We start from the raw sequence: 45,353 nt of genomic DNA, 5'->3' as shown, positions 1-45,353 counted from the left end.
TTGAAAATATAGACTGTAATATATATGCTATATAGATTGTAATTTATAAAGGTGAGCCTGTGTGGATTATTGAAACCACGGATTTGTTCGCTGAATGGCTGAAAGAGCAGGACAAAGCAATGCAGCTGGATGTGATTGCCGCACTGAATCTTCTGAAGCAGGAAGGCCCTCATCTCGGACGGCCGCATGTCGATACGCTGTACGGCTCAAAGACCCCAAACATGAAAGAACTCAGAGTTCAAAGCAATGGCCGACCTGTAAGAGGATTCTTTGTTTTCGACCCGCTGCGCAAAGCCATCATCCTATGCGCGGGTAACAAAGAAGGCGCTGACGAAAAGCGTTTCTACAAAACTATGATTAAAACGGCTGAAAGCGAGTATCACCGACACCTGGACCAACTCAAACGGAGTGGAAAATGAAAACGCTGGATGATCTGATGGCTGATTTGACGCCCGAAGAACTGACTCAGGTAAATGATAAAGTCGCAGAAATGCGGCTTGATTCTCAGCTGTATAAACTTCGCGAGGCGCTGGCTAAAACGCAGAAGCAGCAGGCAGAAGCTATGGGGATAGCACAACCTTCCGTTGCGGCTATTGAGGGACGCGGCGAGGATCTGAAAATCGCGACGCTCAAACGATACGTTGAAGCGCTCGGCGGCCAGCTAACTATCGGTGTCAATATGCCCGGTGGCGAGCACGTCGATTTCACACTCTAACTGCACCGGTAAGTAGGGTCGCCCGGCGATACGGCTTTTCCCCGGAAAAGCAGGGGCTGACGTACCGGTTATTTCGCCAGCGCTTCCTCTCTCCAAAGCGCTGTCTCACGGTCTGCTTTCTTCACTTACTACTGCTGTGCGGCAGCTGCTCCTCCGGTTTCCTTCCTGTGGTGGTCAAAAGCATCAACATCCGAATGGCTCCCTCTGACTCCCCGATAGGGTCGGGTCATTAACCTTACTGCACTAACTGCCAGAGTCATTAAGCTCCGTCAAACGTCAGAAGCGGCGCCAGGGGATTCCGGCTGGGTCTGATGGCAAAAGCGGCCAAGTTAAACTCTGCAGCTTGCTTACAGTCCGCTATGAGCGAACATCGGAAGTTCGCAGTTTTTATCTCCGCACAGTTATCCTGCCTCAAAATCCCTCTCAATTTCAGAAACAGAATTCCGGCATGATATTGACTCACCCATGCGGATGTTACGCCCAGCTTAGCTACAGTAAGCCCAACTGGCTTCGCTTATATTTGTTGATGGTTATTTATATATATCAATAAGTTAACTTATTTAAGAAATTAGTGTTAACCCTGTAGATATAGAAGTATTATTTTAAGATTAATCTACTTGCGTCTTCATTTCTAACTCGAATATTGCAAAGGTCATTGCTCGTGGAATTATGGATATTCATAGCGGCAATTTATCTGATTTATTTATTGTTTTTCAAAAAGAAAAAAAACAAATCAGGTAATTCATATTCTTACAAAGCGGAAAAAACGCCCTCAAGAGTGTGGAAAAATGATAACAAGAACAACGGGAATAATGTGGTAAACGATGACAGTGAAGATGATGCACTTGCGACTTTTACGCTGAATACTGGACGGTCTGTCGAGTACCGGATATCAGCCACCCCACGACAGGCTGCATCAAAAAACACCGGTGCTCTGGCTCAGTGGATACAACCGGGTAATGAGATCTCTGCAGGAGGGGTCGTCATAGCTGGCGGTTTCCTGTATTTCGGACAGCGTATGAAGCCGCCGGGGCAAAGCCTCAGCGGAAATTATAACGATGGCAGTGAGGCCTCACTGATAGACGCCACTCTTAAGACTCAGCGAGTTTCCTATCATTACGAAGACAGTTCACTGGGTTACTGGCCTGAATATAGTTCCCTTTCCCCTGAGTCTCGCGGCGCATATCTCAGCTGGCTGGCAAGTGACCGATGTGATGCGTCATGTCCTGTCGGTTATGTTTTTATATACCTCTATGGCCTGGAGAGGAGGGCCCTTGTGGACAGCAGAGATGAAAATATCTCTGACGCTGAGTTCCGCTCGCTGTTTTCAGAGGTTGAACGGTTAAGATCGGTATTTTTTGATAACCGCTCATTCCGCCACTACTCATATCAGCTCCTTGAAGCTATGACCATCTTGCGACCGGAGATTAAACTCTCCGCCGCTTCTGGCACCCAGGCTGGATTGAGCAATGGCATGATGTTTAAGCTCTCACTTGCAAAGGCGGTGGATGCAGGAATACCCGTGTCTGCCGATCAGGCGCTGACGTGGGTGACACATCATGCGGAATACGCGATGCGTACCCCGGCCCGTCGTTGTGCGAGGGAGTTTGCGATGCTTTTCAAGCGGCGATACACCCTCAAATACGGGGATGGGATGGTGGTTAAGCCGAACAAAACGCGGCTGCGGCTTGATTACGCGCCCGCAAGTCCGAGCCTGCGTGGTGTTCGGCTCCCTGTTACCGATCTTCCTGATCCCAGCTCCCTGAAAGGTCCCGTCCAGAAAATTGTGACACTGGCAGAAGTGTGTACAGAGGAGTTGGATGCTTACAGCCGTTACCTGGGCAGGAAAGATACGTCTGAAAACGATACTGCCGCGATTATGTTACTTCCAGCAGACATCATTAACGAAAGCGCAGGCGACGTATTCAATGCATTCAGGACCTGGGCTGATGGCGTTATTGCGGGTAAAGAAGGCTTGACCTCGGTTGCTGATTTCTGGGAGCACATGGGTGCGAGTTTCCCGAAGAAATTAAATAAAAAAGAGGCCGACCTGATGCAGGCATTCGCCGCGAAAATGGGATACCGCATGGTGCCTGATCCGTTTTATCACCACGTGAAGGCTGAAGTCGGCGGTGTGCTGGTGTTATTTGCTGCAGGAGACGAACACCGCTTCTCACCGACCTCGGCATTCACCTTAGCCGTCATGATGCTACGGCTGGGTGCGATCGTGGCCATGATCGATAACAGCATTGAGCAGTCAGAACGGGCTGTGCTGGAAAACGCTATCGATCACAATGCACTTTTTAACGAAGATGAAAAGCGCTCCCTGCATGCATATCTTACCTGGCAGCTTCACACGCCGACCAACATGACGGGAATGAAAAACAGGCTGGCGTTACTGAATTCTGCTGAAAAGGCAGCCGTCGGCCAATTTATCGTGAGCGTAGCCTGCTCGGATGGCCGCATCGAGGCTGCCGAAATCAGACAGCTGGAAAAAATTTATTCAGGTCTGGGGCTCAACCCCTCCACGCTCTCCGGCATTATCCATCAGCATTCTGCGACCGGCCAACCCCAGACACAGGCCTTCGTACATAAAACTGCGGCTCCGCAGGAGTTTACACTTGATGCCAATGTGCTGGCCCGGCATGAATCGGCTACGGATGACGTGCGCAAATTGCTCAGCACGATTTTTACAGAAGACGAAACAGAGCTGCACGAGGGCGCAACCGATCAACAGCCACAGACGGACAGCCTGGACCACGCACACAGTCAGCTTTACAAAAAGCTCAGAAAAAAAGAACAGTGGCCCCGCAAGGAAGCCACCAAACTGTGTGGACAGTTTGGGCTGATGCTGGGCGGAGCGCTTGAAGTTATTAATGACTGGTCGTTTGCAATGGTCGATGCGCCAGTGCTGGACGATGCAGAAGATGATATATGGGTAGACCAGGAAATCGCCGAAGAATTAGAGGAAGTCTAAATGTCAGGAGCACGTATAAGAGCCAAAGAGCGTGATGCCATTATTCAGTCACTGAAGTCAGGTGTGACGCCAAGAATCGGCATCCAGCATATCCAGGTTGGACGCATGAATGAAATAACGGCGCTCCATCAGGATATTGAGAGGGTAGCCGACGGTGGCGCGAGTTTCAGATTAATCATCGGCGAATATGGTTCGGGAAAGACCTTTTTTCTGAGTGTTGTGCGCTCCATAGCACTGGAGAAAAAACTGGTCACAGTCAGCGCCGACCTCTCCCCTGACAGACGTATCCATTCATCGGGAGGACAGGCGCGTAATCTTTACTCTGAGCTGATGAAAAATATGTCCACCCGGAATAAGCCGGATGGTAATGCGCTTCTGAGCGTCGTGGAGCGCTTCGTAACGGAGGCGAGAAAAGAGGCAGATGCTGACGGCTCTGCCGTTTCTGCGGTGATCCACAAACGCCTGGAAGCTTTGACCGAGATGGTTGGTGGATATGATTTTGCAAAAGTTATTGAAGCTTTCTGGCGCGGGCATGAACAGGATAATGAGGTGCTGAAATCCAATGCCATTCGCTGGCTGCGGGGTGAATACACGACGAAAACAGATGCCCGAAACGATCTGGACGTCCGCACGATTATTTCAGACGCCTCATTCTATGATGCGCTTAAGCTGATGAGCCTCTTTGTCCGTCAGGCGGGCTATGCCGGACTTCTGGTCAGTCTGGATGAGATGGTGAACCTCTACAAGCTGAACAACACGCAGGCGAGAACGGCAAATTATGAGCAAATCCTGCGTATCCTGAATGACTGTCTGCAGGGCTCTGCTGAAAATCTTGGGTTTATCCTAGGCGGTACGCCCGAATTCCTCTTTGACCCGCGCAAAGGTCTTTACAGTTATGAGGCGCTGCAATCCCGTCTGGCCGAAAACCGCTTTGCTCAGCGTTCGGGCGTCATCGATTACTCCTCGCCGGCATTGCATCTCGCAAGTCTGACGCCAGAAGAACTTTTTATACTGCTGAAAAACCTTCGTCACGTATACGCTGGTGGGGATACGGATAAATATCTTGTTTCGGACGATGCTCTCACCGGCTTTCTTCATCACTGCAGTAACACTATCGGGGATGCCTACTTCCGGACCCCGCGCAATACTATTAAAGGGTTTCTCGATATGCTGGCCGTACTGGAGCAAAACAGTTCGATGAACTGGCAGTCGTTACTCTCAGGCGTTGCTATCGAGGATGACAGACCAAGCGACATGGAAGACGCCGATACTGAAAACGAAGAAGATAATGATGGTCTGGCAAGCTTCAAATTATGAGTAGTGCGTATGACAGTCTCGATCCCCGTGTTCAGAAATGGGTATACAGGCAGGGCTGGCCGGCTTTAAGACCCCTGCAGGAAAAAGCTATTCCTGCCGTCTTAGCCGGAGACCGAGACGTGCTGATCAGTGCTGGTACAGCAGCGGGTAAAACAGAGGCGTTTTTCCTGCCAGCCTGCTCAGCAACGGCCAATATTATCGGTGGGTTTGGCATCGTCTATATCAGCCCACTTAAAGCGCTGATCAACGACCAGTATCGCCGTCTGGAAAGTCTGGGCGAGGCACTGGATATGCACGTAACTCCCTGGCACGGTGATGTTCCACAGAGTAAAAAACAGAAAGCCCGGGCCAATCCTTCCGGCATTCTTCTTATTACGCCTGAGTCACTTGAGTCTTTACTCATTAACTCATCGGGCTGGCTTAAACAGGCATTTTCATCCGTTGCTTACGTGGTCATTGACGAATTTCACGCGTTTATTGGCACAGAGCGCGGCATGCAGCTTCTGTCTCTGCTGAACAGAATTGAACATGTGCTCGGGCGCCACGATAATCCGGTTCCCCGGGTAGCCTTAAGCGCCACACTTGGAGAGCTGGAGAAAGTGCCTGAACAGCTGCGCCCGGACAGGCAGCTGGAATGTATCACGATCACAGACAATAACAGTTCGGCCATGCTTCAGGTGCAGGTCAAAGGATATCTGGAACCGATTAACATTAAGAGTGACGAGCTAAAGGCGCCTGCTGAAGAGCGCGTATGCGCGGACATATTCAGGCTTTGCCGTGGTGATTCTCATCTGGTCTTTGCAAACAGCCGAAAGCGCACTGAAAGTATCGCTGCAACGCTAAGCGACATGTGTGAGGAAAGGGTCGTTCCTAATGAATTCTTTCCCCATCACGGCTCTCTTGCCAGAGAACTTCGCGAGACGCTGGAAAAACGATTACAGCGGGGAGATTTGCCCACTACAGCGATCTGTACCATGACGCTAGAGTTAGGTATCGATATCGGCAAGGTGCAGTCGGTTATACAGGTTACTCCACCTCACTCTGTCTCAAGCCTGCGTCAGCGCATGGGGCGTTCAGGGCGGCGTGGGACCCCGTCGGTACTGCGAATGCTTATCACAGAACGCGAACTCACCGCGACAAGTGGTATTGTAGATCATCTGAGGCTGCAGCTGGTTCAGTCGATGGCAATGATCAGACTCACTATCTCGCAACAATGGTTCGAACCGGCGGATACCGCTCAGAAGCATTACTCCACGCTCCTGCACCAGATCCTCGCTATCACTGCGCAATGGGGTGGCGTTCGAGCGGATCAGCTCTGGTTACAACTCTGTCAGAAAGGCCCGTTCCGTAATATCGACTTATCCAGTTTCAAAATACTTCTTAAACATATGGGAGCATGTGGGCTGCTCACGCAGCTGGCGAGCGGTGAGGTCGTTATCGGAGCAGATGGCGAGAAACTCACAAATCATTACACGTTTTATGCCGTATTCAATACACCCGAAGAGTTTCGCATTGTCACAGGCAGCCGGACTCTGGGCACAATACCCGTGGACTATAACAAAGCGGGAATGGCGTTCTACCATCGTGACAATATATGAGTTTTTAGAGCCCTGTATCAGGTCTCCCTCCCAGTGACCTGGTATGGCTCTGTCTGCAACATCAGATGGCCTTTCGCTGATGGGTATTGCATCCGGAATTGAGCCTAATCCCTTTCCTTTAAGTGATGTCGTTCTGGATTTACGTACTACTCTTCCGCTTCTTAGGCACTGCTGCAGCTCTTTTTTTAAAGCTCCCCGGGTTTGTATAAAAAGCGTTTTATAAATCGTTTCGTGTGACACCTGCATTTCCTGATTATCCGGATAACAGCGTTTAAGCCAACCGGCGATTTGTTCCGGCGACCAGTCCTGATACATCTTCTCTGCAATGATTTTACACAATGCGGGGCATCCAATTAGCTTGCAAGGTTTTGGCCTCAGGGCACTGTCCCACGCGCCCTTATCAGCTTTTGCAGCTCGGTAATGTTTTGCACCTCCATGCCTTTTGATCTCGCGGCTAACAGTCGAAGGGGCTCTTGATAATTTGTCAGCGATGTCCCTGATGCTACTTTTTGCTACCAGCCCTCTGGATATTTCCTCTCTTTCATCAAGTGAAAGAGCCAGCCGGTGTCGCTTTCTGACAGGAGGGCGATAACCACCAGTTTGGTGAATAGTGGGCATAACAGAAGAGTGATATCTGTCGAACATTCTGGCGATATCATGCAGGGAATCACCTTGCTTATACCTGTCCCAGATAATCGCTTTCTGTTCTGGCGTGTAGTAAATGCGCGTTCTTCGTTTCATGGCAACGTCCCCCCCTTGTTTAAGGATAGCGTTGCGTCGACCCGTTGAACTCACAGCCAATAGCGGACGTTGTTGGCATAGTGTTATGTTGTTAGCCGGGAGTAGTTCATAGGGTGTGCGGTTCGCGCAATGAGGGAGCAGTCTGACACTGACTAATGATGGAGAAGATGAATGACAAGTGGTTTGATCGCGGTTTCTGCTATTGGCGTAGCTATCCTGTTTGGCGCAATGAGCCCGGGTGTTAGCTTTCTTCTCGTCGCCCGAATGGCCATGTCCAGTTCGAGACGGGCGGCTTTATCTGTTGCTGCAGGTATGGGGTTTGGTGCATCTGTTTTTGCTGTCATAGCGTTAGCAGGTCTTCACACCCTGCTGACTCTGGTCCCATCACTTTACACAGGACTTAAGATTGCAGGCGGTTGCTATCTTTTATGGCTGGCGTTGAAAATGTTTCGTCGTCCTTCAAACCGTTTTATTGATTCTGCCGGTACAGAGGAAGTAAGCGTCTTGAAAGCGTTTATGACTGGCGTATTTACGCAAATCAGCAATCCCCATACTGCACTGGTATTTGCCAGTATTTTCTCCGCAGCGCTTAGCAAAAATATTCAGCCTGTTATGTACATCATCCTACCCACAATGGCATTCGTTATTGATGTGCTCTGGTATGCGATCGTTGCATGCTTATTATCAACTGACGGGCCACGTCAGGCTTACATTAAATACCGCAAGGTTATAGATAAACTAAGCGGAGGCGTTATGGCCTTTTTGGGCATACGACTGTTGTTGAAGTGAGTCTGACGAGTACGATGCTTTTATTGAAACGAAGTGTTCATGTCAGCTTTTCGCTCATAGCGGACATCAGCATACGTGTCAGTCCGCTCAGTGCCAGGAGCGGACGTCAGTATCAGGAACCATAAAAGGGGCATTCCGGCGCTTCAAGTAAGAGGCCAAAAGTTTGAGTAAGGCACACATGTCTTTAACTGAGACAATGGAAAGCGTCTCTTGAAAAACTTTCCGTTATCGACCCAACCACATAAAGCCATGCCATTTTCACATTCGAGCACAACCATTGTATTTCTTCTTTTTCGACGCCGAACAATTGTGCCCACTTGCATCATGTTGATGCCTGTCTGGAGAGGTCTTTCCTATCAACATTTCTGTTTAAGAGCACCGATCTGACAATAAATTCGTTACACCTTTTGAGTTCGTCAATTTCAGGCTGAATTTTTCCGTAAACTCGCATCCCTTCCAGCATCATAAAAATGCTCATGGCCATTGTTCGTGGGCTTTCATCGCACCGAAAAAGCTGCTGCGTCTGACCTCTGCATATTATTTTTTCCAACTGATTGATTATTGAGTTGAATTTATGATGAACCTTGCTTCTTATCTCTGCATCACCCGGTAGAAGTTCACTGGCCGCGGCAATAGTAAAACAACCTTTTTCTCCATCAGGAGAAGATGATAAAAGCGCTACAAATTCTAGCGTTTCGCGCAATGCCTTTTCTGGATACAACTCTGCATCGCGTTCTGCTCCTCTGGAAACACCTTCATCCATGTATTGCTGTAACGCTGCGAGATAGATTGTGCGTTTATCAGGGTAGAGCTTATAGATACTCGCGCTTGCAAGACCAGAGGCTTTCATGAGGTCTGACATTGATGTTGCCCGATATCCTTTCTGCCAGAAGCATTCCAGCGCGGTATTGAGAAATGTTTCAGGATCAAATTCTCGGGGTCTGCCTACAGATGCTTTCATTTAATCCTCCAAAAGTGAGAATAAATTGTAGATCGATCAATCTACAATTAAAAGCACTTTCTCAATTTTACCTGACAAGCTCATCCAGGCGGCAAAGCTTGATGAGAATATGTCCGCTGTTTGCTCAAAGCGGACCTTACCCTGTGCGCATGCCTGCTTAGTGCCAGAAGCGGACGTTGAAGCCGTAATACCATCTATGCATGATGTAACAGATGACTGTATGCGCATATTTTTCGTAAGGTAAACAAAACCTGACTAGGAATTTATTAACCTGCAAGGATAATCGCCCATGCGAATCCCCACGCTTACAACAGATCGGTTGCTATTAAAACCGTTAGTTGCCGAAGATGCTCAGCAGATCCAGAAGCTTTATCCCCGCTGGGAAATAGTCCGCTATATGGTGGCATCGGTCCCTTGGCCTTATCCAGAGAATGGTGCAGAGAATTACGTCAATAACGTTGCTCTGCCTGACATGGCGAAAGGAATTGCATGGTTCTGGACTATCAGAAATCGTGAGATACCAGACAAAGTCATGGGCTTGATATGCCTTTACGATGAAGAAGATAACAACCGCGGGTTCTGGCTGGCATCGGAATATCAGGGTCAAGGCTTTATGCGTGAGGCTAGTATTGCGGCTACAGATTACTGGTTCAAGGTGTTGAATAAGCCGGTATTGCGCGCACCTAAAGCAGCCGTTAACAGCCGCTCTCAGCGTATTTCAGTCAGTAGCGGAATGCGGCTTATCAAAACTGTTAAGAAGGAGTATGTCAGCGGTCTTCTGGATTCTGAGCTTTGGGAAATCACCCGCGATGAGTGGAATGCTCGAAGAGTTCAATGATACCAGTAATACAACGTCCGCTTCTCGCTCAAAGCGGGCCTTGACCCCCACGCTTGTCTGCTTTGTGCCAAAGCGGACTTTGAAAGATGTATGGCATTGTTACTTAGTGAAACAGATGACGCATGGGATCCGTCTCAAGTAATGTAACTGATGATTATGGATGCGAATTTTGAGCGGTCATGTGCAGCTTGCAGGGACGTCGCATTCTTACCGCTGGCATTATCCCATTCTGCTCAAGCGAAAGAGATGTGCATATGGATGACCCAAATATTTTATTGGAAGCATACCCTTAATGTTTCAGTCGTTACAGACAGGAGTAATCAGTGCTGACAGTATGGGGAAGGAAAACGTCATCGAACGTACAGGCCCTGATGTGGTGCATAAGTGAAATGGGTCTGCCTTATAAACGTCACGATGCAGGCCATAAGTATGGGGGAACAGATTCTGATGAATTTTACGCTCTTAACCCCAATCGTACCATACCGGTATTGCAGGATGACTCTAATACACCCCTGTGGGAAACAGGAGCGATATTACGTTATCTCGCTCATCAGTATGGATGTGAAAGCTTCTGGCCTGCGGAGCTGTTAGCTAAAACCGAAGTTGATCGATGGGCGGAGTGGTCAAAGCTCAATATCGCTCAGACATTTACTGCGCCAGTCTTCTGGCGAGTCGTTCGCACTCCTGAAGATAAGCGGGATGCTGAGGCTATCAATTCAGCAGTGGGGTATTTTGAAACAAAGCTTCAAATTGCAGAGGAGCGACTGGCAAAACACAACTTTTTAGTCGGGGAAGCCCTCACACTGGCAGACATTCAGTTTGGTCACGTATTGTACCGTTATTATGATATCAATATTGACCGAAACCCCCTTCCCAATGTGCGGGCATATTATATGCGCCTGGCTTCCCGTCAGGCTTTCCGTGAACATGTCATGGTTTGTTATGATGAGCTCAGGGCTTAGCCTCTGAAAGATATTGACAATATTTGGTCATCAAACTGGCTGGGTCAGACAGTATAAATATTCAGGACGTGTTGGAATGTGTAATGGAAAACATGTATTGGGCGTATCTGGTAGTCTTCGTGCTGCTTCGTTGAATACCGTCTTTTTACGGGCTATGTCTTTACTTTGTCCTGTGGGGATCACATTTGAAATATACGACTCCCTGGACAAAATCCCCCTTTTTAATGTTGATGATGAATCTAAACCGAAGCCTGCTGTTGACCACTGGAGAAACGCGCTTTCCAGGGCAGACCTGATCTTAATAGCCAGCCCGGAATATGCACATGGTGTCACCGGCGTCATAAAAAATGCACTTGACTGGATTGTAAGCAGCGGGGAATTGCTGGATAAGCCGCTGTCATTGCCCAACCTTTCTGTCCGGGCCCATCTGGCGCACTCCCAGCTCTCAGAAATATTAAGCGTTATGGGCGCAGTGCTGACCGAAGAATGCTGCCCCAGATCAACGCTTGATGCGCCTTACACGCTCCCTGATGCGACAGAGTTTGCACTAATTGAAAATGCACAAATATGCTCAAGACTTAATGAGTTATGGAGAAAAATTGAATTGGTAATCACAAACACCAAGAAATTATAAAATATTTAAATAAGGAGATTCATTTATTCTCAGACTGACAGTCATTGCGAACGGACTCGCAGCGTCCGCTTTTCGCTCATAGCGGACTTACCGCCCGCATAAGGCTGCTTTGTGTCAACAGCAGACATCGACAACATCACGATATGTTGATAACCAAACCTACTCCGGCCTCACGTTTCAGGAGGTACTGTCAGGCGGACATGCCTTTCCAACAACGCCAGCCAGAAATTCCATGACCATTACAGCTGAGGGATCGCGTCTGTACTCTGGATAGGCAACCAGCCACATACTTCTGCCTGGAGGGGGAGAGTTTACAGTCAGTTTTATCAGAGAGCTGTCATTGTCCCCCATAAAACAGGGTAACGTAACCACGCCAAGCCCACTCCTGGCGGCCTGCTGCTGTGCCATCAGGTCGCTTGCCCGGAAAATAATCCGCCTGCCGTTCAGCAGGGATTCCAGCCATTTCTGCTGCGTCACATAATCCAGCGACTTCTCGTAGCCAATGAATGACCAACTTTCGGGCGGCCGATCCTGCCAGGAAGGTGAAGCATACAGGACGAAACGCATCGTCCCGATCCGGCGTACCAGCAAATCGGGATCATCCGGTCTTGTCAGACGGACCGCAATATCAGCCTCGCCTTTGTTCAGTTGAACATGATGGGATACGCCTGATAAGGAGAGCGGGATGTTCGGATGACTTTGCGTAAAGTCAGCCACGGCCGGTGCAATCAACAGCGCAGCGACAGCCGGGGATGCGCTAATCCTGACAGCAGCCGCTGGCGCAGCAGACAGCGACTTAGCCTGTATATAAACCCGGTCTGCAATCCTGTTCATTTCATCAGCCACAGAGGCAATGACTTTACCCTGTTCTGTAAGAGCGGTACGTCTGGGCAAACGTTCAGTGAGACGAAGACCGGGCGAAATTTCGAGGGCGGCGATGCGCCGGCTTACGGTGGCATGGTCGACGTGAAGCTCTTTTGCCGCAGCGGACATGGAACCCCTGCGTCGGAACACTGACAGCGAGTACTATTTCAACTGAGATTGGCGACGGGAAGCAGTACGCCAGCAGCCGTGACTTTGCGGCGGCAACAGGGCTGGTACCTCGACAGTACAGCACGGGAGGTCGGACGACATTGCTGGGAATTAGTAAGCGAGGCAACAAAAAGATCCGAACTTTGTTGGTTCAATGTGCCAGGGTATTCATACAAAAACTGGAACACCAGTCTGGTAAATTGGCCGATTGGGTCAGGGATTTACTGTGCAGGAAAAGCAACTTTGTCGTCACTTGTGCTCTGGCAAACAAGCTGGCCAGAATAGCCTGGGTACTGACGGCACGACAGCAAACTTATGAAGCATAACGGCAGAAATACACCGGTTTAACGAATCACTCATCTGGTTTTGCGAATACTGATATTGATGATATTAACGGCCCACCGGCCTGTTGAGGAACCTGTAAAACGGAAAGGCTCATTGAAGCCGTATATTTTCTGAAGGTTCATCAGGCGCGGAACTCATCGAGGCGCGGGAATAAAGTCCCATTCAGACGCCGGATAGATTCAAGCAAGCCAACTTATCGTCAAAATCGGTGTTGCAAAAACGGGAGTGACCATAGATTCCGTTCTCCAGGCGGCCTCTATAAGTAACGGCGGTTTAATCAGAAGACATGATTCTTCCTGTTCTGTCATTTCAAGCCGTTCGCAGCGTTCACAGCTGTCATAAAAAGTACGCTTCATCAGGCGGCAGAAAAACGCCACATCTCAGGCAACGGGCAGTCATTCGGGACACTTCTCTACTGACAGCCGTGTCCCGGACACAAGCAAAAAACAACCCTCCGGAACCGTAATCCGTAACGCTTCCGGAGGGGATGCATAGCATCACCCGATACAGGTTGAGCCGTTAATTCTCCATAACGGCGCCAGTGGAATATTGATCCGGGACATTGTTTCCCTGCGAAATTACCCTGAAGGTGCCTGAAAATTTTTAACAGCACTGACTATGAACCCGAATTTCTGACTATGCGCTGTAAAGAAAATTTGTACCCGGCTTTCTGATGAAGCCGTGGCACAAAAAATATCTTATCGGTTATTTTTTTGTGTGCTCTGAAAACAATATGCACGACTGATACGACCGTTATTACAGAACCACATCAGGCGCATTATTTTTCGCTACAGTAATTTTCATATTTTAAACCACGTCAGCTCCAGCGCTATCACATAACTTCTGACATTCTTTTTCTGCCTGAAAGTTTATCTTTCCGGGCAGGGCAGTGATTTGCCATCAGAATATTTTAAGAATCAGCCGGATAGAAAGGCCAGCCGAAACAAAAGATACTGTTATCCGTATACGGGAGTAACGCATGAATCTACTGACAGATTATATTTCAACACAGGAAGGACGGCGGCAAGCCAGAGAACTCAGCTTCGAGCTGAACAACCGGTTACTGGGAAGGTTTACGGCCCTGTTTATGGCTGAGAACCGGATCTGTTTTTCCCGGGACGGAATGATTAATGAAATCCCCTGGACGACAGGCTTCGGGGCGGCCACGCCTGAACTTAACCCTGACGTCCTGAACATCAGGCTGGCCCGACGTTAACCGTCTTAAGAATATCGGAAAATTTTACCGGATTCACGGTGTGCATAAAAAGACAACAGGATACAGACCGGACGCTATGTCCCGATAACTGACCTGCTGCAGGCACAGCAGAGCGCATACAGGGACTGAGTATGGCGCGATCAGCAACAGGGAAGGAAATACAAAGAGATTAGCGATTATACGAATATAATAAATGGTGGGCTGGGGTAAAAAGTGACCCGGACACTTCATCAGTTCGTATGCGGACGTCTTCTGATGGGCACGGCCCGTGCAGTAACGGCTGATGCCCGCTCCGGCAGCCTTCCACCGGCACAGCTAATCTCGATGACCGGTCGGCGTATTATGTTTCTGCCCGGCGGTTTGCCCCGAAACCAGAGCAGGAAACGGACTTTTCCCACCGGTGCGTTCATCCGTGAGAGCCAACGGCCCCGGTAAGCTACCCGCCAGGCCATGTATCGGCTGTTTTACAAACAGGGCTGACACGGGCCTGACGAAGATATCTGAAGCCCTGCAAGCCGGCACATGCGGTTATGCCGGAACAGTGCTGCCATCGTCCCGCTCTCCGGCTGTGGAGTAATGCAGGCAGCCGTCAGGCGCATTAATTCATTCCGGGGCGGCCCGGACAGCGTTCAGATGGACGCCACAGCCTGCAGCATGGAAAGTAACATCCGTGTAGCGTTATAAAACATCCTGCACACCCGGCAATTCCGGCATCACTTTCTTCAGCTGCTCAGGCGGCATAGGCCTGCCGATGTAATAGCCCTGGAGCACATCACATTTCATCTGACTGAGCAGATCCATCTGCCCCTTGCTTTCCACACCTTCAGCGGTAATGTCCAGCGAGCAGGCTTTACCCAGATTAATCAGGCTCGCCACAATATCACGCGCATCAGGGCAGGTCTCTATCGGCATAATAAACGACCTGTCAAGCTTGATGCCATCAAAGGGAAAGCGCCTCAGCTGCCCCAGTGAGGCATAACCGGTACCAAAATCATCAATGAGAAACTTAACACCCAGTACGCGGATCTCATTCATGATTTGTATCGTTTTTTCCGGGTTCAGCAGCATGGCGTTTTCAGTAACTTCTATTTCCATTCGGGTGCTTTCCAGTCCCGACAGCTTCAGTGCCCGCTGTACACGTCCGTAAAGCGCACCATCCTTAAACTCAACCGCTGAAATATTTACCGATACCGATAAGCCGGGAAACAAATCATGCACATCCCGGCAGGCAGTAAGCATTACCCAGTCGCTCAGTTCACTAATAAACCCGGCTTCTTCTGCAACAGGAATAAAGCGGTCTGGCATAATCTGACCCTGCCGGGGGTGTTCCCATCTGACCAGAGCCTCCAGAGACGTGACACGGGACGTTTTTATATCATAACGAGGCTGATAGACGAGACGTAGCTGCTCTTCATGAATAGCTTTACGCAGTTCATTTTCCATTTCCTGCCGCTGAGCAATTTTTTCGCCCATTTCGCGCTGATAGAACATCCAGCCGTTGCGGCCGGCGTTTTTCGTCGCGTAAAGGGCGATGTCTGCAAATCTCAGTAAACCTGCCATATCCTGCGCATCCTGTGGTGCCAGCGCAATCCCCATGCTGGCACCGATACGGACGGCGTTGCCGTTGATATAAAATGGCTGACTGACCTCCCGGATAATGGCGCTACAGAGGTTTTCGACAGACTCCTTTCCCCCGGTTTCGGAAATGACAATGATAAATTCATCACCCCCGTGGCGCGTCACCAGGCCGGTTGACTTCAGGCAGTCGCTGAGCCGTGACGCTGTTTCATGCAATACCCTGTCGCCTGCCGTATGTCCGTATATATCGTTGACCGGCTTAAAGTTATCAAGATCAACCATCATCAGGGCCAGGGGATTTTCTGTATCAGGCGGGTTCTGTAACTGCTCGGTCAGGAATTCCTTCAGTCTGGCCCTGTTCGGAAGGCCGGTCAGGTCATCGTGATAGGATAAATAACGTATACGGACCTGCGTCTCCAGCTCAGACGTAACGTCTGTTGCTGTACCCCGCACACCGCTCCTGCCCGTGCTGATGGAATAGCGTTTAACCGTCATCCGGCAGAAACGCTGTTCGCCATGAACCGTGAGGTAGCGGCACGCTGAAAGCGTCAGATTTTCTTTCTTCCGCAGGCTCTGCTTCAGCAGGGAAAGCACATGGCTGTCATCCAGTAGAAACTCAGCCAGGCTGCGGCCCGCCCAGTCAGATACCTGATGCCCGGTTACTGCCGTAAAGCGCCCGGAGATCCAGGTCAGGCGCAGCTGGTCATCCGTTTCCCAGATCCAGTCGGTCGTGGTTTCTGCCACATCGCGAAAGCGTCGCTCGCTGGAGAGGAGCGCCAGCCGGCTCTGCTCCAGAAGAAACGTGTTTTCATCATTAATCCGGGCCCGACGTGCTGCACTTTGTATCAGTGAGACTGAAATAATCCCGGCCGCCAGCATGGACAGAAACAGCAGGGGTAGCATACCCGTCAGGAGCGCACCACCGGGATCCTCGCCCGCCCACCGGAGCCTCACGCTGCCTCCGCTGCCAGAGACGACTAAAGTGGATCCATCCTCCGGGATAAATTCAGGGGTATTTCCTTCAAGACGGACCTGTTTTATACCGTATTCCTGTCCCATGTCGTTCAGCTCACCGGGCGTCAGCTGATCGGCAAATATCATCAGTGACGGACGCGAGTTGCCGGCAGAATTTGCCTTTCCCTCCTCAGGCGTTATCCATGCAGCTGACAGGATGGTCAGCTTGCCGGCGGTAACAACCAGCCCCGATATGGCTCTTCCCTCTGACAGGCTGAGCGAATGACGGAGCCCGGGCAGAGGATCGCTTCCCAGCCAGGCGGGGAGAGACGGTGGGGAATACCTTCCGTTGACCACGCTGTAAGCTGTCACACCGTCGCCGGTAACAACAAAAACGCCTTCATACCCGAATACGCTGTACAGGGACGTTCCGAGATTCTGATTGTCCCATGCCCATTCTGTATTAACCCGGGGAGAAAGATTACTGTAAGCCTCGCCCCATACTGCATAATCCGTCAGGTGGTTTCTGATTTCTTTCTGACGGTTAAGCAGAGCTTTCTTCAGAATCAACCGGCTTTGCTGGCTGGCCTTCAGGTTCAGATCGTCAGCAATATAGAGCAGTACACCAAATGCCGCCGAGAAAAACACACCCAGCAGCACACACATCGTTACGAGAGGTGGCCGGACAACAGCGCGGGTGTACTCTTTGAGAGTGATTTTTTTTAAATAAACAGGATGGTTCATTATGCAGCCTTCCGTAAGATATCTTTTTATGGCTGTTACCGCGCCACAGGATGTATATCGGCAGGCTGGCGGAAAGATTGCTTCTGTTTACGGTTTTTTATGAGCCCGGACGGCGGCCGCCGACAAGTTATCCTCGTAAAATTTTCCTCATTTTCTCACTGGCAACCGGCAGGCAACAATGCTGCCGGCCCCCCGTTGCCGAACGGACCAAATACAGGCCCGGCAGTGCCCGGGGCAGGGTTACTGAATATTATCCGCCTGTCGTGCCCCCTGAGCAGCGTGCGAACCAGCTCTTTCGGACGGACCGCATAAATAATATTGCTGTGCCCGGGATACCATGCCAGCCACCTGAAAGTTGCTTTTGCTTCAGGAACGGTGGCTGTAATGGCTGGAGCCCGCACGGAGCCATCAGGAACAATAAGTGAAATAAAAAGTGATTCACCATCAAGGCAGCTGAAGCGCAGTATGCTTTCTCCGTCCGTTGAGCGGGCAAAAAGATTCACGGCACTGCTCTCTCTCATTTCCATTCCGCTCCCGAAGGCGGCATCTGACAACAGCAGCCAGCCCAGGATGAAAAATAAACTTTGCCAGCGACACAGGCTCACCCTGGCCCTCAGCTTCTGGTACATTCTCATTTAATTTCTCCGGCTGCCGGCCTGACGGCAGAGGTGACAGGAAGTTGTCTGATTGTCCTGACTGAAACGGTATTATTCACGACGATGCCGGGCGAGACAGAGCAGGCAGGGACCCGCCCGGAAGTACCAGATGTTTGCCGCCTGAACGACAAACCCCATATGCAGAAACGAGCCCAGAAAAATGCGCTCCCGGGCTTCAGGTAAATTAGGGCACCCCGCGTTGTGTACCAGCCGGGTCCCGCTGACAGACATTCTTTTTTCTGCGTAATAAAACAGACTCATTGATTCTTCCCGCCAGTCAGTTCATTACGTCCGTTTCAGGGCTAATGTATGGTTACATTTTCGCTGTTGTCCTTCTCACCGGGCGAAGCCGGCGTCACGGCACAAACCATCTTGCCGTCGACAAAAAGGCCAAAGCATTTTTTTCCATCCATTATTGCCGGTAAAAATTCAGTTTTACCCACCTCTTTTATTTTTTCCCGGAACTGCCTGTGCAGTCTGACCTCTCCGCCCGTCAGTGCAGTGAATACAAACATGACTTTATTGTTATTCAGGATCAGATGAAGGCGTGAGGAAGAATGGTCAACCGGCGTGACGGATTCGTTTTCGGCTGCCAGCTTATCCCTGATGCAGGCCGTCAGCTGCTCACAACTCATGCCGGTCTCAAAAAATTCGTTCAGTAAAACCGCATACGATCGGACATCAAACATAGCTCCTCCCGAAGTGACATTAACCCGCCCGGATAAACAGAGAACGGCGGCCAGGACTTTGTTTAACCTTAAGCTGGCAGTACAGGTTACCTGGCGAACATATTTATGGTGCGCTTGCTGTCTTTTACGGTCATCCCCGGCTGAATGTATCTTTATGTAAAAATCCCGTGAAGCATATTACTCATTATTTTCTTATGTTTCTTTCAGGGTTTTTATAACCACGATAAACAAAAACAGCATTTATGATTAATTAAATTACTGTTTATTATTAATTCAGCTGTTGCTGAAAATTTCTGCTTTTCTAAAAAAAGCCGCTGATAAACGGGTGGAATCAACTGTCTTTTTTATCTGAAGAGTGACTGAGAGCGACATAACAATTGCTCAGGGAAGGTAAATGATTAGAAATACTTATATTTAATATAATATTGCTTAACTTCTCTGATAAATTTTTTTATTTGCTGCCAGCTTTCAGCAATGCATGCGCCGGAACGCTGAAGCGGCGTTAGTTACGCTTCAGGCGTCAAAAGTCTGGGGAAGGACTGCCGTGCGTGATGTGTGATGCGGCAGTAGAGGTGTTTACTGCCGCCTTTGATCATGGCTGCGAAAGGACGCGATACAAAGCCAGCTGTGCGTTTGTCCTGTCAGGTTTCTCCGTGAGCGCGGTTTCGCCCGCTGCGCTTGGCTTCATAAAGCGCCTTGTCCGCCCTTTCCCTGAGCCGCTGCGCCTCTCCTGCCTGTCCGGTAGAAATCAGGGTGCAGTATCCAGCACTGATTGTTACCACTTCCGGGGTAAGCTCCGTCGCTTCATGCACAATGCCGCTCTCTGCTATCGTTCTGACTGCCCGCTCTGCCACTTTTCTGGCATCCGGCTCGCTGGTAAAGGGCAGGATGATGGCAAACTCTTCGCCGCCATAGCGGGCCACAAGGTCTGCACTACGGTGTGTGGTTCCCTTGAGCAGCCCGCCTACCTTTTTGAGACATATATCACCCGCCACGTGTCCGTAGGTATCGTTGTAGCGTTTGAAGAAGTCGATGTCTATCATAATCAGTGACAGGGGCTCCCCGGTCTTATGCGAGCGCTGCAGGCCCTGCTCCAGCAGAGCGTCAAACTGCCTGCGGTTGGCCAGTCCTGTCAGCCCGTCCAGTAGCGCCAGTGACTGCAGCGTATGGTTGATAGTGGTCAGCTCATCCCTGACCTGCGTCAGCTCCAGCTGATTTCTGACGCTGGCACCTACCTGCCGCAGCATAAACATCCCCATCACCATTATCACGACCAGCTGGATAAGGTTAAGGACGGCGACGGTGAGATTTGCTTCAAGCCACTCGGCTTTGACTCTTTCGCGGTCATAACCAGCGGTCACTATGAGCGGATACTGGTCCAGGCGTGCATAGCCGTATATACGCTCAATACCGTCCAGCGCGGAGCGCCACGTTGCGCTGCCGCTGTCGGATTGACGCAGCGCCGTTCTGAAAAGGGGGCTGGCCGACAAACTCCGGTTAATAAACGAATCCGGAAGCGGGCGGACGTACATGACAGAGGTATCGGCAAGGATCAGGCCCAGCACGTCCTTTTCACCCAGGCTGTAATGACCGTAAAACTGCCGGAAGTAGTCCACCTTTACGGTGGCCAGCGCGACGCCGGCAAAGTTTCCGGCCTGATCATTCAGCCGCATTGATACCGGAATGACCAGGTCACCCGTCGAGCGGCTCCGGATGACCTGACTGATGTGTACGCCAGTGCCGGTATGGGTGCGGTGCCAGATAAAGTATTTGCGATCCGCATTGCTGGCCTTCGCCGGGATATAGTTGCCCGACGTGGCAATCCAGTTGCCCCGGCTGTCGTAGATGAACAGTCCGTGAAGCTGAGGAAGCTTTCCGTGCTGTTCCTTTATCTGTCTGGCAAAGGCGGGCGTTGCGGCATAATCCGCCCCGTTCAGCCTGAGCTGCCTCACAGCGTCGGTCAGTGTGATGTCAACCTGCAGAAAGGCATCTTCTGCCTGCCTGGCCAGGGAAACGGAAAGATTCCGGGCATCATTTTCTCTGTCGGTAAGCATGAGTTGCCAGGATTTCCATACTGACCACACGCTGACGGCTGTGACGGCCATCCCCGTCAGCAGCAGAAAAACAGCCATGCTTCTGCCCAGCGGAGTATGCATAAGCGAGGATGGTCCGCCCGATTTTTTGTCCATATCCTGATATTCCTGAAGTCAGCTAACTGTTAAGCTTACATAATAGATTAAACGGGGAGGGTGAGGCAGTGTAAGGGATGCAGTTAATGGCATCCCTGTAAACGTTCAGCCTGGTTAATCAGTTTCTGCTGACAGGCAGGCGCACCGGTTTTTCATCAGTTCACACGCGGAACGTATCCACCATGCCCCTCAGCGCATGGACCTGCTCTGCAAGTGACTGCGATGCAGTAGTCGACTCCTCAACGAGCGCAGCGTTGCTCTGCGTGACGCCGTCCATCTGACTCACGGCCACGGTGATCTGTGCGATGCCGTGCATCTGCTCATTTGAAGCCAGGGCTATTTTATCCATCTCATCGGCCAGTTCACCGGCCATACCAACCACACCCATAATGCTGGCTGCGGTATTATCTGCAACGGTCACGCCATCTTTGACCAGCACCACGGCCTCTTCAATCAGCCCTTTGATATCCTTTGCCGCTGCGGCGCTACGCTGCGCCAGCGTTCGTACTTCACCCGCCACCACGGCGAACCCGCGTCCCTGTTCGCCGGCACGCGCGGCTTCAACCGCGGCGTTAAGCGCCAGAATGTTGGTCTGAAAGGCAATGCTTTCAATGGTGCCGGTGATTTCTCTGACCTTCGATGCGCTTGCTGATATTTCCGCCATGGTCTTCGTCATGGTCCGCACACTGTCTTCACCCTGACTGGCAAGCGTAGCCGTACTGCGTGCCGAACCTGCCGTGTGCGTGGCGCCAGCCGTGTTGCTTTTTACCGTGGCGGTTATCTGCTCCATGCTGGCGGCAGTTTCCTGAAGGGCTGCAGCCTGTTGCTCTGTACGGGCCGAGAGCTCGGTATTACCCCGGGCTATTTCATCGGAAGCAAGCGCAACCGATGCCGACGCATCCTTTATCTGCGTCATCATTCCCCGGAGGCGATCCTGCATTCCTGAAAGAGAGGCCAGCAGGCTGTTATTATCTCCCGGACGCAGCGTCATCTGTGAGGTCAGGTCGCCGCCGGCTATGGCAGCTGCCATAGTCTGCGCCAGTGCCGGCTCGCCACCCAGCTGTCGCATCAGCACCCGCACCGTCAGGGTGCCGGTCACCGCAGCCAGGAGCACCGATACAGTGACCAGTATCACCAGAAAAATAACTGCCCGGCCGGTGTTACTGCTGCTTTCTTCCACCGCACCACGGGCGTTCTGCTTCTCAAGGTCAGTCAGCGCATTTAGCGCATCGAGAAGGGCCCGCTGCGCCGGTCGGGTGACCGTCAGCAGATAGGTAGTGGTCTCCTGTTGCAGATTCTGAAGTCCGAGCTGTCCGGCCTTTTCGAAAGTGGAAAAGGCCGGCCCTTCACTTGCGGTAATTTTCTGGAAGGCCGCCTGTCCCGCAGGAACGGGTTCAGCCAGCATCAGGCGCTTCAGCTCCTCCCGGTTCTTGATGAACTGTTGCTTCTGTGTCTGCAGGCGCTCCCATTCAGGCTGCATTTCTTCCGGGTCCGTCAGGAGTGCAAGGTTACGTACCGCAATGGCCATGTCCCGTACGCTGCCGCGCATATCAAGGATGAGCTGGTACTTTTTCATTTTAATGTTAACGACATCGTTCATGCTGTGTCGGGCGCTGTTCAGGCTGTATATTGCCACCCCCGTACAGACTACTAACAGTAGGATCAGCAGTCCGTAACCTGTGGCAAGGCGTGTTGAAACTTTCATGGAAATTTATCACCGTAATTAATCAGTAACATTAATATCGGCACCCGTCTGGAAAATTTCAGGCTTTCTTGCTCATGTCTGACACGAACATTTTCCGCCGCTGGCGGACAGGCTGTTCCCCTGTCAGGGTTATCACGTTATGCGACAGCCGCACCGCGTCACTGCCGTGTTAAGGAGGTGTGTCGGTGGTACCGGAAACCTGACTGGGGTAAAAAACAGGCGTACTGTGCAGCCCGCTTTTACGCTGCCGCCACGGCTGGTATGGAGAAACAGGATGACAGTTTGACTCGCTTCGTTACCCGCAGTGTCTGCCGCCCGAATCAGGGAACTGCGCTGACCAGCATCCTTACTTTTTTCTCCAGCCGCGAAGCTGGGTCAGCGTCAGTGATGCGGTAGCCGCTTTCTGTATTCTCCTGTACCGGTACGGGAGTTCTGGCAGGGGGAGCTGTTGAGGATAACAGTGAGTGATTAAAGAAAAAGCAGCGGTTGCCGATAACTAAAATGCCTCACCAGGGTAATTTATCTGTCCCACATCAGAAAAACCCGGGCGGGGGCCGGTAAATGACTTTCTTTATCTGCCTTCTGCCCGAAGCCTGCATTATTCAGCTTTTTGTTTTAATTACGCTACAGGCGAATGCCATCAGAAAAGAACCGGCCATGACTGAAGCGAAATAATTCGCTTCAGTCAAATCCAGCAGCCCGCTGTGCAAAAACCTCTGGCTGAGGATGCCAGACGGCAGTACGACATGGGCCTCCGTTAAGAACGGAAGTCAGCTATTTTTTGTATCTGCCTGCCTCGCTCGTCAAAGTTTTCTTTCCTCAGCCAGGCTTTTAGCACGGCTGAAACTTCAGGCCAGTCACTGGCTGTGATTGAAAAAACTGCCACATCCTCAGAGTAACCTTTTGTAATTTTCCGGTCCCGCAGAATGCCTTCTTTTCTGAAACCAATCCGCTCTGCGGCACTGATGGCGGGCGCGTTAAGGCAGTTTGTGCGCCACTCGCATCGCCTGTACTGCAGCGTGTCCATGAAGTAACTGATGACAAGAAACAGGGACTCTGTGCTGAGTCGGGTTCTTTTCATTACCGGACTCCAGTTGATTTCGGACAGAGCAAAAATACCGTTATCCGGTTCAACTTCATTAACACAAAACAAACCCTTTACACTGCCATCACTGGCGTCTTTTACGGAAAAGTATAACCTGTTTTTATCGGAGCAGAGATGACCAAGATACTGATAGCAGAGCTCTTTCGAACCGGGTTTTGAGTCCGAAAGGTAAGTCCAGTCTCGCTCATCATCAATGCTCAGCCAGTCATGATACAGGTCCTCTGCGTGATCTACTGATAACGGACAAACGATACAGTAATTTCCTTTTAAGGTGACTTTCTCGGGCAGGGAGCGTGTTACCCAACCCTCTGCCGGTTTGCCGAGGCTCTGACCGTACTCGTTTTGAAAAACCATGCTATGTCCTCACACAACTGTTACCTGCCAGTTCATCATTGTAAACCCGACATGATGTTGTGTCCTCTTCATCATCACTGAATGTTGCCTGCCGTGCCCGTGTATTCTGGTACCAGAAAATAAAACCGATCAGCATACTGAACATTGATACGTATCCCAGCGCAAGCCATGCCGGCAGGCTTATCTCACCAATGCCCACCGGCATTGTCTCCCAGGTAGCAACCAGCATCAGCGGCAGCGAAATGATCAGCGCCCAGCAGATAACCTGCCATCCCCCCAGCTCACGCGACAGCTTTGCGCCTTCGGCATACCCGCGTTTACGCTGAGCTGGAAGCCATAGGGCTCGTGAGCGGAGAAACCGGAAGAGGGACTTTCGTCAGGGAGATTTCGCTGCCTGCGGGGCTGGGGTTGGATCAGCTCGCGGTGGCGTCAGACGTGATCGACCTGAACTTCAACTATCCTTCCCTGCCGGACCAGGCGGAACGGTTACGCGAAGCAATGCGACAGCTGACCACATCAGGCGATCTGGCTTCCCTGATGCGCTACCAGCCTCATGCCGGCAGGCAAAGCGACAGGGAGACCATCGCGTTATGGCTTCATGCCACCGGCCTGAGTCCGTCAGCCGATGATGTCTTGATCGCCAATGGCGCGCAGCACGGACTTAGCGTTGCCGTGATGGGGCTGCTGAAACCCGGCGATGTGGTGGCTGTTGACGCGCTGACCTACAGTGAAAGAAAAGAGAGTGCCGCGCAGCTCTCAGAGCGGGTCAACCAGCGCAGCATATAAAAAAGCCGACAGATGCCGGCTTTTATTTTTCACACACGTTTAACCTGCAGCATGATGAAAGGTCAGTGGCTGACGCGGTGACCGTGCTCATCAGTGACTACTTCGCCGTCCTCTTTGGTAAACGCTCCCTGCTGCGGATCTGGCAGAATGTCCAGAACCGCTTCGGACGGACGGCAGAGCTTCGTGCCGAGCGGCGTCACCACCACCGGACGGTTGATGAGGACAGGATGAGCCAGCATGGCGTCCAGAAGCTCGTCATCGCTGAACCGGTCTTCTGCCAGGCCGAGCTGCTCGTACGGTTCGGTATTCTTGCGCAGCAGAGCGCGCACGCTGATGCCCATGTCCGCAATCAGCTTCTTCAGCTCGTCGCGTGACGGCGGTGTGTCCAGATACAGAATAACCTTGGGTTCGGTGCCGCTGTTGCGGATAAGCGCCAGGGTGTTGCGGGACGTCCCGCACGCCGGGTTGTGATAAATGGTGATGTCAGTCATAAGCGGTACTCCGTAAAGGCGCTGCACAGTCGCAACACCGGGGTTAAGGTTAAACAGACAGGCGCAGGGCCAGCGCGGCCAGCGTCACAAAAAGTACCGGCAGGGTCATCACGATGCCCACGCGGAAGTAGTAGCTCCAGCTGACAGTAATATTTTTTTGCGCCAGTACGTGCAGCCACAGCAGGGTAGCGAGGCTGCCGATGGGGGTGATTTTCGGGCCGAGGTCGCAGCCGATGATGTTGGCGTAAATCATCGCTTCCTTCACCACGCCCTGTGCGGTGCTGCCGTCAATCGAAAGCGCACCAACGAGCACGGTAGGCATGTTGTTCATGACAGAAGAGAGCGCCGCCGTCAGGAAACCGGTGCCGAGCGTTGCGCCCCAGACGCCGTGCTCTGCAAACCGGTTCAGGGCGGCAGAAAGGTAATCAGTCAGGCCGGCGTTACGAAGACCGTACACCACCAGATACATGCCCAGCGAGAAGATAACAATCTGCCAGGGCGCGCCTTTCAGCACCTTGCCGGTATCAATCACGTGTCCTTTGCGGGCAACCAGCCAGAGAATACACGCCGCCACCGCTGCCACCAGGCTTACCGGCACGCCGAGTGGTTCGAGAGCAAAGAAGCCGACCAGTAGCAGGATGAGAACAATCCAGCCGGTTCTAAAAGTGCGCGCATCGCGAATGGCCTCACGCGGCGCCTTCAGTTTCGTCAGGTCGTAGGTGGCCGGGATGTCCCTGCGGAAAAACAGGTGCAGCATCACCAGCGTGGCGGCCACGGAGGCGATATTTACCGGCACCATCACCGAGGCATACTCGCTGAAACCCAGCTTAAAGAAGTCCGCCGTGACAATGTTCACCAGGTTCGACACGATGAGCGGCAGGCTGGAGGTGTCGGCGATGAAACCTGCTGCCATCACAAACGCCAGCGTGGCGCCGGGGCTGAAGCCCAGCGCCAGCAGCATGGCGATGACGATCGGCGTCAGAATAAGCGCCGCCCCGTCATTAGCGAACAGGGCGGCTACCGCCGCACCCAGCAGAATGATACAGGTGAACAGCAGCCGGCCTTTTCCGCCTCCCCAGCGGGAAACGTGCAGCGCCGCCCACGCAAAAAAGCCGGACTCGTCGAGCAGCAGGCTGATGATGATGACGGCAATAAAGGTAGCCGTAGCGTTCCAGACAATCTGCCAGACCACCGGAATATCCCCAGGGTGTACTACGCCGGTCAGGAGCGCCAGAGCCGCACCGATGACAGCACTCCAGCCAATACTGAGGCCCTTCGGCTGCCAGATAACCAGTATCAGCGTCAGGACGAAAATCGCACCCGCCAGAAACATACCTTCTCCTTTTTAAATAAAATTGCCCGTTAATCCGGGCTGATGATTATCCCGCACAAAACACATTCAAAAAATCGCATATATGAGAGCAAATTTTTTTAAATACAGACAGGCTTGCCGTTGGTGGTTGCGTTATCGCGTTCAGCCTGCTTGCTGAGCTTAAGGATGTCATCCCGCTGGCACAGGTAAGCCTGTTCAATCACTGCTGCTGCCCAGGCTGGCATGTGCGGAGACAAACGGTAATGGATCCATTTGCCGTCTCGCCTGTCGATAAGCAGTCCGCTTTCCCTGAGCAGAGCAAGGTGACGAGAAATTTTGGGTTGTGATTCATTCAGCGTGGACGAAAGCTCGCAGACGCAGAGCTCACCTTTTTCGCGGAGTAACAGCACCAGGCTGAGCCGGGTTTCGTCAGACAGGTTTTTGAAAAGCTGCAGGGGCATAAATGGTGGCATGACATTCTCCTGAATTACAGAGTTCAGTGTCGTTTCCAGGACTGCGCATGTCAATTTTATATTTGATTAATCATATATGTTAAGGCGGTTATCATGGTCTGTGACAGTCATCATGTGCCCGGGCTGTTCGCGGTGGCAGATACGGTAACAGAAAGCAGTCGCGAGGCGAGCTTCAGCTCGTCAGAACGCTCATGCTGTTCGCGGACAAGGTACATACGGCGCTGGTCCGCGCCGATATCGGCTTTGCCGTGGGCGCGATGGGCACGGATACCGCCATCGAAACTGCCGACGGGGCTCTGACGGAGGATGACTTACGTAAAATTCCGGCCTTTGTCCGGCTCTCCAGGAGACATACGGCGTGCTGGTCAGGAACATCATTATGGCAGTTGGCATCAAGGCAGCATTTCTGGCCCTGACCATTGCCGGAATGGGGACCATGTGGATGGCGGTGTTCGTGGATGTGGGTGCAAGTCTGCTTATAGTGGCAAACGGCCTGCGCCTGTTGCGTAAGTAGCCGGATCTGCTGCCCGTCAGGTGAGTACTGCAGACAATGTCCGCTTTTCGCGCGCACCAGAACCCTCGCCACCAGAACAGCTTACAGGGCACGTTCAGGCAGGCCGGGCTTTTGTTGCGCATTATCTGCTACAACTGCGTTTTTCCCGCGAAGGGCCAGGCAGGGCTGGCGACGCCAATTTACTGCTTTCCGGCGCATGAAGTAGCTGTCCCTTGCTTCGTACCGCAGATGACAGAAAAGTTATGCTGCCATATTTCTGCACTCCTGAGCACAATGATGGCATGCTTCTGCGCATTTTTTACAGTGTTCATGTTCATGTCGGGCGCACTCATCACCACATTTCTGGCAAATTTCTGCACAAACTCTGCAGAGTTCGGGAGCAAATTCGCTTTCAAGCGACATTAAATTTGCCGCTATCCGGCAGATGCTTGCGCACTGCATGTCCAGCTTTATGCATTCACGCATCATCTCCAGCTGAGGTTCTTTAAGGCATGACGTGGCACAGTAATCACAGGTGGCGGCACAGATATAGCAGGCTTCAATGCAGTTGCGATATTGTTCTGACATCTTTTCCTCTCTTAACTTAGCTTATTTGCGAATACGTAATAAGCCTGGTACAGAATCTTCATTGCCGCAAAATACCGCTGTATTCAGCATGCATGGGCGGCAGTTTAACGATGCGGAAAGCGGGAAGGCGGTAAAAAAGAGCCCGTCGCAGCAAGACGGGCCGGCTCACGTAAGCCTTGAAAGAAGATTTACCGGAAAAAGCATTAACGAGGAGGGTAAAACACAACCGCATCCCGGAGCAGTGACAGAAACGGACAGATGATACCGGGAGAATCTTCTGTCCGGTGCGACCCGTTATTTTTCCTGCTGCATCATCCTTCGGGGCATATCAATGATGCTCTGATGTGCTGCAGAATTTGCATTATCCATACTCTGGTGCGCCAGGATGACACGCTCATGTTCATTCATCATGGCAACAGCGTTGTTAGTTACCTGACCGTCCGGCTCTGAAACAGGATGCGGCTGTGCCCATACTGATGAGGCAGAAAACAGGGCCAGAAGAGAAACAAACATTCGTTTTTTCATGTCGGCTGTCCTTACGAGTAAAAGTTAAATAATGGCGGGCCGGATGCTCTCCGGCTTCAGTCATTTTTATCGTACAGGAGAAAAATGCTTCCGATCGAAAATGACAGAAATGTAATGTAAAAACAGTAAGTTCCAACATTACACAATTGTAATCATGCCCGTCTTTCAGCTGTGATAGCTTTCCGGTAACAAAAAATAAACTTCCTGAACGGTAAGCACGGCTTGTGCTTGCGGAGCGGAGATATTTTTTCTCCCGGGATACTGTGAATTTTGCCGGAGCTCAGTCATGGAACTTAAAAGTTCACGACGTAATTTTATTAAAGGGATAACCGCCGCCGGTCTCGTGGGCGGCCTGGGGCTGAGAACGTTTGATGCGCTCTCGGCGGTAAGCCTGATGCAGTCCCGCACGCTGACCGGGACCGACTTTGATCTGTTTATCGGCGAAACGCCACTGAATATCACCGGTACGACCCGTTATGCAAAAACCATAAATGCGGGTCTTCCGGGACCGCTGCTGCGCTGGAAAGAAGGCGACACTGTCACGTTAAGGGTAAAAAACCGCCTGTCAGAGCCGACCTCTGTTCACTGGCATGGCATTATCCTGCCGGCAAATATGGATGGCGTACCGGGTCTCAGTTTTCACGGTATCGAACCGGACGACACGTATGTTTACTCCTTTAAAATAAAGCAGAACGGAACTTACTGGTACCACAGCCATTCCGGTCTGCAGGAGCAGGAAGGAGTATACGGTCCGATTATTATCGATGCCGCTGAACCTGAGCCGTTTCAGTGGGACAGCGAGCAGGTTGTGCTGCTGACCGACTGGTCTGATGAAAAAGCCTCAGACATTCTCGCAAAACTGAAAAAGCAGTCAGATTATTACAACTTCGCTAAACCCACCGCTCCTGACTTTTTCCGTGATGCGCGGGAGAAAGGCCTCGCGAATACGCTGGCTGACCGGAAAATGTGGGCTGAAATGAAGATGAACCCGACAGATCTGGCCGACGTCAGTGGTTTCACATACACCTACCTGATGAACGGACAGGGACCCGGTAAAAACTGGACCGGTCTGTTCCGTAAAGGTGAGAAAGTACGCCTGCGCTTCATTAACGGCTCGGCCATGTCTTATTTTGACGTTCGTATTCCCGGCCTGAAAATGACGGTCGTGGCTGCAGACGGACAGTATGTCACCCCCGTGTCCGTTGATGAGTTCCGTATCGCCGTTGCCGAAACTTTCGATGTGATCGTAGAGCCGGCTGATGATGCTTACACTATTTTTGCTCAGTCTATGGACCGCAGCGGCTATGCACGTGGCACGCTTGCCGTCCGGGAGGGGCTGTCAGCAACGGTTCCGAAACCCGATCCGCGTCCCTGGCTGACCATGGATGATATGGGTATGGGCGGGATGGATCATGGCAGCATGGGCGGGATGGATCACAGTCAGATGCAGGGCATGAACGGCGGCGATATGCTGAGTATGGATGGTTCAGATATACCAGCCCCTCCAGCAGACAGCATGGCGGGAATGGATCACAGCGCCATGAGCGGTATGGATCACGCAAGCATGGCTGGCATGAGTGACATGCAAAAACATCCGGCTTCCGAAACGAATAACCCTCTGGTCGATATGCAGGCAATGATGCCGGCAGCAAAATTAAATGACCCGGGCATCGGCCTGCGTAATAACGGCAGAAAAGTGCTGACTTATGCCGACCTGAAAAGTACGTTTGAGGATCCGGACGGCCGTGAACCCTCCCGTACCATCGAACTGCACCTTACGGGCCATATGGAAAAGTTTGCCTGGTCTTTCAACGGCATCAAATTCTCAGATTCAGAACCGGTAACGCTCCGCTACGGTGAACGCGTTCGTATCGTACTGGTCAACGACACCATGATGACGCACCCCATTCATCTTCACGGAATGTGGAGTGATCTTGAAGACGAGGATGGCAACTTCCAGGTACGTAAACATACCATTGATATGCCTCCGGGAACCCGCCGCAGCTATCGCGTCACGGCTGACGCACTCGGGCGGTGGGCCTATCACTGCCATCTTCTTTTCCATATGGAAACGGGCATGTTCCGTGAAGTCCGGGTCATTGAATGAGGTACTGCTGATGTCAGTTTCAGGGTGGAGTGATATGAAAAAGAATGTGTCGCGTTCTGCGGCAGGAGTGCTGGTTTGGTCTGCACTTGCCGGAACGACGTTTACACCCGTCTATGCCGCGCCAGCGCATAACATGCAGCAGCATGATATGTCAGGGATGGAGCATTCTGCTAAGGGCGGGATGGAGCCGATGGATGGTATGGAGTCCATGCAACCCGCTGCGTCAGCAGAAAGCAGAACGCCCATCCCGCCGGTTACCGAGGCTGACCGTAAGGCGGCATTTCCGGATGTCCACGGTCATAAAGTTCATGACAGCAGCGTGAATTACTTTCTGCTTGCCGATCAGCTGGAATGGCAGAAAAACAACGATCCTGGCGGATTCAGCTGGGATGTGAGCGGCTGGATTGGAGGTGACATTGACCGGCTCTGGATGCGCAGCGAAGGCGAAACCAGCGACGGTAAAGCTGAATCCGCAGAAGTGCAGGCACTGTGGGGACATGCCATTACGCCCTGGTGGGACGTGGTTGCCGGGGCCCGACAGGATTTCCGGCCCGGAAAGCCCCAGACCTGGCTTGCCGCCGGCCTGCAGGGAATGGCCCTTTACAATTTTGAAACCGAGCTGACAGCATTTGCCGGCGAGAAGGGGCGAACTGCGCTGAGGCTGGAGGCGGATTACGATGTGCTGCTGACCAACCGTCTGATCCTGCAGCCTTCCTTTGAAGCCAATCTTTACGGGAAAGATGATGAAGCGCGTGAAACCGGTAAGGGACTGTCCAGTACGGAACTCTCACTGCGCCTTCGCTACGAGGTGAAACGTGAGTTTGCTCCATACGTCGGGGTTTCCTGGAGCCAGCTTTACGGTAATACCGCCGATATGGCTGCCCGTGAAGGAGAAAAAGATAACGAAGTGCGTTTCCTTCTCGGGGCACGCATGTGGTTCTGATGCAGTTAATTCAAACAAGACAGGTATTATAATGAAACATTCATCTGCTAAGTATTTCATCGCTGTTGTGGCTTCTGTCACTGCTTTCGCTGTCCAGGCACATCCTGAACTGGCTTCATCAGTGCCTTCAGACAAGGCACAGGTTGCGGCTCCGTCAAAAGTAGAGCTTCACTTCACCGAAAATCTGGTGACCAAATTCTCTGGCGCACGTCTGATAATGACTGCCATGCCGGGCATGTCATCGCACGCGCCAATGCCTGTTGCAGCTAAAGTTGCAGCCGGCAGCGATCCCAAAACCATGATTATCACGCCGGCAAAACCGCTGCCCGCCGGGACTTATAAGGTGGAATGGCGTGCGGTGTCATCTGACACACATCCCCGTACCGGCAACTACAGTTTTAGCGTGAAGTAATGCTATGAGCGATCAGACTTTTATTGTCATCCGGTTTCTTCTTTACCTTGATCTTATGGTTCTTTTTGGCCTGCCTTTATTTGAGCTTTATGCCCTGAAAGGCGTCTTAAAAAAACCGGTATCTTTGTTCAGCGTCTGGTCGTTCTTTTTCACGCTCATTTCTGCCGGGATTGTGTTGTCACTGGCAAACATGCTGCTGGTTGCCCAGTCTATGAGCGGCGTCAGCGACCCCGGTGAGCTGACTCTGCACATTATTGAAATGGTGGTCGGCGAGACCGCTGTTGGCATGAGCTGGGTTGTCCGGCTCGTTGCCCTGACTATCGCCTTTGTCGGGCTCGGTCTGCGGCTCAGGAATGCCGTACTTTCACGTTATGTTTTGATGCTGGCAGGCGGTACGGCGCTGGCGACCCTGGCGTGGGGGGGGCATGCAGCCATGAATGACGGTGTGAGCTATTACGTCCATCTGTTGAGCGATATTGTTCATCTTTCCGCAGCCGGTGCCTGGGTAGGTGCCCTGACGGCTTTTACCGTTCTGCTGAGTATAAAAAAAGCCAGTAAAGCGGCTTATGCACTGCAGCTGTCCGGGGCATTAACGGGATTTGCCCGTGCCGGCACGGTTATTGTGATAAGCATCGTGATCACGGCAGTGGTTAATTTCGTGCTTATCACAGAAAAGCCACTGAGCACTTTGCCGGGAAGCGTTTACGGCCTGCTGCTGGTAATAAAGACCGCTCTGTTTTTTCTGATGTTATTGCTGGCTGCCGCCAACCGCTTCCGGCTTGCACCAAAGCTGGAAAATGCCCTGCTTCAGGGCCACTATAAGGCGGGTATTACACTGATGCGTAAAAGCATTATTACAGAATTTACCGTAGCGGTACTGATACTGGCAATTGTTGCCTGGCTGGGCACCCTGTCGCCAGGAACCGGTATGGAGTAACAATTAACTGCAGGAAAAAACGCACCATGACAACCATGCTGATTGTTGAGGATGAACTGAAGACCGGTACTTACCTGAAGCAGGGACTCCAGGAAGCAGGCTATGACGTGACCCTGGTGAACGACGGGCGTCAGGGCCTGGAGCATATTCTGCGTCAGCATTATGACCTGATAATCCTGGACGTCATGCTGCCCTCAATGGACGGCTGGGATATCCTGCAGCAGATGCGCATGGCACGCCACGAAGAGCCCGTCCTGTTTCTGACGGCCAGAGATAACGTCAGCGAAAAAATTAAAGGGCTCGATCTGGGCGCGGATGATTACCTGCTAAAACCTTTCGATTTTGCCGAGCTTCTGGCCCGCATCCGCATGCTGCTCAGGCGTAACCGTACACAGGCTTCAGGAAACCACAGCATTGCAGATCTGATCATGGACGCCTCCCGCCGGACCGTGAGCCGGTCGGGGAAAAAAATTCACCTGTCTACCAAAGAGTTTGTGCTGCTTGAGCTGTTGTTACAGCGAACCGGGGAGGTTTTGCCAAGAAACCTGCTTTCCTCCCTGGTCTGGAATATTAATTTTGAAAGCGATACCAATGTCATTGATGTTGCCGTCAGGCGGCTTCGCAGCAAGGTAGATGATGACTTTACGCCAAAGCTCATTCATACCGTGCGGGGTATCGGTTATGTTCTGGAGATACGTGAAGAGTGAAGCGTAACTGGTCCCTGACTACACGGCTGAGCGTGATATTTGCCAGTGTAATGATGTCTGCCTGGCTTCTTTCCAGTGTCCTGCTTGTTGCTGCCCTGAGCAGCTATTTTCGCCATCAGGATGCCGCACTGCTGACAGGAAAGCTTGAGCTGGCAACCGAACTACTGGAAAGTGAAGCTGATTCCGGGCAGCCAGACAGTGCTTCGCTTGCACGCAAGGTTGCCGATGCCATGGTGGGTCACAGCGGGTTGTATCTGTCGATTAAAACGTCGGATAACCGGTTACTTGCCGACTATTCCTCGCCCGGTTTTCCGCTTCCTTACGGACGTTTTGCCAGCGAAGCCGCATATCCGGATACGATGCAGACAGTAGAGGATGAAGGCTGGCGTTATAATGTTATTGTCAGAAAAATCAGTGCGCAGAAAGCAGGCGGACAACATGATGTCCTGATAACAGCCGCTTATGATACCGGCTTTCATGATGAATTTATCAGCCAGCTCAAAAAATGGCTGATCTGGTTCAACGGCGGGCTGATGTTCATTTCGGTATTACTGGGCTGGTTTGTCACAAGGATGGGTCTCAAGCCGCTGAATGAATTAAACCGTCTGGCCTCCGCTGTCACCATCAACAACCTCAGTAAACGTCTTCCTGCGCGCAATCTGCCGGCCGAGCTGATGGCTACCGTGGCTGAATTCAACAGCATGCTTGAAAGGCTGGAGAAATCCTTCAGGCGCCTTTCTGAGTTTTCATCGGACATTGCCCATGAGCTGCGTACGCCTGTCAGTAACCTGATGATGCAGACGCAGGTTGCCCTGTCCCGGGATCGTGATGCAGCCAGTTACCGGGAGGTACTTTTCTCTAATCTGGAAGAGCTGAGCCGGCTTGCAAGAATGAGCAGCGACATGCTTTTTCTGGCGAAGTCAGAAAATGGCCTGATGATACTGGAGAAGCAGAACGTTTCCTTGCACGAAGAACTCGAGGAACTGATTGATTTCTTTGAGCCTCTTGCTGGTGAAAGTCATAAAACGCTGAAGCTTAAAGGTGATGCTCTCGTCAGAGGCGATCGCCTGATGCTGCGTCGTGCGCTGAGTAATCTGATCACCAACGCCATAAAATATTCTCTGCCGGGCTCTGCCATATCCGTATCAGCAGAGCATAACTCGGACAGGGCCTTTGTACATATTTCCAATCACACAGAAGATATTGCACCGGAAAGTCTGGGCCGACTGTTTGACCGTTTTTACCGGGGCGATGCATCCAGGCAGCATAATACGGATGGCGCGGGACTCGGTCTTTCTATTACGCGGTCCATTTTGCTGGCCCATGAAGGCGATCTGCAGGTAGCCGTGAATGATAATGTCATTACGTTCACGGCCATCATGCCGGTAACAGAGGGACCGTAATAACAAAACTTTCCGGGCTAAAATTTCATGATTTGAACTGCTCTGTATCAAGGTTATGTTCCCGGACATATGAAAGGATGCCCGGGAAAACCTGAAGTAAATATTTTACCTATAAGGGAGTTACCTTATGAAAAAACCGCATATGATTCTTGCCTCCCTGCTGTTTGTCCTGCCGGCTGCGGTTATGGCTCAGCAACCGGCCTCAAAAATGACGCATGAGATGAGCATGTCTCCGGCCTCAAAAGAGTACATGTCAGGTATGCAAAAGATGCACAGTAGCATGATGAATGCCCTGAAGGAGCCGGACGCTGACAGGGCGTTTGCCAAAGGCATGATCGAGCATCACAGGGGGGCGATTGCCATGGCTGAAACGGAGCTGAAATACGGGAAAGATCCGGAAATGAAGAAGATGGCAGAAGATGTCATCAAGGCGCAGAAAAGTGAAATAGAGCACATGGAAGCGTGGCTGAAAAAATAACGGTCATCCGGCTTTATAAATGCTCTGAAGGGTTCTGCCCAAAGAACCCTTCAGTAAGCTTACATCCATTATACGCTCAGCTAAACCGGTTTAATTTTCCAGCGTCATCATGCAGATATATCTGACACCACTACGTTAAAGCCTGATTATCACCAACTGATATTCAGGTATAACCGTGTTTAAATAATCGTACCTCAATCAACTAACTTCATATTTTATTTTAACCTAATTAAAGTGAATCTTGTTTTTGATATTATCAAAGTTATAAAACACAAATAAACAAACGAGATGTTTTTGAGTGAATTCTACCGATTAATATTGCAGTTGTTATCATTTTATTATGACATTTGAGTATACGCAAATGTCACAGGGTAAATTCCTCCTCAAATCTCCTTATGTCATTATCTATATGTCATGAGTATGAATGTCATAACCTAAATGTCATCAGTTAGTGCGCACTAAGAGCACGCATATGTATTGTTGGCGGCGAGGGCAGTGTATTGCATAACATTTTGCAGGTGCGGTCACTTGATTGAGCCAAGAATAAATAACGCGCTTTGCCTGGGATAATTTCCGTTTTTCAAGCGGACTCCTTATTACACGATTCAGGCGGTAGTTACGTAAAATTGGCAATGATTAAGTCAACATTATGTCTTGCTCCGTTGGCTGTTTTCATCGCACGCATAACGTTAAGGGAGTGATTTTGGGCTTGTAAATTAATCAGTCTTATCAAAGGAAAGGAAAGTAATGAAACTAGTTACATCATCCTTTAAAAGCGATTAATACCCCTAGCCCGCAGCCAAGGCGAGTCCAGTTTTTCAAGGAGTCTGGTAACGCGGGGAAAGTCGAGTGTAAAAAATTATTTAAATGGCTGGTGGTAGCCAAACTGATACCCTTGTCGCTTACGATTCTCGCGGCTATGAGTCCTGAAACCGGCGCAATTTTCGCGTAGCAACGTCAAAATGCTCTGTATGAAAAAAATATGATAAAAAGCCGTCCCGTGTTTTTCCCGTCAGATACTTGCCCGTCCCGGCAGTATCGGAAAATCACACATTAAATCAGTTCAGGAAATCTCAAGACACCGGTAGATACGCTAAACGGTTACAAATATCCCAATATGAATGCCCAGCGCTGACATGCCTGGAAGGTCAGTCCAGGCTTGTCCGCTGTTTAAGCATCCTTGCTACATTGCTGGATAACTGACAAGCCTGTGATAACGCATATTATGCCAAGGCGGGAAGTCCCTTCAGTAGCTTATCCAGTGTTACCGGATAATCTCTCACACGAACGCCGGTGGCGTTGTAGATCGCGTTAACGATGGCCGAACTGACACCACATAAACCCAGCTCACCCACACCTTTTGCTTTCATGGGCGAGGAGATAGGGTCGGTGTCATCCAGAAAAATGACCTCCTGCTCAGGAATATCGGCATGAACGGGCACTTCATAGCCGGCCATATCGTGGTTTACAAAATAGCCCAGTCGCTTATCGACTATCAGCTCCTCCATCAATGCCCCACCGAGGCCCATCGTCATTGCACCAATCACCTGGCTTCGTGCGGTTTTGGGATTGAGAATACGACCGGCTGCGCAAACCGCCAGCATGCGGCGAACTCTGACTTCACCCGTTGCAATATCAACCCCGACTTCAACGAAGTGCCCTGCAAACGTTGACTGCTGATACTGCTCATCGAGATCACCAAACTCAATGCTGTCCTCTACGGTAAGGGGAGCTTGAGCAGCAGCAGCAAGCGGTGCACTGCGGTTTCCGTCATGTACCTGACCATCACTGAAGGTGGCATTTTGGGGGTCAAACCCAAGTTTGGCTGCGACAGTCTCGCGGAGTTTCACGCAGGCCGCATAAACACCTGACGTAGAGGTGTTTGCTCCCCATTGACCGCCTGAGCCTGCAGAAACCGGAAAGCTCGAATCCCCCAATCGCACAACGACCTGGTCAATGGAGACACCCATCATTTCTGCTGCCGTCTGGGCGATAATAGTGTAGCTGCCGGTGCCGATATCGGTCATGTCGGTTTCGACGGTAATGGTGCCTTTATCATCCAGATGCACGCGTGCACCCGATGTTGCCACCATATTATTACGAAAGCCTGCCGCCATGCCCATTCCTACCAGCCAGCGGCCCTCTCTGACCATTGCCGGTTTAGCGTTGCGGCGGCTCCAGTTAAAATGCTCCGCTCCGGTTTTAAGGCACTCAACCAGCTGACGGCGCGAGAAAGGGCGATCGGGATTAGCGGGATCGACCTGGGTATCGTTGAGAATGCGAAACGCGATGGGATCCATGCCCACTTTTTCTGCGATTTCGTCAATCGCAATCTCCAGTGCCATCATTCCTGGCGCCTCGCCCGGTGCTCGCATTGCGTTCCCTTCGGGAAGATCGAGCTTCGCCAAACGCAATCCTGTCAGGCGATTAGCGCCAGCATAAAGCAACTCTGTTTGCTGAACCGCTGTTTCTGGCGTGCCATCCGGTAGATTACCAGACCAACTTTGATGTGAGATGGCCGTAATATGGCCGTCGCGATCTGTGCCGATACGAATGTGTTGAATGGTTGCCGGACGGTGGGTCGTATTATTCGGAATCATGGGTCTTGGCAGCATGACCTTAACGGGGCGATTTATCGCGCGCGCCCCCAGCGCTGCCAGTAGCGCATCGCTACGCAGAAACAGCTTGCCGCCAAATCCACCACCGATATAGGGCGAAATCACGCGTACCTTCTCTACAGGCATATTGAGCGTTTTGGCCAAATCGGTACGACACCAATCAATCATCTGATTAGATGTCCAGACAGTAAGTTTGTCATCCTCCCAGATAGCCATAGAAGCGTGAGGTTCCATGGCCATATGACTTTGGTCAGGCGTCGTGTATTGCGCATCTAACTTGACCTCAGACGTGGCGAAAGCGCTGTCAAAATCACCGACCTTTTTATCGGTCTCGCCTTCGGGAGGCGTCGTTACGGTGGGTTTTTCATGTGCGAGATCATAGGCACCGGGCTCACGCTCGTACTGAACGTTAACCAGCGTCGCCGCTGCGCGTGCCTGTTCAAACGTCTCCGCTACCACGAGTGCAACAGCCTGGTGGTAGTGTTCAATGTTGTCGCCAGCCAGCAGCCGGGCAGCATTTCTCTCACCTTTATCCAGTGGGCCAGCATTTTCAGCGGTGACGACGGCAAGCACACCGGGTGCACGCTTCGCTGCCTGGGTATCGACGGCAGTGATTTTGCCTTTTGATATAGGGGCGCCGACAACATAACCATAAGCTGCATCGGGGGCTTCGGTATGCCATTCATAGGCATAATGCGCTAAACCGGATGTCTTCAATGGGCCATCTATACGACTTAACGGCTGACCAACCACGTTGAGCTGATCAATGGGATTATTCCCTGCGGGCTTTTCGAATTTCATCATTTATCCTCTCGCTTCCGCCAGTACCGACGCGAGCGTACGCTTCGCCAGAGTGATCTTATATTCGTTTTCAGCGGTGGGTTGCGCGCTGGCGAAGAGCCGATCGCATACCGGTTGAGCGCCATGAATAATTTCTTTATCCGCGTCCTCTAACCGCCACGGTTTATGGGCAACGCCGCCAAGCGCAACGCGGCCTGATTTATCAGGAAATATGACGGCGGCGACTGACACCAGAGCAAACGCATAAGAGGCGCGATCGCGCACTTTACGATAAATATGCGTTCCACCCAGCGGTGGGGGAAGGGTGACCGCAATAATAAGCTCCCCGGGATGCAAGACGGTTTCCAGATGAGGGGTGTTTCCCGGCGCACGATAAAAATCAGCAATGGGGATAGTGCGTTCACTCCCATCCGGGCTGACGGTTTCCACGACTGCATCCAACAGACGCATAGCGACGGCCATGTCGCTGGGATGGGTGGCGATACAATCATCGCTTGCACCTACGACAGCATGTTGACGACTGAAGCCATCAAGTGCAGCGCATCCGCTACCCGGTAGTCGTTTATTGCAGGGCTGATTGGTGTCATAGAAGTAAGGACAACGGGTACGTTGAAGCAGATTACCTGCTGTTGTCGCCTGATTGCGCAACTGTCCAGAGGCGCCTGCTAACAAAGCGCGCGATAACACGCCGTAATCGCGTCGAACTCGAGAGTCTGCGGCTAAATCGGTGTTACGAACCAGCGCACCAATGCGTAGCCCACCTTCCTGAGTCGCTTCGATTTTATCCAGTTCAAGGCCGTTAACATCAATCAGATGGGATGGCGCTTCGATTTCAAGCTTCATCAGGTCGAGCAAATTGGTTCCGCCCGCAATGAATTTAGCCCCTGAATGTTGCAGCGCACTGGCAGCTGCCTCAACGGGGGTTTTTACCCGTTCATAGGTGAAAGCTTTCATGATTTTTGCCCCTCCGCAAACTCTTCAATCGCAGCAAGAATGTTGGAATAGGCACCGCAGCGGCAGATATTACCGCTCATACGCTCACGTATTTCATCGGCAGTGACTTCAGGCGTGGAAACCAGATCGTGCGTGACGTGGCTGGGAATGCCCGCTTTGATTTCTTCAAGAACCGCAACCGTTGAACAGATCTGACCGGGTGTGCAGTAGCCACACTGATAGCCGTCATGCTTGATGAACGCCGTCTGTAAAGGATGCGGCTTTTCAGGCGTGCCCAGACCTTCAATGGTGGTGATCTCAGCATCGTGCTGCATGACCGCCAAGGTGAGGCAAGCGTTGATCCGTCGCCCATTAACGATAACCGTACAGGCGCCACACTGACCGTGGTCACACCCTTTTTTCGTTCCCGTGAGTTTAAAATGTTCACGTAGTGCATCAAGCAGTGTGGTGCGGGTATCGACTTCCAGCTGTTGATGATTGCCGTTCACTTTTAGTGAGATTTTCTCTAACGAAGGCGGGGGTGTTGCTGAGGATGCATTAACGCCAAAAGCAGCATCTGACGATACTGTGGCGGCGGACGCGGCCCTGAGTTTTTCACCGACCGCATTGTGGTGAGGTTTTGTCTCGCGTTGGCTGCTCATGCCAAACCTCCAGTAATTAAAAAAGACAATGGACAAAAGTTGGAATAAAACGGTTTTTGAAAAATTATTGAAGGTTAAGCATAGTCGGCATCTTCAAAAGAATTATCCGTATTGTCTACATGGCTTTATGAACAGGGCTGATAACCGATATTTTGATTCATTGAAATGAGAGGCACATATTCCGGCGAACGCATTCCCCCGCGCTGCAATTGCCTTTGTGACGCGGGATCATGGCCTGAATGAATGTGTATTTCAGTCTCTACACGCGGCATTGTTGTGCGGGCATCGGCTGAAGAGGGAAGGCTACTGTCAGTGAGTTGTTAAAAAGGATACTTGTTAAAACTAACAAGTATCCTCAATGTGTAATAACGGGTGATAGGGTATCTACATCACTTGAGCGTTTGATATTTTAAACAACTGTTCAGCGCGTTGCAGCAGCCCTCTAAACTCACCGATTTACCCTTGCTACAGTCCGTTTTTCGCTCATTAAAAACAGCGAATTTACGATGATTGCGGTCAGGGTTCCGGCAGCCATGCCGTTACCCAGAACCATCTGTACGGCTGAGGGTAAATTCTGATAAAGGCCAGGGACAAGGATCGGCAACATTCCCATGGCCAACCCGCTGGCTAATGCATAGGTTTTACCCGGCATATGCAGCGATTCACGGGAAATCATTTCGATTCCGATCACCCCAATTATGCTGAAGACAATGACAGCCGTGCCGCAAACAACCGGGCCGGGCAAGCCGGCTGCAAGGCGTACCAGAGGTGAAAACACGGCAATCAGGATCAACAGTAGGCCAGCTATCGCTGTGACGTGGCGTGATTTTACGTTGGTTGTACGCACAACGCCGATATTCTCGCCGGAAGTGATAATAAGAGAGGTTCCGAAAATCCCGCCAAGTAGCGACATGATGGCATCTCCACGAATAGTCCGTGGGATCGTTTTATGGACGTTTTGAGTAGAATTAACGATCTCAGCTGTCGCAATCGTTTGCCCGGTTGCTTCAGCCATAGAGATAACGGCGTAAATAAGTAAAGGCAGCGAGGCTGAAATATTAAATACCGGCCAGCCGAACGGGAAAAACTGCGGTACGCTTAGCAGCGGGCCGTGGCTGACACCGCTAAAGTCAGTCACGCCGAGCAGGATGCCGAGCAACGTTCCCGCCAGTAGGCCAAACATCACTGAAAGCTGACGCAGAATACCGGTAAAGACAAGCGCAAAAACCAGCGTGATCAGGATAGTACCCAGCGCCAACAAAATGCTGGTTGACGGTGCGAAATGAGCATTGGCTGGATGCGCAGTAATGAGCCCGCCATACAGACGTATCAAGTTAACGGAGACCAGCAGCAACATAATACCAATGATAAACGGTGGAAAATGGTGCAGGAAGCGGCGGAAAACGGGCAGGGCGATAAAGTAAAACAGCGACGTTAATATCACTGCGCCAATTGCCGTCTGGATAGTGGTCTGCAAAGCGATCGCAATGAAAATCGCTATTGGAGCACCGCCCGGAACCATGATAAACGGCAGCCGTGCGCCGAAACTTCCGATGCCAAGGCTTTGTAAGATTGCACCCAAGCCGCACATCAGAAACGTCGCGCTCAGTACCGAGAGGGTGATCGCATCAGTGAAATTGAGTGCATTTGCAATCAGGAAAACCGCGGTGATCGGTGTGGCTGCGACAACCATTACATGCTGAATCGCCAGCAACAGCTTAGTTTGCCAGGGCAAGGCTTCATTATCCGGTGCTGCGGAATCAGGTAGCGGCATATTGCCTCCCATCAACATTTAAAATAACCGCCAGCACAGGCTGGCGGAGAAAGGTTATTTCAGCCACGGAATGGCATCTGCGCTATAGCGATGTGCGCGAAACGTGCTGTTATGCTTGCCGGGGATAACACCGTTACTGAGATGTTCCGGGTATTCATTGAAATGCGGGATGATGTATTCCCACACCGTTTCACCCTGCGGCGTCACTTCAAACAGGCGGCCAAATGCTGACTCACAGATAAACGTATTGCCATTCGCCAGTCGCTGCGCGCTTCCCATATAGGGTGAGAAAAAAGCGGGCGGAAAAATGTCGCGATACTGCCATGTGATGGCTTTAGTCTGGGGATCAAACTCCAGTATCGTCGAGTGCGGTGAGGTCACTCCGGGGCGCAGATTGCCGTTATCAAAAACCAGAATCGAGCCATTCTCCATCTCAACCGGGGTATGCTGTTGAGCGACAACATCCGGGCCGGCGTGCCAGACAACCTTACCGCTCTCTTTCGCCACCGCGATGACGCCAGAGGTGGTGCGCAGACTCATCAGTACAAGGCCATCTCGGGTAACAGACAAACCGTTAATCATCGGCCAGTGGCGGCGGTCAAAAATGTCATGGACCGGGAAATCCTCCGGCGCCAGATGCTCCCAGGCACGCCATTCCCAAACGACTTTTCCCTCTCGAGTGACCTCTTTTACGATATCGCTTTGAATGATGCCGTCGGGTGCATCGCGACGCGGATCGCCGCCTGTCACGCGTGCCGCTATTTCTGCGGGTAAGGGGGCTGCCGTGGTATACAGCAGATTACCGTTCGCCAGCCATTGCGCGTCATGGTGGTGAAAAATATCTTCGTAATGCCACACCACTTCATTATCTGGTGTGACTTCATAGAAATCACCGCCGTGCCACAGATCCCACGCCGGGTAGAGTTGCGCTGAGTTACGGTGGCTCCCGTTATAACCCAGATTGCCGTTAGGAAGCAGAACAGCATCCCGTCCGGCACGGACCGGTAATTGCCACTGATGCGCAACTTCTCCTTCGTCATCGATCAGATAGACTCGACCGTCGGCTGTTTGTGGGGCGAAAAGAGTATAACCGCCAAAGCTTTTTGCTTTATCCGCGAAAGTCAGTCCGGTTGGACGGCGTCCGAGCGTAAAAGAGGGATCCTGATTTGAGTATGCCACGTAAGCTCCTATAAAAGATCTGTCGCTAAATTCGTCATTAAAACGTTTTAATGGAAATAGTAGACATTAACTTCTGCTCAAGCGCTACCTCTGAACAGCCATTCAGTAATATGATTTTGTTATGAATTAGGTCTGAAATTTATACTTGAGGAAATGTGTTACCCTGACCGAAAAATGCCGGGGATTACCAACACCATGCCAGTACAAGATAAAAAACGCGCAAAGTTGATTGATGTTGCACGCCTGGCCGGCGTTTCCCCGGGTACGGTATCCAATGCGCTTCATAACACCCGTTTTGTTGAACCTGAGACAAGACAACGTATTGAACAGGCGATCCAGGCGCTGAACTACACACCGAATATTCGCGCTCGCCAGCTGCGTACCGGAAAAACCAATACGATTGCGCTGCTCTCATCGTTACCGCTGTCTATTGCTTCCGGGGCATCAAAACTGGGCTTTATGATGGAGGTTGCGCTCACCGCGGCGATTATGGCGTTGGAAAAACAGCACGCGCTGATACTTGTGCCGCCAGGCAAGAACCCGCTGGATACCGTAACTTTCGATGCCGCTATTCTGCTTGAACCCGCTGAAAACGATCCGCAGCTGCTGGCGCTGGAACAGGCGGGGATCCCTTGTGTCACCATTGGCCGTACGCCGGGAACAACCACGCCAGTGCCCTGGGTTGATCTGCATTCAGCGACGACGGCTGATTTATTACTAACGCACCTGGCGGCGGAAGGCGCGAGTCAATGCGCGCTGTTTGTCGGCAACATACGCCGCACCTCCACGCTGGAGACGGAAGCCACCTATCGCCTCTGGTGCGAAGGACGGCAGACGCCGGTGATTTATTACCTTGATGAAGAGCAGGGCGAAACTGCCGGTTATCAGGCTACGCGCCAGTTGCTGCAGGATAATCCCGAGGTGGATGGCGTACTGATTCTGGTGGATACCTTTGCCAGCGGAGCCATCCGCGCCTTTCATGAAACAGCGACGGAGATACCGCAAAGGATGCGGTTAGTGACTCGCTATGATGGCATTCGGGCACGAGAATCCCAGCCACCGCTAACGGCGTTGAACCTGCACCTTGATGAGGTCGCCCGTCAGGCCATTACGCTGCTGTTTGACGTTTTGGCGGGGCATCAGGTTCTCAGTAGTGCTGGACAGAGGCCCGAACTGATAATAAGAGCCTCAACCCGAACCTGATATCCAGGAGATTGTGCAAAGTAATGACCACAAGAGGGTGGCACGTTTATGAAACTCCGCCTGGCATCAACTCTCGCCTCCCTTAACCGTAAAGCGCGGGCTGGCTGCCCGTCAGACGCCAGCGCTGACGTAAATGATTCCGGGCTATCACACCGTCATTTACAGCGTTAACTGGATGAGTTGCTTAAACGTCTCGGTCAGGCACAGGTCGATTTTTATCAGCTTAATGCTTCCGAAAGAGAGATGCTTGTTGAGGAAACACGCACGCACTCAGAATCCGATATTCACCCGCACCATAATCGTCTGTGCTCGCGTCTGCTGTTCATCCATTCCAAGGGTTGCCTGATAAGCGATCCCCGGCGTGATTTCATGTGGCAGCACAAAATCGATGCCCACACCCAGCGCCAGTGTCTGTTTGCTTTGCTCATA

The 45,353-nt window shown here is 51.5% G+C and carries 36 protein-coding genes and 6 pseudogenes (1 of these 42 running past the window's edge); 21 read left to right on the top strand and 21 right to left on the bottom strand.

Going from position 1 to position 45,353, the window contains the following annotated elements; translation table 11 throughout:
- The first annotated feature begins 59 nt into the window (after positions 1 to 59).
- From ACF2G4_RS22410 to ACF2G4_RS22390, 5 genes and pseudogenes are all read left to right on the top strand, one after another.
- Entirely contained in the window at positions 60 to 419 is a 360-nt protein-coding gene (locus ACF2G4_RS22410; protein WP_332626306.1) for a type II toxin-antitoxin system RelE/ParE family toxin, read from the top strand.
- Positions 416 to 715, top strand: a complete 300-nt coding sequence (locus ACF2G4_RS22405) for an XRE family transcriptional regulator (protein ID WP_071668522.1) — start codon at positions 416 to 418, stop codon at positions 713 to 715. The genes ACF2G4_RS22410 and ACF2G4_RS22405 overlap by 4 nt, the downstream gene beginning before the upstream one ends.
- A 661-nt stretch (positions 716 to 1,376) precedes the next feature.
- On the top strand, positions 1,377 to 3,692 hold the full coding sequence (locus ACF2G4_RS22400; protein WP_409076333.1) for a TerB N-terminal domain-containing protein: 2,316 nt from the start codon (positions 1,377 to 1,379) through the stop codon (positions 3,690 to 3,692).
- Positions 3,693 to 5,009 carry an ATP-binding protein gene (locus ACF2G4_RS22395; protein WP_409076332.1) on the top strand — a complete coding sequence of 439 codons (1,317 nt, stop codon included), beginning with the start codon at positions 3,693 to 3,695 and terminating at the stop codon, positions 5,007 to 5,009.
- Positions 5,006 to 6,562: pseudogene (locus ACF2G4_RS22390) on the top strand (DEAD/DEAH box helicase); the annotation flags it as partial. The gene ACF2G4_RS22395 and the pseudogene ACF2G4_RS22390, both read left to right, overlap by 4 nt.
- Here ACF2G4_RS22390 and ACF2G4_RS22385 read toward each other — a convergent pair.
- A pseudogene (locus ACF2G4_RS22385) lies at positions 6,560 to 7,348 on the bottom strand (IS30 family transposase); the annotation flags it as partial. The pseudogenes ACF2G4_RS22390 and ACF2G4_RS22385 sit on opposite strands and share 3 nt — an antisense overlap.
- 171 nt (positions 7,349 to 7,519) lie before the next feature.
- On the opposite strand from ACF2G4_RS22385, the gene ACF2G4_RS22380 reads away from it, so the two are divergent.
- Positions 7,520 to 8,137 (top strand): LysE family translocator, encoded by a 618-nt coding sequence (locus ACF2G4_RS22380; RefSeq protein ID WP_409076331.1) that lies wholly within the window; start codon positions 7,520 to 7,522, stop codon positions 8,135 to 8,137.
- A 322-nt stretch (positions 8,138 to 8,459) separates the two neighbouring features.
- Here ACF2G4_RS22380 and ACF2G4_RS22375 read toward each other — a convergent pair whose 3' ends face one another.
- Positions 8,460 to 9,098 (bottom strand): TetR/AcrR family transcriptional regulator, encoded by a 639-nt coding sequence (locus tag ACF2G4_RS22375; protein ID WP_409076330.1) that lies wholly within the window; start codon positions 9,096 to 9,098, stop codon positions 8,460 to 8,462.
- A gap of 289 nt (positions 9,099 to 9,387) precedes the next feature.
- Between ACF2G4_RS22375 and ACF2G4_RS22370 the strand changes: the two genes are divergently transcribed.
- From ACF2G4_RS22370 to ACF2G4_RS22360, 3 genes are all read left to right on the top strand, one after another.
- Positions 9,388 to 9,936 (top strand): GNAT family N-acetyltransferase, encoded by a 549-nt coding sequence (locus ACF2G4_RS22370; protein ID WP_409076329.1) that lies wholly within the window; start codon positions 9,388 to 9,390, stop codon positions 9,934 to 9,936.
- Positions 9,937 to 10,259: 323 nt separating this feature from the next.
- Positions 10,260 to 10,898 (top strand): glutathione S-transferase family protein, encoded by a 639-nt coding sequence (locus tag ACF2G4_RS22365; RefSeq protein ID WP_409076328.1) that lies wholly within the window; start codon positions 10,260 to 10,262, stop codon positions 10,896 to 10,898.
- A gap of 76 nt (positions 10,899 to 10,974) precedes the next feature.
- Positions 10,975 to 11,532, top strand: a complete 558-nt coding sequence (locus tag ACF2G4_RS22360) for an NADPH-dependent FMN reductase (RefSeq protein ID WP_409076327.1) — start codon at positions 10,975 to 10,977, stop codon at positions 11,530 to 11,532.
- A gap of 177 nt (positions 11,533 to 11,709) precedes the next feature.
- Here ACF2G4_RS22360 and ACF2G4_RS22355 read toward each other — a convergent pair whose 3' ends face one another.
- Positions 11,710 to 12,525: a LysR family transcriptional regulator gene (locus ACF2G4_RS22355; RefSeq protein ID WP_409076326.1), complete on the bottom strand. Its 816-nt coding sequence runs from the start codon at positions 12,523 to 12,525 to the stop codon at positions 11,710 to 11,712.
- Between the two features lie 5 nt (positions 12,526 to 12,530).
- Between ACF2G4_RS22355 and ACF2G4_RS22350 the strand changes: the two are divergent.
- Together ACF2G4_RS22350 and ACF2G4_RS22345 are read left to right on the top strand one after the other, a co-directional pair.
- Positions 12,531 to 12,890 (top strand): annotated as a pseudogene (locus ACF2G4_RS22350) (transposase); the annotation flags it as partial.
- Positions 12,891 to 13,888: 998 nt separating this feature from the next.
- A complete protein-coding gene (locus tag ACF2G4_RS22345; RefSeq protein ID WP_269294620.1) occupies positions 13,889 to 14,125 on the top strand; it encodes a hypothetical protein in 237 nt (78 codons plus the stop codon).
- A gap of 678 nt (positions 14,126 to 14,803) precedes the next feature.
- Here ACF2G4_RS22345 and ACF2G4_RS22340 read toward each other — a convergent pair.
- From ACF2G4_RS22340 to ACF2G4_RS22305, 8 genes and pseudogenes are all read right to left on the bottom strand, one after another.
- On the bottom strand, positions 14,804 to 17,401 hold the full coding sequence (locus ACF2G4_RS22340) for an EAL domain-containing protein (RefSeq protein ID WP_409076325.1): 2,598 nt from the start codon (positions 17,399 to 17,401) through the stop codon (positions 14,804 to 14,806).
- Positions 17,402 to 17,556: 155 nt separating this feature from the next.
- Positions 17,557 to 18,036 (bottom strand): hypothetical protein, encoded by a 480-nt coding sequence (locus ACF2G4_RS22335; protein ID WP_409076324.1) that lies wholly within the window; start codon positions 18,034 to 18,036, stop codon positions 17,557 to 17,559.
- 72 nt (positions 18,037 to 18,108) lie between these two features.
- On the bottom strand, positions 18,109 to 18,318 hold the full coding sequence (locus ACF2G4_RS22330; RefSeq protein WP_409076323.1) for a hypothetical protein: 210 nt from the start codon (positions 18,316 to 18,318) through the stop codon (positions 18,109 to 18,111).
- 41 nt (positions 18,319 to 18,359) lie between these two features.
- Positions 18,360 to 18,746, bottom strand: a complete 387-nt coding sequence (locus ACF2G4_RS22325; RefSeq protein WP_269294776.1) for a hypothetical protein — start codon at positions 18,744 to 18,746, stop codon at positions 18,360 to 18,362.
- A 641-nt stretch (positions 18,747 to 19,387) separates the two neighbouring features.
- Positions 19,388 to 20,935: a diguanylate cyclase domain-containing protein gene (locus ACF2G4_RS22320; RefSeq protein ID WP_409076322.1), complete on the bottom strand. Its 1,548-nt coding sequence runs from the start codon at positions 20,933 to 20,935 to the stop codon at positions 19,388 to 19,390.
- 160 nt (positions 20,936 to 21,095) lie between these two features.
- Complete coding sequence (locus tag ACF2G4_RS22315) at positions 21,096 to 22,640, bottom strand: methyl-accepting chemotaxis protein (RefSeq protein ID WP_409076321.1); 1,545 nt, start codon at positions 22,638 to 22,640, stop codon at positions 21,096 to 21,098.
- A gap of 757 nt (positions 22,641 to 23,397) precedes the next feature.
- A complete protein-coding gene (locus tag ACF2G4_RS22310) occupies positions 23,398 to 24,099 on the bottom strand; it encodes a GNAT family N-acetyltransferase (protein WP_409076320.1) in 702 nt (233 codons plus the stop codon).
- A gap of 106 nt (positions 24,100 to 24,205) precedes the next feature.
- Positions 24,206 to 24,412 (bottom strand): annotated as a pseudogene (locus ACF2G4_RS22305) (EamA/RhaT family transporter); the annotation flags it as partial.
- Between ACF2G4_RS22305 and ACF2G4_RS22300 the strand changes: the two are divergent.
- Positions 24,409 to 24,849 (top strand): annotated as a pseudogene (locus ACF2G4_RS22300) (aminotransferase class I/II-fold pyridoxal phosphate-dependent enzyme); the annotation flags it as partial. The pseudogenes ACF2G4_RS22305 and ACF2G4_RS22300 sit on opposite strands and share 4 nt — an antisense overlap.
- A 98-nt stretch (positions 24,850 to 24,947) precedes the next feature.
- Here the strand turns inward: ACF2G4_RS22300 and arsC are convergent.
- The 3 genes from arsC to ACF2G4_RS22285 form a co-directional block, all read right to left on the bottom strand.
- A complete protein-coding gene (gene arsC, locus ACF2G4_RS22295) occupies positions 24,948 to 25,376 on the bottom strand; it encodes a glutaredoxin-dependent arsenate reductase (protein WP_409076319.1) in 429 nt (142 codons plus the stop codon).
- Positions 25,377 to 25,425: 49 nt separating this feature from the next.
- The gene (locus tag ACF2G4_RS22290) at positions 25,426 to 26,709 is read right to left on the bottom strand and encodes an arsenic transporter (RefSeq protein WP_409076318.1); all 1,284 of its coding nucleotides are present in this window, start codon (positions 26,707 to 26,709) and stop codon (positions 25,426 to 25,428) included.
- Positions 26,710 to 26,807: 98 nt separating this feature from the next.
- A complete protein-coding gene (locus ACF2G4_RS22285; protein ID WP_409076317.1) occupies positions 26,808 to 27,161 on the bottom strand; it encodes a metalloregulator ArsR/SmtB family transcription factor in 354 nt (117 codons plus the stop codon).
- 81 nt (positions 27,162 to 27,242) lie between these two features.
- Here ACF2G4_RS22285 and ACF2G4_RS22280 point away from each other — a divergent pair.
- A pseudogene (locus tag ACF2G4_RS22280) lies at positions 27,243 to 27,675 on the top strand (heavy metal translocating P-type ATPase); the annotation flags it as partial.
- 861 nt (positions 27,676 to 28,536) lie between these two features.
- On the opposite strand, the gene ACF2G4_RS22275 reads toward ACF2G4_RS22280, so the two are convergent.
- Positions 28,537 to 28,767 (bottom strand): hypothetical protein, encoded by a 231-nt coding sequence (locus tag ACF2G4_RS22275; protein WP_409076316.1) that lies wholly within the window; start codon positions 28,765 to 28,767, stop codon positions 28,537 to 28,539.
- Between the two features lie 286 nt (positions 28,768 to 29,053).
- Between ACF2G4_RS22275 and ACF2G4_RS22270 the strand changes: the two genes are divergently transcribed.
- From ACF2G4_RS22270 to ACF2G4_RS22240, 7 genes are all read left to right on the top strand, one after another.
- A complete protein-coding gene (locus ACF2G4_RS22270) occupies positions 29,054 to 30,874 on the top strand; it encodes a copper resistance system multicopper oxidase (RefSeq protein WP_409076315.1) in 1,821 nt (606 codons plus the stop codon).
- Positions 30,875 to 30,908: 34 nt separating this feature from the next.
- Positions 30,909 to 31,817: a copper resistance protein B gene (locus tag ACF2G4_RS22265; protein WP_409076314.1), complete on the top strand. Its 909-nt coding sequence runs from the start codon at positions 30,909 to 30,911 to the stop codon at positions 31,815 to 31,817.
- A 31-nt stretch (positions 31,818 to 31,848) separates the two neighbouring features.
- Positions 31,849 to 32,229 (top strand): copper homeostasis periplasmic binding protein CopC, encoded by a 381-nt coding sequence (gene copC / locus ACF2G4_RS22260; protein ID WP_110015871.1) that lies wholly within the window; start codon positions 31,849 to 31,851, stop codon positions 32,227 to 32,229.
- A gap of 4 nt (positions 32,230 to 32,233) precedes the next feature.
- Positions 32,234 to 33,166 carry a copper homeostasis membrane protein CopD gene (copD, locus tag ACF2G4_RS22255; RefSeq protein WP_409076313.1) on the top strand — a complete coding sequence of 311 codons (933 nt, stop codon included), beginning with the start codon at positions 32,234 to 32,236 and terminating at the stop codon, positions 33,164 to 33,166.
- A gap of 26 nt (positions 33,167 to 33,192) precedes the next feature.
- On the top strand, positions 33,193 to 33,873 hold the full coding sequence (locus tag ACF2G4_RS22250) for a heavy metal response regulator transcription factor (RefSeq protein ID WP_409076312.1): 681 nt from the start codon (positions 33,193 to 33,195) through the stop codon (positions 33,871 to 33,873).
- A complete protein-coding gene (locus ACF2G4_RS22245; RefSeq protein WP_409076311.1) occupies positions 33,870 to 35,276 on the top strand; it encodes a heavy metal sensor histidine kinase in 1,407 nt (468 codons plus the stop codon). Before ACF2G4_RS22250 ends, ACF2G4_RS22245 begins: the two co-directional genes overlap by 4 nt.
- Positions 35,277 to 35,403: 127 nt before the next feature.
- Complete coding sequence (locus ACF2G4_RS22240; protein ID WP_409076310.1) at positions 35,404 to 35,754, top strand: DUF305 domain-containing protein; 351 nt, start codon at positions 35,404 to 35,406, stop codon at positions 35,752 to 35,754.
- A 1,223-nt stretch (positions 35,755 to 36,977) separates the two neighbouring features.
- Here the strand turns inward: ACF2G4_RS22240 and paoC are convergent.
- The 5 genes from paoC to ACF2G4_RS22215 all read right to left on the bottom strand — a co-directional run bounded on the left by paoC (position 36,978) and on the right by ACF2G4_RS22215 (position 43,721).
- Entirely contained in the window at positions 36,978 to 39,173 is a 2,196-nt protein-coding gene (paoC, locus tag ACF2G4_RS22235) for an aldehyde oxidoreductase molybdenum-binding subunit PaoC (RefSeq protein WP_409076465.1), read from the bottom strand.
- Positions 39,174 to 39,176: 3 nt separating this feature from the next.
- A complete protein-coding gene (locus ACF2G4_RS22230) occupies positions 39,177 to 40,127 on the bottom strand; it encodes a xanthine dehydrogenase family protein subunit M (protein WP_215844792.1) in 951 nt (316 codons plus the stop codon).
- The gene (gene paoA, locus ACF2G4_RS22225) at positions 40,124 to 40,768 is read right to left on the bottom strand and encodes an aldehyde dehydrogenase iron-sulfur subunit PaoA (RefSeq protein ID WP_409076309.1); all 645 of its coding nucleotides are present in this window, start codon (positions 40,766 to 40,768) and stop codon (positions 40,124 to 40,126) included. The genes ACF2G4_RS22230 and paoA overlap by 4 nt, the downstream gene beginning before the upstream one ends.
- Before the next feature lie 448 nt (positions 40,769 to 41,216).
- Positions 41,217 to 42,542, bottom strand: a complete 1,326-nt coding sequence (locus ACF2G4_RS22220) for a uracil-xanthine permease family protein (RefSeq protein WP_409076308.1) — start codon at positions 42,540 to 42,542, stop codon at positions 41,217 to 41,219.
- 54 nt (positions 42,543 to 42,596) lie between these two features.
- Positions 42,597 to 43,721 (bottom strand): aryl-sulfate sulfotransferase, encoded by a 1,125-nt coding sequence (locus ACF2G4_RS22215; RefSeq protein WP_409076307.1) that lies wholly within the window; start codon positions 43,719 to 43,721, stop codon positions 42,597 to 42,599.
- 195 nt (positions 43,722 to 43,916) lie between these two features.
- Between ACF2G4_RS22215 and ACF2G4_RS22210 the strand changes: the two genes are divergently transcribed.
- Positions 43,917 to 44,924, top strand: coding sequence for a substrate-binding domain-containing protein (locus tag ACF2G4_RS22210; RefSeq protein ID WP_409076306.1), 1,008 nt, complete (start codon positions 43,917 to 43,919; stop codon positions 44,922 to 44,924).
- A gap of 270 nt (positions 44,925 to 45,194) precedes the next feature.
- Here ACF2G4_RS22210 and ACF2G4_RS22205 read toward each other — a convergent pair whose 3' ends face one another.
- On the bottom strand, positions 45,195 to 45,353 hold the 3' portion of the coding sequence (locus tag ACF2G4_RS22205; RefSeq protein ID WP_409076305.1) for an autotransporter domain-containing protein. It continues 3,435 nt past the right edge of the window; only the last 159 of its 3,594 coding nucleotides appear in the window; its start codon lies off the right edge, out of view; it ends in the stop codon at positions 45,195 to 45,197.

It is taken from the genome of Pantoea phytostimulans (assembly GCF_046118715.1).
Classification (GTDB): Bacteria; Pseudomonadota; Gammaproteobacteria; order Enterobacterales; family Enterobacteriaceae; genus Pantoea; species Pantoea phytostimulans.
The sequence above is the reverse complement of the archived record's forward strand: the minus strand, read 5'-3'. Positions and strand labels throughout refer to the sequence as shown.

Bases quoted from the DNA above. Each gene is read 5' to 3' on its own strand.
- ACF2G4_RS22230 (WP_215844792.1), bottom strand. From the start codon at position 40,127: ATGAAAGCTTTCACCTATGAACGGGTAAAAACCCCCGTTGAGGCAGCT.
- ACF2G4_RS22325 (WP_269294776.1), bottom strand. From the start codon at position 18,746: ATGTTTGATGTCCGATCGTATGCGGTTTTACTGAACGAATTTTTTGAG.
- ACF2G4_RS22220 (WP_409076308.1), bottom strand. From the start codon at position 42,542: ATGCCGCTACCTGATTCCGCAGCACCGGATAATGAAGCCTTGCCCTGG.
- copD (WP_409076313.1), top strand. From the start codon at position 32,234: ATGAGCGATCAGACTTTTATTGTCATCCGGTTTCTTCTTTACCTTGAT.
- ACF2G4_RS22360 (WP_409076327.1), top strand. From the start codon at position 10,975: ATGTGTAATGGAAAACATGTATTGGGCGTATCTGGTAGTCTTCGTGCT.
- copC (WP_110015871.1), top strand. From the start codon at position 31,849: ATGAAACATTCATCTGCTAAGTATTTCATCGCTGTTGTGGCTTCTGTC.
- ACF2G4_RS22310 (WP_409076320.1), bottom strand. From the start codon at position 24,099: ATGGTTTTTCAAAACGAGTACGGTCAGAGCCTCGGCAAACCGGCAGAG.
- ACF2G4_RS22315 (WP_409076321.1), bottom strand. From the start codon at position 22,640: ATGAAAGTTTCAACACGCCTTGCCACAGGTTACGGACTGCTGATCCTA.
- ACF2G4_RS22265 (WP_409076314.1), top strand. From the start codon at position 30,909: ATGAAAAAGAATGTGTCGCGTTCTGCGGCAGGAGTGCTGGTTTGGTCT.
- ACF2G4_RS22270 (WP_409076315.1), top strand. From the start codon at position 29,054: ATGGAACTTAAAAGTTCACGACGTAATTTTATTAAAGGGATAACCGCC.
- ACF2G4_RS22380 (WP_409076331.1), top strand. From the start codon at position 7,520: ATGACAAGTGGTTTGATCGCGGTTTCTGCTATTGGCGTAGCTATCCTG.
- ACF2G4_RS22335 (WP_409076324.1), bottom strand. From the start codon at position 18,036: ATGAGAATGTACCAGAAGCTGAGGGCCAGGGTGAGCCTGTGTCGCTGG.
- ACF2G4_RS22370 (WP_409076329.1), top strand. From the start codon at position 9,388: ATGCGAATCCCCACGCTTACAACAGATCGGTTGCTATTAAAACCGTTA.
- paoC (WP_409076465.1), bottom strand. From the start codon at position 39,173: ATGAAATTCGAAAAGCCCGCAGGGAATAATCCCATTGATCAGCTCAAC.
- ACF2G4_RS22395 (WP_409076332.1), top strand. From the start codon at position 3,693: ATGTCAGGAGCACGTATAAGAGCCAAAGAGCGTGATGCCATTATTCAG.
- ACF2G4_RS22355 (WP_409076326.1), bottom strand. From the start codon at position 12,525: ATGTCCGCTGCGGCAAAAGAGCTTCACGTCGACCATGCCACCGTAAGC.
- ACF2G4_RS22250 (WP_409076312.1), top strand. From the start codon at position 33,193: ATGACAACCATGCTGATTGTTGAGGATGAACTGAAGACCGGTACTTAC.
- ACF2G4_RS22340 (WP_409076325.1), bottom strand. From the start codon at position 17,401: ATGAACCATCCTGTTTATTTAAAAAAAATCACTCTCAAAGAGTACACC.
- ACF2G4_RS22275 (WP_409076316.1), bottom strand. From the start codon at position 28,767: ATGAAAAAACGAATGTTTGTTTCTCTTCTGGCCCTGTTTTCTGCCTCA.
- ACF2G4_RS22285 (WP_409076317.1), bottom strand. From the start codon at position 27,161: ATGCCACCATTTATGCCCCTGCAGCTTTTCAAAAACCTGTCTGACGAA.
- ACF2G4_RS22320 (WP_409076322.1), bottom strand. From the start codon at position 20,935: ATGGACAAAAAATCGGGCGGACCATCCTCGCTTATGCATACTCCGCTG.
- ACF2G4_RS22240 (WP_409076310.1), top strand. From the start codon at position 35,404: ATGAAAAAACCGCATATGATTCTTGCCTCCCTGCTGTTTGTCCTGCCG.
- ACF2G4_RS22375 (WP_409076330.1), bottom strand. From the start codon at position 9,098: ATGAAAGCATCTGTAGGCAGACCCCGAGAATTTGATCCTGAAACATTT.
- ACF2G4_RS22405 (WP_071668522.1), top strand. From the start codon at position 416: ATGAAAACGCTGGATGATCTGATGGCTGATTTGACGCCCGAAGAACTG.
- ACF2G4_RS22210 (WP_409076306.1), top strand. From the start codon at position 43,917: ATGCCAGTACAAGATAAAAAACGCGCAAAGTTGATTGATGTTGCACGC.
- ACF2G4_RS22345 (WP_269294620.1), top strand. From the start codon at position 13,889: ATGAATCTACTGACAGATTATATTTCAACACAGGAAGGACGGCGGCAA.
- arsC (WP_409076319.1), bottom strand. From the start codon at position 25,376: ATGACTGACATCACCATTTATCACAACCCGGCGTGCGGGACGTCCCGC.
- paoA (WP_409076309.1), bottom strand. From the start codon at position 40,768: ATGAGCAGCCAACGCGAGACAAAACCTCACCACAATGCGGTCGGTGAA.
- ACF2G4_RS22330 (WP_409076323.1), bottom strand. From the start codon at position 18,318: ATGAGTCTGTTTTATTACGCAGAAAAAAGAATGTCTGTCAGCGGGACC.
- ACF2G4_RS22290 (WP_409076318.1), bottom strand. From the start codon at position 26,709: ATGTTTCTGGCGGGTGCGATTTTCGTCCTGACGCTGATACTGGTTATC.